Raw genomic sequence first — 57,671 nt, 5'->3', positions numbered from 1 at the left:
ATTCGCGCTGACGCTCACCATCGCCATCCTGCTGTCGGCGCTCGTGTCGCTGACGCTGACGCCGATGATGGCGGCGCGCCTGCTGAGGGCCGAGCCCGTCCCGGACGCCGGTCACGAAGGCTGGTTCGCCCGCCTCACCGCCGGCTATGCGCGCACGCTGCGCTGGGTGCTCGACCACCAGGCGATCACCCTGGCTGCCACCCTGGCCACCTTCGTGCTGACCGCGCTGCTCTATGTCGCGGTACCCAAGGGCTTCTTCCCGGTGCAGGACACCGGGCTGATCCAGGGCATGTCGGAAGCCGAGCCGACCGTGTCGTTCTCGGCGATGAGCGCGCGCCAGCAGGCGCTGGCCGAAGTGCTGCTGCGCGACCCGGATGTGGAGAACATCAGTTCCTTCATCGGCGTCGATGGCCAGAATCCGACGCTGAACACCGGCCGCATGCAGATCCGTCTGAAAGCCCTGGCTGACCGCGACGCACGCGCGCCCGAGATCGCCCGCCGGCTGGAGGATCTGGCGCGCGAGGTGCCGGGCATCACGCTGCATCTGCAGCCGGTGCAGGATCTGACGATCGAGGATCGGGTCAGTCGCGCGCAGTATCCTTTCGTCCTGCAGGCCACCAACCAGGAGGACCTGCTCGAATGGGTGCCGAAGCTGGTCGCAGCGCTGCAGCAGTCGGACAAGCTGTCCGCCGTCACGACCGATCTGACGACCGGCGGCCTGCAGGCCTACGTGAACATCGACCGCGCCGCCGCCGCCCGGGTCGGCGTGACCGTGGCCGATATCGATGCCGCGCTGTACAACGCCTTCGGCCAGCGCCTGATTTCGACCATTTTTACTCAGTCCAGCCAGTACCGCGTGGTGCTCGAAGCGCAGCCGCAGTTCCAGCAGGGCCCGGAAGCGATTGCGCAGATCCGTGTGATGTCGCCCACCGGCGAGCAGATTCCGCTGGGCAGCCTGGTACGCATCGAAGAGCGGCCGGCCCGCCTGTCGATCGGCCGGCAGGGCCAGTTTCCAGCTGCCACGGTGTCGTTCAACCTGCCTGACGGCGTGTCGCTCGGCGAAGCGGTCGATGCCATCGATGCCACGCGCCGCGCGCTCGCGATGCCAGCCACAGTGACCGTGACCTGGGAAGGGTCGGCCGAGGCCTTCCGCGCTTCGCTGAGCGACACGCTGTGGCTCATCCTCGCCGCGGTGGCCACCATGTACATCGTGCTCGGCGTGCTGTACGAAAGTTTCATCCATCCGCTGACCATCCTGAGCACGCTGCCGTCGGCCGCGATCGGCGCGCTGCTGGCGCTGCTCGGCACCGGCCACGCGCTCGACATGATTGCGGTGATCGGCATCATCCTGCTGATCGGCATCGTCAAGAAGAACGCGATCATGATGATCGACTTCGCGCTCGACGCCGAACGTACACAGGGCATGGCACCGCGCGACGCGATCCATCAGGCCTGCCTGCTGCGCCTGCGCCCCATCCTGATGACCACGATGGCGGCACTGCTCGGTGCGTTGCCGCTGATGCTGGGCGGCGGCATGGGTTCAGAACTGCGCCACCCGCTGGGTCTGACGATGGTCGGCGGCCTGCTGGTGAGCCAGGTGCTGACGCTGTACACCACGCCGGTCATCTATCTCGCGTTCGGTCGGCTGTTCGCGGCGCGCGGCCCTGCGGCGCAGGAGCATCGGGCGTGAGCGGCTGGGCCTGGTCGGTCTACCGCCCGGTCGCGACCACGCTGCTGACGGCGGCCATCGCGCTGTCCGGCGCGCTGGCGTTCGTGCTGTTGCCGGTGGCCGCACTGCCGCAGGTCGACTTCCCGACCATTTCGGTCACCGCCGCGTTGCCCGGCGCCAGCCCGGAAGTGATGGCGGCAACCGTGGCCACGCCGCTGGAACGCACGATGGGGCGCATCGCCGGCGTCACCGAAATGACGTCGAGCAGTTCGCAGGGCAATACCCGGGTCACGCTGCAGTTCGAGCTGGAACGCGATGTCGAAGGCGCGGCGCGTGATGTGCAGGCGGCGATCAACGCCGCGCGCGCCAGCCTGCCGACCAGCCTGCCGTCCAACCCGAGCTACCGCAAGGTCAATCCGGCCGACGCGCCGATCATGATTCTTGCGATCACGTCCGACTCGGTCCCGATTCCGCGACTGTACGACATCGCCTCGACGGTGCTGGCGCAGAAGATGGCGCAGATTCCGGGCATCGGTGAAGTGACTGTGGGCGGCGGGTCACCGCCCGCGGTGCGGGTGCAGGTGAATCCGGATGCGCTGCACCAGAACGGCCTGACGCTGGAGGACGTGCGTGCGCGCATCAACGAAAGCAATGTCTATCGCCCCAAGGGTTTCGTCGAGTCGGGCGAGCGTTACTGGCAGATCGACGCCAATGATCAGGTGCGGCGCGCGGCCGACTATGTGCCGCTGATCCTGCGCCACACTTCGGGCGCCACGCTGCGCCTCGGTGATGTCGCGACGGTGACCGAATCGGTGCAGGACGTGCGCAACCTCGGTCTGACCAATGGCAAGCCGACGGTGCTGCTGGTGGTGACCAAGCGCCCCGGCAGCAATGTGATCGAAACCGTCGAACGGGTGCATGCGCTGCTGCCGGAACTGGCGGCCAGCTTGCCCGCCTCGGCCCGCCTCGAAATCGTGTCGGACAGTTCGACCACGATACGCAGCGCCTTGCGCGAGGTGGCGATCGCGCTGGCGATCGCCGTCGGCATGGTCATCTTCGTGGTGTTCCTGTTCCTGCGCAACGCACGCGCGACGCTGATACCCGCCATCGTCGTGCCTGTGTCGCTGGCCGGCAGTCTGGCGGTCATGTACCTGCTGGGCTTCAGCCTGAACAACCTTTCACTGATGGCGCTGACCATCGCCACCGGCTTCGTGGTGGACGATGCAGTGGTGGTGATCGAGAACATTGCGCGTCACATCGAACGCGGCACGAAACCCTTCGAAGCGGCGGTGAAGGGCGTGCGCGAGGTCGGTTTCACGGTGGTGGCGATCAGCCTGTCGCTGGTGGCGGTATTCATTCCCATCCTGTTGATGGGCGGCATCGTCGGTCGGCTGTTCCGCGAATTCGCGCTCACGCTGTCGGTGGCCGTGCTGGTGTCCATGGTGGTGTCGCTGACCGCAGCGCCGATGCTGGCGGCGCGCCTGCTGCGCCACCAGCTGGTCGAGCAGGAAGCACGCTGGCAGCGCGCACTGGCGCGCGTGTTCGACGACATCCAGCTTGCCTACTCGCACAGTCTCGACTGGGCGCTGCGCCATACGCGCATCGTCATGCTGATCTTTGCCGGCGCCATCGCGCTCAACCTCTGGCTGTTCGTCATCGTGCCCAAGGGCTTCTTCCCGAATCAGGATACCGGCCGCCTGTTCGGCAGCCTGCGCGGTGACCAGACGACGTCCTTCCAGGTGATGACGAAGAAGATGGCGCAGGCGGTCGAGGTGGTACGCGCCGATCCGGCGGTGGCCAATGTCAGCGCCTTCACCGGCGGCGGACGTGGCGGCGGTGCGAATAACGCCAGCTTCTTCGTCATTCTGAAGCCCTTGTCGGAGCGCAAGGCGACGGCCGATCAGGTGATCGGCCGGCTGCGTGGCAAGCTGACGCGCATCGAGGGCGTGTCGCTGTTTCTCGTGGCGGCGCAGGACCTGCGCATCGGCGGTCTGCGTTCATCGTCGCAATACCAGTTCACGCTGACGGCCGACAGCCTGCGTGTGCTGCGCGAGTGGGAGCCGAAAGTACGCTTCGCGATGCGCGACCTGCCGCAGCTGGTTGATGTGTCGACCGACCAGGAAGACCGCGCCTCGCAAACCCTGCTGGTCTATGACCGCGACACGCTGGCGCGGCTGGGCATCACGCCGGGCGGCGTGAACCAGGTGCTCAACGACGCCTTCGCGCAGCGCCAGATCAGCACGCTGTATGAACCGCTGAATCAATACAGGGTGGTGCTGGAGGTTGATCCGGCACGCGCGCAGGACATTTCCGCGCTCGATGCGGTGCGCGTCGCCGGCGCCGACGGCCAGCTGGTGCCGCTGGACAGTTTCGCGCGGGTGACCCAGGGCACCATGCCGCTGTCGATTTCGCATCTGGGAGGCAAGGTGTCGACGACCATTTCGTTCGGTACCGCCGAGGGCGTGACGCTAGCGCAGGGCATGGAAGCCATCCGCAGCGCCATGCGGGAGATCGGCGTGCCGGCCAGCGTCAACGCCGGTTTCCAGGGATCGGCGCGCGCCTTCCAGCAGTCGCTGTCGAACCAGCCGCTGCTGGTGCTGGGCGCCATCATCGCGGTCTATCTGGTGCTCGGCATCCTGTACGAAAGCCTGATCCATCCGCTGACCATCCTGAGCACGCTGCCGTCGGCCGGCATCGGCGCCGTCCTCGCGCTGATGGCGTTCAACATCGAATTCGGGCTGATCGCCATCATCGGCCTGCTGCTGCTGATCGGCGTCGTCATGAAGAACGCCATCATGATGATCGACTTCGCGCTAGACGCTGAACGCAACCGCGGCTGCTCGCCGCGCGAGGCGATCCGCGAGGCCTGCCTGATGCGCCTGCGGCCCATCCTGATGACCACGCTGGCGGCCATGGTCGGCGCGCTGCCGCTGGCCATCGGCTTCGGAGAAGGCTCGGAACTGCGCCAGCCGCTGGGCATTGCGGTGGTCGGCGGTCTGGTGGTCAGCCAGTTGCTGACGCTCTACACGACGCCGGTCACCTATCTCTATCTCGAACGTTTCAGCCGCTACAGCCGCCGGTGGTTTGCCGGCCGCGGCCGCACGGTGACGCCATGAACACGCTGCTCCTCCGTCCTTCTCCCGTCGTATGCGCACTCCTGCTGGCATTGTTTGCCGCAGGCTGCACCTCGATCGGCCCCGATCACCAGCGACCGGCCTTCGACATGCCCGCCGATTTCCGTGCCGCCGAAGGCTGGAAGCCCGCCGAGCCGGCCGACCATCTGCCGCGCGGCGAATGGTGGCGCGCCTACGGCGATCCCGTGCTCGATGACCTGATCGCGCGTCTGGATGCGGCCAACCCGGACCTGCAGTCCGCGCTCGGCAGTTTCCGTCAGGCGCGCGCCGCCGCACAGCTGGCGCGTGCCGGCTACACGCCTGAGATCGGGCTGTCGGCAGCGGCCCGGCGCAGCCGCGGTGCGGCGATCGAAGGCCGCTCGGCGAACCAGTCCAACACCACCCAGCTCGGCCTGGATGCCAGCTGGGAGGCGGATCTTTGGGGGCGCATCGGACGCGAGGTCGAAGCGGCCGGCGCCGAACTTGACGGCAGCGCCGGCGATCTGGCGTCGGTGCGGCTGAGCCTGCACGCCGAACTGGTGCAGAACTACTTCCAGCTGCGCGCGACCGACCATCAGCGCGACCTGTACCGACGCACCGTCGCATCCTTCGAGCGCGCGCTCGAGCTGGCGCGCAACCGCGTCGCCGCCGGCGTGTCGACACGCGGTGACGAGGTGCAGGCGCTGGCGCAGCTGCGCGCTGCCCAGGCGCAGGCGGTTGATCTCGATCTGACGCGTACGCAGTTGCAGAACGCCATCGCAGTGCTGATCGGTGCGCCGCCGTCCGCCTTCGCGCTGGAATCGGCCGACTGGCCGGCCGCACCCCCGGCCACGCCGGTCGGTCTGCCGTCGACGCTGCTCGAGCGGCGCCCCGACGTTGCGGCGGCCGAACGTCGCGTGGCGGCCGCCAACGCGCGTATCGGCGTGGCGCAGGCGGCCTGGTTCCCGTCGCTGACGCTGAATGCCTCGACCGGCTATGCCGGCAACCAGTTCGCCCAGTGGTTCTCGGCGTCCAACCTCGTGTGGTCTTTCGGTCTGAGCGTGGCGCAGGCGGTGTACGACGGCGGCCGGCGCGATGCGCAGATCGAATCGGCGCGTGCGGCGCACGACATCACGGTCGCCCAGTACCGGCAGACCGTGCTCGGTGCGCTGCAGGAGGTGGAAGACAACCTGAGCGCGCTGCGCCTGCTGGAAGACGAAGCGGCATTGCGTGCGCAGGCGCTCGAAGCGTCGCGCGAGGCGGAAACGCTGGCGTTGAACCGTTACCGCGCGGGCATCGCCAACTACACCGAAGTGATCACCGCGCAGACCACGGCGCTCGACAACGAACGCAGCCTGGCCCAGCTGCGCGGCCGGCAGTTCTCGGCCAGCGCATTGCTGAACAAGGCGGTCGGTGGCGGCTGGCAGGGGCTGGCGGCAGCACCCTGAATGTGCGCAAGACCCGAAGACGGCTAGGCCGGACGACGGATGGCGGGTCCGCCTCGATGCAGCTAGGATTCAGGCATATGTTCTTCGCTGCCGCGCGCCCGAGGGTCCGATGTTCGTACGACTGCCGTCCGCTTGTTCCCTGTCCTGTGTGCTTGCCCTGTCGCTGTTGCCGGCGCTGGCCGTTCCGGCGTCGTCGGCACATGCGGCAGATTTCGCCTACATCGTCCGCGAGGGCGATAACCCGTGGAACCTCACCCAGCGCTATCTGAAGGATCTGTCCTACTGGCCGCGCATCCAGCGCTACAACCGGATCACCGAGCCGCGTCGCATGCAGCCCGGCACCCGGCTGCTGATTCCTGAAGACTGGCTGAAACTGCGCACGCGCGAGGTGAAGCTCGATGCGGTGCAGGGCGACGTGGTCGTGATCGCTGCGGACGGGCGGCGCAGCGCAGCGGTGGCCGGCCAGTTGCTGGCCGTCGGTACGCGCGTGCTGACCGGCGAAGCAGGCAGTGCGGCGCTGGCGTTCAGCGACGGCAGCCGCGTTCAGTTGCGTCCGGGCAGCGAGCTGGGCGTGCGCCAGTCGGCCGACTTTGCCGTTGGCGCCGGATCCTGGGTGCGGCTCGATCTGCTGCGTGGTTCGCTGGAAAGTCTGGTGGTACCGCGCAGCGGCACGACGAGCCGGTTCGAAATCGATACGCCGGCCGCGATCGCCGCCGTGCGCGGCACGCGCTTCCGTGTGCATGCCGGTGATGCCGATACGCGCAATGAGGTCATCGAAGGCCGCGTCGCCTTCGGCAATGCGGCGGGCGAACAGCAGGTGGCCGCCGGGCAGGGTGCATCGGCCGCACGCGGCGTGCCCATCGCGCCGCCGCGTGCGTTGCTGCCCGCGCCAGCGGCGCAGACCCTGTTTGCCGACCGTCTGCCCCTCAATCTGCCCTTTCCGGCGCTGGCCGACGCCACGGCCTACCGCGTGCAGGTTGCACCGGATGCCCGCTTCGATACCGTGCTGTCCGACCGTACGTCACCGCAGGCGGCCGTAGCCGTCGCCACGCTGCCCGACGGGGAGTACCGGGTTCGTGTGCGCGGTGTCGACGCGACCGGCCTCGAAGGACGCGATGCGGAATGGCCGCTGACGCTGGACGCGCGACCGGAACCGCCGGTGCTGGTGAGCCCGGCGCCGAATGCCCGTATCAGCGACGACCGGCCGGCGATGAGCTGGAGCCGGTCACGTGCAGACGAACGCTGGCGTCTGCAGGTGTCGGCGAGCGAAGGTTTCGACAGCCTGATCGTCGACAGCCGCGATCTCACCGAGCCGGCGTACGCGTCCGAAGACGCCTTGCCGCCCGGCCGCTATTTCTGGCGTGTGGCGAGCAGCAATCCCGATGAAGGAGTCGGGCCGTTCAGCGACGCGCAGCCGTTCCGGCGCCCCGAACCCGGTCCGGCGATGGAAGCACCGGAGGCGTCGCCCGACGGGCTGGCACTGCGCTGGCGCAGCGCGGGAGAGGGGATGAGCTACCAGCTGCAGATTGCGACGGGCGATGACTTCGCGCAGCCACTGGTCGATACCCGGCTCGACAGCGCAGGCTATCTGCTGCGTGATGCCGTGCCCGGACGCTACCTGCTGCGCGTGCGCAGCTTCGCCGCCGACGGTGTCGAAGGGGACTGGGCCCCGGTACAGGCTATCGCCGTACCCGAGCCGCCGCCGTCCTTTCAACCCTGGTGGCTGCTGCCGCTGCTTTTGTTGCTCTGACAGGAGCCCGCATGAAGTTTGTCGAGTCGCTTGACTGCTGTGGCAGGTTTGCGCGATGAAAGCAGCGCAGCGCATCGCCATCGCGCTGCTCGACCATCGTCGTTTGCCGTGGGTGGCGGCGATCGCCGTCCTGCTGGTGCTGCATGTCGTGTCGCCGCGCGCGCTGGAACGCGCCGACCTGCTGGTACATGACCTGCTGGTGACGCAAGGCGTATCGGCCGACGCGCCGGCCAGCTCAGTCAGTGCGCCGCTGGTGATTGCCATCGACGAGGCCAGCCTGAAAGCAATGGGCGCATGGCCCTGGCCGCGCTCGCGCCATGCCGAATTGATCGATGCGTTGAACCGTGCCGGTGTAGCCGGCATCGGCTATCCGGTCATGTTTGCCGAACCGTCGCCGGATCTGCGCGAAGACGCGCGCCTTGCCGAAGCGATTGCGCACGCCGGCAATGTGGTGCTGCCGGTTGCACCGGTGGCGCGGCCGGGCGGCGGCATCGATACGCTATTGCCGCTGCCGGCACTGGCCGCAGCGGCAGCGCGGCTCGGCCATGTCGATATCGAGCTCGACGCCGATGCGCTGGCGCGACGTCTCTTTCTGGAAGCCGGCGAACACCGTCCGCAATGGCCGGCATTTGCCTGGGCGCTGATGGATGTGTCACAGCCGCCGCGCCCACTGGCCGGTCTGGGCAGGCAGCATGATGGCGGAGCGGCGGCCGCAGGGCGGTGGGTGCGCGACCATGAAGTCATCGTGCTGCCAACGTCGCACGACTGGCCGCTGCGCCACATTCCGGCAGTCGATCTGCTGGCGGGTCGCGTGCCGCCGGAAAGCCTGCGCGGGCGCACCGTGCTGGTCGGCGTCACTGCGGCAGGGCTGGGCGTACCGCTGGCGACGCCGATGTCCGGCCACGGCGCACCGATGACATCGGTTGATTTTCATGCGCGTGCCTATATGGCACTGAACGATGGCGCGGTCGTGACACCTCTTTCGCCGCGCTGGAGCCTCTTCGCCGGTCTGCTCCTGCTCGGTGCCGTCACGTGGGTGGGGCCGAAACGTCGCGTGCGCGATGTTGTGTTGGTGGTGTTGGCCGTGCTGCTGCCCTGGCTGGGCATACTCATGCTGCTCGATGGTCTGTCCCTCTGGCTGGGAATGAGCAGCATCGCGATCGCCGTCACGCTGGGTGCGCTCGGCTGGCTGGCCACCCAGTCGCTGCGTCTCGGGTTGCGCCTCAACCGTGCCAATGCCCGCGCCGATGCCACGCTGCAGGCGATTTCCGATGCAGTGTTCCGGCTCGACATGCAGCTGAACGTCCGCTATCTGAACCGGCAGGCACTGGTTCTGGTCGGTTCGACGTTCGATCACGTGCAGGGGCGTGCGCTCGGCGAACTGGTGGTGCTCGGCCGCGACCTGCTGATCGAGACAACGGCGCTGGCAGAGCGCTGCCGCGATACCGCGCGATCGGTGACGCGGCCGGGTCACGTGAGCATGCCGGCAGGCCGTGAAGGCCCCGCGCGCGCGCTGCGCCTGTCGGCCAGCCCGCTGTTCGATGCATCGGGTCGCATCGAAGGCGTCGTGCTGGTGCTCAACGATGTCAGCGACACCGTGGACGCGGCCGAACGTCTGGCACATCAGGCGACGCACGACGCGCTGACCGGTCTTCCGAACCGTCTGCTGCTGCGCGACCGGCTGCGTCAGGTACTGGCGCAGCGTGACGCGGGCGTGGTGGCCGTGATGTTCGTCGACCTCGATCGGTTCAAGCGCATCAACGACAGTCTTGGCCATCAGCAGGGCGACGCCGTGCTGACCACGCTGGCCAGCCGGCTGCGCGCGGTCTGCCGCGCCAGCGACACGGTGGCGCGCTGGGGCGGCGACGAGTTCATGATCATCCTGCAGGGTCTGGGCGATCGTGAAGCCGTGTCGCGCGTGGCGGCCAAGGTGATGCATGCGGTCGGTCAGACGATCACGCTCGATGGCGTCGATTTCCGCTTCTCGTGCAGCATCGGCGTGGCGATTGCGCACGAAGACAGCAGCGATCCGGACGTGCTGTTCGCCATGGCCGATACGGCGATGTACCGCAGCAAGTCACAGGCCGGTGCGGCCATACACTTCTACGCGCATGACATGAGTGCCGGCACGCGCGACTGGATCGAACTCGAATCGGATCTGCGGCGCGGGCTGGAACAGAATCGGTTCGAGGTGCATTACCAGCCGCAGTACGAACTGGCGAGCGGTCGTCTGTCGGCGCTCGAGGCGCTGCTGCGCTTCCGGCGCGAAGGTGGCACAGGCGGGGAAGAAAGCGAATTGCTGCAGCCGGTCGATTTCATCGCGGTCGCCGAAGAATCCGGCCTGATCGAGGAGATCGGCGACTGGGTGCTGCAGGCTGTCACCCGGCAGATCGCCGAGTGGTCGCGCCAGGGGTTGAACGTGGTACCGGTCGCGGTGAATGTGTCGGCGCGCCAGTGCCTCGGGCGTTCGCTGGTGCGTCGCGTGTCCGATGCGCTGAACCGCTCGGGCATCGAGCCCTCACTGCTTCGGCTGGAACTGACTGAAACCACCGCGATGAGCGACGTTGATCACGTCGCTGCGCTGCTGGCCGACATCCATGCGCTCGGCGTTTCTCTGTCCGTCGATGACTTCGGTACCGGCTACTCATCGTTGTCCTATCTGAAACGATTTCCGATCGACGAACTGAAGGTGGATCGGGCGTTCGTGCGCGATCTGGTGCGCGACGCGGACGACGAAGCCATCGTGCGCGCGACAATCGCGCTGGCACATGGCCTGGGCATGCGAGTCGTGGCGGAGGGCGTCGAGAACGACGAGCAGCTTTCGCGGCTGTCGGCGCAGGGCTGCGATGTCGTGCAGGGCTATCTGTTCTCTCGTCCGCTCAGTGCGGCCGACCTGCTTGCAAACAACATCCTGGGCAGCAAGCAACGCAGCGAACCGCGCGCATTGAGGCTGATCAAGTCCTGAACAGGATGGTGAAGGGCAACTGAAGCGACCGCATCAAAAAGTGATTGACATCCAGACCGTAAGGGGTAATCTGTGTGTATTGTTGCACTGCAACATAACCAAAGGAGACTCACCATGACGACAAAACCCGATTTTCAGAAGCCGATGGAAGCTGTTCAGACTCTGATGGCAATCCAGGCCCAGACCATTGCAAAGTCGATCGAACTGCAGAAGAAATCCGGCGAAGAGCTGATGGCATTCTTCCAGTCCGAAGCACAGAAGGCCGCCAGCCTGAAGACCCCGGAAGAGCTGATCCGCTTCAACGTGGAAGCCAATACCGCGCTGTTCAAGCTGCTGCAGGCGCAGGGTCAGACATTCACCGCGTTCGCGACCGAAGCCGGTCAGGCCGCAATGGCATCGTTCAAGGGCTTGGGCAAGTAAATTTGCCGGACCGGTTTTCCGGTCAGGATCCTTGAAAAGAAAAACGACCCGGGTGGTTCAGGCCACCCGGGTCGTTTTGCATTCCGCCGACGTTGCGGCAGCGCCGATCAGTCGCCCTTCTTGCGGCGCGTCGCGGCGGGTTTCGCGGGTGCGACCTTGGCCGGAACTGCCTTGACCGGCGCTGTCGGCTTGGCGGCGGTTTTCAGTGCAGGCTTCGCCGCCTTGGCGGCCGGTTTGACAACCGTGCTGGCAGCAGGCTTTTCAGTAGCCGGCTCTGCAGTGACGGATTTGCGAACCGGCTTCGCGGCCGGCCGCGGTGCCTTTCTTGCGGCAGGTGCGACCGGCGTAGCGGCAACCTTCGGTGCCGTGGTCGGCTTCGATGTCGCAACCTCGTTCGGCGCAACGGGCTTCGCAGCGGCTTCCGCGGCCATCTTGGGACGCGCCGGTGCAGCCGTCGCGCCGCCGGCAAACTGCTCGAACGCGCTGCGCGTGAGCGCGCTGATCTGTTCGAACGCACCGCGCGCCTTGTCGATGGCTTCCTGCATCGAACCCATCGATTGCGTGCTGGTGATCGGCATGCCGGCGAGCAGCTTGCGCAGGCTGTCCATCAGGTCGGAGCCGCCGCTGTTCAGCTGTTCACCAACCAGCCGGCCGAATTCCGCCTGTGTTTCCGATGTGATTTCCGCGATCTGTCGCGCGCAGCCGAGCATCCTTTCGGTGGTCGAGCGGGCCAGTTGCGACCGCAGTTCCACCTGATTCGCGGGTTCGCGCACATCGGCCAGCGCACGCGCGTTGGCCACACTTTCTTCGAACAGTGCGCGGGCGGTTGCAACCTGCAGCTGCATGATGCGCTGAGAGTTTTCCATCGACAGCTGCGCCAGACGCATCGCCGCCTCGATGTTCTTCTTCTGCAGCTCCGACATCTGCTCGGGATTGCTCATGGCACGACTCCTTGTGAGGTAAATGTCAAAGATTCTGCCGCCACTGCGCGTCAAGCGCCATGACGGTGTCGGCAAAGATGCCCGGATCCATCGTCCGCAACGACGATGAAACGACGGGCAAGAATGCCATGCGGGCCAGTACATCGCGATCGAGGTCGATGCCCGGTGCAATCTCGATCAGTTCGAGTCCGCCGTCGATCAGGCGGAACACGCAGCGTTCGGTGACGTAGAGTACCTGCTGGCCACGGCGGAGCGCCTCGCGGCCACTGAATGTACGGTGCTCGACCGCCTGCACGAACTTCATCCGGTCGCCATCGCGCCGGATACGCAGCGCGCCCCGTTCGACCGCGATATTGCTGTCACCGGTCGTGAAACTGCCGGCGAACACCAGTCTGCGGGCGTTCTGCGAAATGTTGATGAAACCACCCGCGCCGGCCAGGCGCGAACCGAAGCGGGACACGTTCAGATTGCCCTCGGCGTCCGCCTGCGCAAGACCCAGCACTGCGATGTCCAGTCCGCCACCGTCGTAGAAATCGAATTGATAGGGCTGGTCGATCACCGCCTGGGTGTTCACCGCCGCCCCGAAGTCCAGCCCGCCGGCCGGAATGCCGCCGATGACGCCCGGTTCGGCAGTCAGCGTGACGACATCGCCCAGGCCTTCTTCGGCCACCACCGATGCAACGCCCTCAGGCATGCCGATGCCCAGATTCGCCACGTCGCCGGGTCGCAGTTCAAGTGCAGCACGGCGCGCGATCACCTTGCGGACGTCCAGTGGCATGGCGGCGAGCGCGCCCGGCGGCAGCCGTACTTCGCCGGAATACGCCGGGTTGTAGTGCGAGGCAAAGGTCTGCATGTGATGCTCGGCGGGCGCAACGACCACACAGTCGACCAGCACGCCGGGTATCTTCACCTGGCGCGGATTGAGCGAGCCGCGTGCCGCGACGCGTTCAACTTGCACGATGACCAGACCACCCGAGTTGTGCGCCGCCATCGCGACCGCCAGCGCTTCCTGTGTCAGCGCCTCGCGCTCCATCGTCACGTTGCCGTTGGTGTCTGCCGTGGTGCCGCGCACCAGCGCCACCGTCACCGGAAAAGCCTTGTAGAAGAGGAAGTCCTCGTCGCCGATGCGCATGCGGGTGACCATGTCTTCGGTCGTGATCGCATTGATCCGGCCACCGCCGTGTATCGGGTCGACGAAGGTATCGAGTCCGACGCGCGTCAGCTGACCGGGGCGATGCGCGGCGATGTCGCGGAACAACTGCGAAATCACGCCCTGCGGCAGGTTCCACGCTTCGATGCGGTTGGCGACGGCGAGCGCCTGCAGCCGCGGTACCAGTCCCCAGTGGCCGCCGATCACCCGCTTCACCAGGCCTTCATGGCCGAAGTGGTTCAGGCCGCGCGAGTGGCCGTCTCCCTGACCCGCCGCATAGACCAGCGTGAGGTCGCGCGGATGCTGCGTATCGATGAAGCGCTGTTCGACTGCGATCGCCACATGTTCGGCGAAACCGATGCCGACGAAACCGGTGGTGGCCAAGGTCGCGCCATCGGGAATGCGGGCTACCGCCTCGGCGGCACTCATGATCTTGCTGGCGGATCGGTGATGCGCAGACATGTCGGGCTTGCGTGTCGAAACGGTTTCACTTTACCGGACACAGTCTGTGGCGTGCGTCTCGTCCGGTAATTTGATCCGCGTCAAGCGCTTCGCGATTGAAAAGCGCCGCGTTTGCCCCAGATACCGACCAGACAAGATCCGGGAGAACCCAATGCGCTTCGACAAACTGACCACCAAGTTCCAGCAGGCCATCGCCGACGCCCAGAGCGTTGCGGTCGGCCGCGACCACCAGTACATCGAGCCGGCACACCTGCTGCTCGCGCTGCTCAACCAGGACGACGGCGCTACGACGTCGCTCCTGCAGCGCGCCGGCGCCAATGTCGCGCCTCTGAAGAAATCGGTCGAAGAGGCGCTTTCGCGCATCGCGACCGTCGAGGGGCACGGCGGCGAGGTGCAGATCGGCCGCGACCTGACCAATCTGCTGAACCTTGCCGACCGCGAGGCGCAGAAGCGCGGTGACCAGTTCATCGCGTCCGAAATGTTCCTGCTTGCGGCGGCCGGCGACAAGGGCGATATCGGCCGTCTGCTCAAGCAGTCGGGGCTGGACCGCACGACGCTGGAAAAGGCGATCGAGCAGGTGCGCGGCGGCTCGTCGGTCGGCAGTGCGGAAGCCGAAGGGTCGCGTGAGGCGCTGAAGAAGTACTGCGTCGACCTGACCGAACGCGCCGCCGCAGGCAAGCTCGACCCGGTGATCGGGCGCGACGACGAGATTCGCCGAGCGATCCAGATCCTGCAGCGGCGCACCAAGAACAATCCGGTGCTGATCGGTGAGCCGGGCGTCGGCAAGACCGCCATCGTCGAAGGGCTGGCGCAGCGCATCGTCAATGACGAAGTGCCGGAAACGCTCAAGGGCAAGCGCGTGCTGGTGCTCGACATGGCCGGCCTGCTGGCCGGAGCGAAGTACCGCGGCGAATTCGAGGAGCGGCTGAAGAGCGTGCTGAACGAAGTGGCCAAGGACGAAGGCCGCATCATCATGTTCATCGACGAACTGCACACCATGGTCGGCGCGGGCAAGGGTGAAGGCGCGATGGACGCCGGCAACATGCTCAAGCCGGCGCTGGCGCGCGGCGAGCTGCACTGCATCGGCGCTACCACGCTGGACGAATACCGCAAGTACATCGAAAAGGATGCCGCGCTCGAACGCCGCTTCCAGAAGGTGCTGGTCGACGAGCCGAGCGTGGAGGCGACCATCGCCATCCTGCGCGGCCTGCAGGAAAAATACGAGCTGCATCACGGCGTCGAGATCACCGACCCGGCCATCGTCGCTGCGGCCGAATTGAGCCACCGCTACATCACCGACCGTTTCCTGCCCGACAAGGCGATCGACCTGATCGACGAAGCGGCCGCGCGGATCAAGATGGAAATCGATTCCAAGCCGGAGGTGATGGACAAGCTCGACCGCCGGTTGATCCAGCTGAAGATCGAGCGCGAGGCCATGCGGCGCGAAACCGATGAGGCGTCACAGCGCCGCTTCGGCCTGATCGAGGAGGAAATCACCCGGCTGGCGCGCGAATACAACGACCTCGAGGAAATATGGAAGAGCGAAAAGGCGCAGGTTGCCGGCAGCAGCCACATCCGTGAAGAGATCGAAAGGGTGCGTGCGCAGATGACGGATCTGCAGCGCAAGGGTCAGTTCGACAAGCTGGCCGAACTGCAGTACGGCAAGCTGCCCCAGCTCGAGGCGCAACTGAACCAGGCCGAAAAGACTGGTTCCGCGAAGCCCGCCAACAAGCTGCTGCGCACCGAAGTCGGCGCCGAGGAAATCGCCGAGGTCGTGTCGCGTGCGACCGGCATTCCGGTCAGCAAAATGATGCAGGGCGAGCGCGAAAAGCTGCTGAAGATGGAAGACAAGCTGCACCAGCGCGTGATCGGTCAGGACGAGGCGGTGCGTCTTGTGTCCGACGCGATCCGCCGTTCGCGCGCCGGGCTGTCGGACGAGAACCGCCCGTACGGCAGCTTCCTGTTCCTCGGCCCGACGGGTGTCGGCAAGACCGAACTGTGCAAGACGCTGGCCGAATTCCTGTTCGATTCGGAAGACCACCTGATCCGCATCGACATGAGCGAGTTCATGGAGAAACACTCGGTGAGCCGCCTGATCGGCGCGCCGCCGGGCTATGTCGGTTACGACGAGGGTGGTTACCTGACCGAGGCGGTGCGGCGCAAGCCGTACAGCGTCATCCTGTTCGACGAGGTCGAAAAGGCGCATCCGGACGTGTTCAACGTGCTGCTGCAAGTGCTCGACGACGGTCGCATGACCGACGGCCAGGGCCGCACGGTGGACTTCAAGAACACGGTCATCGTGATGACCAGCAACCTCGGCAGCCAGATGATCCAGCAGATGTCGGGTTCGGATTATGGCGTCGTGAAGCTGGCGGTGATGGGCGAGGTGAAAACCTTCTTCCGTCCGGAATTCATCAACCGGATCGACGAGGTGGTGGTGTTCCATGCGCTGGACGAACGCAATATCCAGAGCATCGCGAAGATCCAGCTCGGCTATCTGGAAAAGCGTCTGGCCAAGCTCGACATGGGGCTGCAGGTGTCGGACGCCGCCCTGGCCGAACTGGGCAAGGCCGGCTTCGATCCGGTGTTCGGTGCGCGGCCGCTGAAGCGCGCGATCCAGGAGCACATCGAGAATCCGCTGTCGAAGCGGATTCTGGAGGGCAGCTTCGGACCGAAGGATGTGATCGTCGTCGATCTGGACGCCGGCGGTCAGTTCCGCTTCCACAAGCCGAACTGACGCAGAGCTCCGTCGCTGCAGAAGCGGTGGCCTGTGTGGGAGTGACCCCGGCGGGAGTGGCGGCCTGTGGGAGCGGCGGCGTCGCCGCGATCGTGCCGCGACTGTCGTTGTGCGGAGTGCGTATCGCGGCGAGGGCGGAGCGGGGGTTTCGGCGAGCACTGCTCGCCGCCCGCAGAGCCGGCCGGCCATGCAGGGCCGGCAGTGGATCGCCGCTCCCACAGGGGTACTTCACTCCCACAGGGGCACTTCACTCTCACAGGCCGCTGCTCCCACGAGGGAGTCGCGGCCTTGTCGTGTCTGATGCCTCCCCGCTTGTCGGATGGCGCCGACACGCGTCTGCGCTGCCCACCGACACCGTGGGACCTGCCGCTTTTCTAGACTCGTTTCGAAGCCCCGTGCCGCATCGGCATGACGGGGCGGACATTCCCGAACCTGGAGATTGCGATGACGACCCCGAACCGATCCCTGAATACCCTGGCTGTCGTGTCGGCAATGGCCGCGCTCATGACTGGCTGTGCCGGCATGAGCAAGAGCGAAAGCAATGCGCTGATCGGCGCGGCTGCCGGCGGTGTCGCCGGATCGGTGCTGACCGGTGGCAGCACCATCGGTACCGTGGGCGGTGCGATTGCCGGCGGTGCCATCGGCAACGAAATGGGCAAAAAGAAGCGCTGAACGCCGCATCGGGGCACGGGCCGCTATGCTTGTGCCCATGCTGATCGACACGCACTGCCATCTGGATGCATCCGAATTCGACACGGACCGCGCGGGCATCATTGAACGCGCTCGCGCGGCCGGCGTCGGCGCCATCGTGCTGCCGGCGGTCGATCGAGCCGGCTTCGGTCGCGTCAGGGCGGTGTGCGCCGGCCAGCCCGACCTGCGCTTTGCGCTGGGCATCCATCCGCTTTACATCCCCGCGGCACAGCTGTCCGACATCGACGCCCTGGCGCTCGAACTCGACGACCCCGACGTGATCGCCGTCGGCGAAATCGGCCTCGACTTCTTCGTCACCGATATAGACCCGACGCTGCAGGAAGACTATTTCGTGCGCCAGCTCGGGCTGGCTCGTGATTTCGGCCTGCCGGTGCTGCTGCACGTGCGGCGCAGTCAGGACCGCATCCTGAAGCATCTGCGTGCGGTGTTCGGTCGCACCGGTCCCGGCGGCATCGCGCACGCCTTCAACGGCAGCCGCCAGCAGGCGGACGAATTCATCAAGCTGGGTTTCGCACTGGGCTTCGGAGGCGCGGTGACCTGGGCGCGAGCGCTGAACCTGCGCCGGTTGGTGACCGAACTGCCGCTCGACGCGCTGGTGCTCGAAACCGACTCGCCCGACATTCCGCCCGAATTTGCAGCCGGTGAACGCAACGAGCCGGCCAACCTCCCGCGCATCGCGCAGGTGATTGCCGGCATCCGTGGTGTCAGCGAAGAGACGCTGGTGCAGGCCACCGGGGCGAACGCGCTGCGCGTGCTGCCCCGGCTCGCCGCGAACGCTTACAGCGCGTAGCTGGCGGACACGCCGATCAGCCAGGTGCGCTCCGACGCCGGCGCGTAGTAGCGACCCGTCAGTGCATTGCCGGCGTTGATGTACACCGAACCGACGTATTCCTTGTCGAAGAGGTTGTCGATGCGCGCGAATTCGTTCAGCTTCCAGCCGCCGACCGTCTGCGTGAAACCGCCGCGGATCGATGCCACACCATAGCCACCCACCCGCACCAGATTGGTATCGTCGCCGAACATGCGGCCGCTGGCGCGGTACTCGACGCCGCCACTGAAGCCCCATGGATCGTGCTTGTAGGTGACTTCGCCGAAGAACGACTTGTTGGCGACGCCGGCGATCTTGTTGCCCGAATCGACGGTGGTCGCCTGATTGACCGCGCAGGGGGTGGTCAGGCAGGTGGCAAAGGTATCTTCGAATTCGGCCTTGATCAGCGTCAGCGACGCATAGGCGCCGATGTCGCGGGTCAGCCGGGAGTCGATCGCCAGTTCGAGGCCGCGGCGCGACGTGTCGCCGGCATTCTGGTACACCGCGCGCCCGTTCTCGTTGCTGCGGATGACCACCTCATCGGACGAATCGATGTAGAAAGCCGCCACGTCGAGCCGGGTCGAATTGTTCAGAAAAGTCTTGAAGCCGATTTCGTAGTGGTCGCTGACCGACGGCTTCAGATCGAAATTCAGGCCGGCGCCGCCATCCGGACGGTAGGCCAGTTCGATCAGCGTCGGCGCTTCGAAACTGCGCCCTGCGTTCGCATAGAAGTTGCTGGTCTGGGTCACCTTCCATATGGCACCGAGTGCATACGTCCAGTCGCTGAACGAAGCCGAACCGCTGTCGTCCGGATTCACGCCGGCGACATTCGTCGTGCCGGAGCATCCGCCGTTGCAGATGAAGTTGTCGTTCGACTTGAAATCCATCTTCGTGTAGCGCAGGCCACCCGACAGCGACACATCCTTCGTGACGGCCCACTCGCCCTGGACGAAGGTGCCCGTCTGTTCCGCTACGTTGCGCTCGTCGCGCTTGAGGGCGCCGCGGAAGCCGAACACGGCACTCAGCGCCTGCGCGCCGGCGGTGGTCGTGCCGTTGCGGTAGCCCTTGCGTGCTTCGTCGGCGCGCTCGTACTCTGCGCCGACGCTGAACGTGACGGTTTCGAGCTTGCGCGTCCAGCGCAGGCTGGTGCCCCAGTAGTCACGATCGAAGACCGATACGCCACCGGATGCGGTGACGTTGTCCTGCGTACCCGCATTCAGTGCCAGGTACTGCTCGTTGTTGCGGTTGCCCAGGTAGAACATCGCGCGCAGGTTGTCCCGGTCGGACAGGGCGGTGTCGAACACCACGCCACCCTGCGAGTTTTCGAGTGTGCGACGCGTGCCGAAGAATTCGGCGATGCCCGGGTTGCCGGCGAGGTTGCGATTGGAGGTGCCCTGCTGCCGGCGATCGCTGTTCAGCTGGGTGAAGGTGAGGCCGAGCGGATCCTGACCCTGCTGATGCATGTAGTTGCCGACGAAGGTCAGCGAAGCCTTGTCGCCGAGCATCCAGCGTGCCTTGAAATTGGCCTGCTGCTTGTCCGAGCGGCTGTAGTCGCGGTAGCCGTCGGTACGGAAATCCGACACGCTGGCGGTGTAGTTCAGATTGCCGACGGTGTCGCCGAACTTCACGCCGGAGCGCTGCGTGCCGTAGCTGCCGAACTGGAAGCTGGGGGTGATCGTGAAGTTCTCCGGTCCGTCTTCGGTGAAGATCTGGACGACGCCGCCCGAATGGTTGCCGTACAGCGCCGAGAAAGGGCCGCGCAGCACTTCGATGCGACTGGCCGATGCCAGGTCGAACAGACCGGTGCCGCCCTGACCGTCCGGCGTGCTGGCCGGAATGCCGTCGGCAATCAGCTTGACCCCACGTACGCCGAACGCCGACCGCGCGCCGAAGCCGCGGATCGTCAGCGATTGCTCCTGCGTGTAGTTCTCCTTGCCGGCCGAAGCCACGCCCGGCACGCGATTGATCACTTCCGACAGATTCACCGTGCCGCGCTGTTCCTGGATCGTCGTCTTGTCGATCGAATCGATGGCCATCGGCAGATCGAAGGAATTCTGCTCGACCCGGGTTCCGGTGATGACCACGGTGGGGGCAATCTTCAGTTCTTCGGCGCTGGCGCACTGGCCAATCAGCGCAAGGGCGAGCGCAAGCGGGGTGTGACGGAGCGCGGGGGTCATGCGGGGCCTCTCTCAGGATATCTGCAGGCAAGGCGCGCGGAGTTGCGCGTTGCGAATTGGGTTGGGCGACGTGTCTGCGCACGTCTGTCGAAGCGGCCGGAGTATAGGCAGGGCCGACTTACAAAACCTCACGAAAAGCTTGAATCTGCGACCCGCGGCGGACGCCGGGAATTACTCACCGCGTGCCGCGGTGAACAAGGTCTGGATGGCGGGGGGCGCGAGGATGCGCAAGGTCGGCGGGCACAGACGGTGTCGGCCCAGGCGCAGCAAGGCGCGGTCACGCGTCACCAGCAGGTCGGCGCCGGCACGCACCGCGAGGTCGAAGAATTTCTGGTCTTCACGGTCGCGGCAGCGCGGCTGGCCTGTGTCGGGGCTCTCGGGCAGCGGCGACAGTTCGAGCTTCATGCAATAGGCTTCGTAGAGCGCCGCCGCTTGCGCGTCGTCCAGCCCGAACTTCGGATAGCGCAGCACCGTCCGCAATTCGCGCAGGCAGGCTTCGTCACACACCAGCTGCGCAGGGCCGGCCGCCAGCGCCTGTGCCACGCAGTCGAGTTCGGCGTTGTGCCACAGCAGCAGGTCGAGCACGGCATTGGTGTCGAGGACGATGCGCATCAGCTGAGGCAGGGCGAGGGGACGCAAGTGAAGGGCTATGAGTGTACAGGGCGAACGAACCGGGGCTTCATTGCGGCTCAGGAACGTCGAGCGCTTTTTGTGCACGACGCTGTGAGCGCCCCGCTGATCAGGATGTCGGTCTGTTCAAGGCAGCCACTGCGGGCGCGGTTCGAAGCTGAAGGGCGGCGTGGCGGCGGGATCGACCTTCACCAGCGTCCAGCCCAGCCACGGCGAACCGTGCGTTTCCAGCCGCGTCACGTTGTCGAGGACGGCGCCGCTGCGCGGGTCGTGCAGCGGCTGGTCCACCCGGTAACGGTGCGTGTCACCGTGGATCAGCAGCACCGGGCGCGCATAGCGGGCCGCGCCAAGGGCCAGGCGGTCGAGCAGCGAGCGGTAACGCGGGCGCGGCGAGCCCTTCGCGTGATCGGCGAACGCCGGGTTGGCGTGGAAGGCGATCACCAGCGCCTGCGCGCCACCGGTCTGCGCCTGCGCGAAGGTGTCGTCCAGCCAGCGCAGCGTTGCCGCTTCCAGCTGCTCGCTGCGCGGGCCCGGTGGCAGCGCGCTGCCGGACACATTGAGCGTGGCGAACAGCACGCCCTGATGCGACCAGCGCACGTTTTCCGCGCAGCAGTCCTGCCGCGTCAGCGCGAGCCGGCGCTGGCCGAGCGATTCTCCGGTGGCGAAGAAGCGCGCGCGCAGCGCATCCAGCCGCTCGTGCGGTGCATAGCCGCCGGCCGATGCGCGCGCGCAGTCGGTCCACTCGTTGTCGCCTGCGAGCAGGATGAGCGGATGGGTCGAGCCGTCGAGCAATGCCTGCCGGTCGGCGAACGTGGCGTCGTCGCACACGCTGCCGCCGCTCTTGATGTCGCCGATGTGGATCGAAAACGCCAGTGGCAGCGCGGCCTGTTCGGCCAGCATGTCGCGCGCCTTGTCGCGCTCGACCCGGCTGTACGGCACGTCGCCCCAGGCGGCGAAACTGAACGGCATGGGGCTTGCGGGCTGCCCGCTCACCGGGGCGGTCAGCGTCAGCGCGAGGAGCAAGGCGATGATGCAGTCGCGCATCGTCATGCCTCTTTCAGCCGGCCACGCGCCGGGCGGCGGCGATGCCGCTGCGCACCGCAGATTCCAGCGTCGCCGGATAAAGCGGCAGCAGGTAGTCGCCGGCCAGCGCCAGCCGCGGGTCGGCCGGCTGTGCGATCGCGGCACGGCCCGGCGTGCAGCGGAAGGTCGCGCGCCGGTCGGTCAGTGTGCGCACCCGGCGCGGTTCGGGCAGCGCCGGAAAGGCGCGTCGTACCGCGTCGATGACGGCGCGCTCGGTGTCGTCGCGCGCCGCGTCGGCGGCCGACACCACGCAGGCCATCAATCCGGGCGGCCCGCCCAGCGCGCCGCGGTCGAATATCCAGTGCGGCACGCCGTCGGCGAAGCCCATCATGGACTGCGGCAGGCGCGCGCCTTCCCCGAAATCGGCGAACACGGTGCTTACCTGTTCATAGCCGAGCGAAGCGATCTCCGCCGCGATGCGCTCGGTGCCCGGCAGGGCGCCGATCAGCGACGGCACGTGGTGCGGGCTGGTGGCGACGACGACCTGTGCGAAGACTTCCGGGTTGCCGGCGACATCGAGCGCGAAACCGGCTGCATGCGGCGAAATGCTGCGCACCCGCTCGCCCGCGCGCACCTGGCCACCCTGCCGTGTCAGCCAGGCGGCAGCTGGCGCCGGAAACAGCTGGCCCAGATCGGTGCGCGGCAGCAGCACGTCTGAGGCGCCGGCGCGCCCGAGCAGTGTGTCGCGCAGCACCTGGGCGAACACGCGGGCACTCGCGTCGTCGAGTCCGGTGTTCAGCGCGGCGATGCACAGGGGCGCCCACAGGTAGCGCACATTGGTGTCGGTCTGGCGGGTACGCGCAAACATCTGCGTCACCGTCTCGTCGGCGGCTGGCGCCCGGCGGATCGCCGCCATCAGGCGCAGTGCAGCCAGCCGGTCGCCCCAGGTCAGACCGGGGCAGGTCATGAAGGCGACGGCCTGCGCCCACGGCGAGCCGGAGCGGGCGCGCAGTTCGAAGCCGTCGGTGAAGCGCAGCGACAGTGGCAGGCGGTCGAACAGCACGTCAGGCTCTGCGCCGACGGTGCGCATCATCGCCAGCGTGTCGACATAGCCGCCGATCAGGATGTGCTGGCCGTTGTCCAGCGCCAGACCGTCGAGCTCGACGGCGCGCGCGCGGCCGCCGACCTGCGACGCCGCCTCGAACACCACCGGGCGCACACCGCGCGCCACGCATTCCACCGCGCAGGCCAGGCCGGCCCAGCCGGCGCCGACGATGGCGACCGATGGCCGGTTGGCCTTCAACTCCGCAGCCACGTCTTCCAGGCCAGCCAGAGCTTGCGCACCGGCGTCAGCGCGATGCGCCGGTCCAGTACGCGGCAGCCGTCGCGCTCGATCTCGTCGAGCAAGGTGCGGTAGATCGCCGCCATCACCAGACCGGGCCGCTGCGACGCGCGATCGACCGCCGGCAACGCGGCCATCGCCTGCTCGTAGTAGTGCCGGGCGCGCTCGATCTGGAACTCCATCAGCTGACGGAACTCGTCGCTGTAGCGCGCGTTCAGGATGTCGGCGGCGCGCACATTGAAGCGCTGCAGCTCGTCGACCGGCAGGTAGATGCGACCCCGCCGAGCGTCTTCGCCGACGTCGCGGATGATGTTGGTGAGCTGGAAGGCGATGCCCAGATCGTGCGCGTACTTCTGCGTTTCGCGCTGCGTGCTGCCGAAGATCTGCGCCGCCAGCAGCCCCACCACCGACGCGACGCGGTAGCAGTAGAGCTGCAGGCCCTTGAAGTCGAGATAGCGCGACTGGTCGAGATCCATTTCCATGCCGTCGATGATTTCCAGCAGCTGCTCGCGCGGCAGGCTGAATTCGCGGATGGCCGGAATCAGCGCCAGGCAGACCGGATGTTCGGGCGTGCCGTCGAAACAGGCGGCGACCTGGGCGCGCCACCAGGCCAACTGGGTGCGCGCGAGGCTCATGTCGCAGGTCTCGTCGACCACGTCGTCGATTTCGCGGCAGAAGGCGTACAGCGCAGTGATGGCGCGGCGGCGCGGCGGCGGCAGGAACAGGAAGCTGTAGTAGAAGGACGAGCCGCTCTTTGCGGCGCGATCCTGACAGTATTCGTCGGGTGTCATGGGTAGTTCAGGGCTTTCCACCCGATCACGGGCCAGTCGGCACGGCCCAGTTTCGGGCGGTGGCGGAATACATCGTAATCGACCTGCTCGATGCGCTGCAAAATGCGCAGCCCGCCCTGCACGACCAGACGCAGCTCCCAGCCGGTGCGACCCGGCAGCGTGCGGGCCAGCGGCATGCCGGCGTGCATCAGCGCGCGGGCGTCATCGACCAGGTGTTTCATCAATGCGCGGAAGGCGGCGTCGCAGTCCGACTGCGCCAGATGCGCTTCGGTCACGCCGAAGCGCGCCATCGCATCGAGCGGCATGTAGACGCGACCGGGCGGGATGCCGTCGGCGTTCTTGCGCCAGTCGATCGCCACGTCCTGCCAGTGGTTGATCAGTTGCAGCGCGCTGCAGATCGCGTCCGACTGCGCCAGGCTGGCGGCATCGTCCACCTTGTACAGGCACAGCAGCAGGCGGCCGATCGGGTTGGCCGAGCGGCGGCAGTAGTCGAGCAGTTCGGCTTGGCTGGCGTAGCGGGTCTGCACCACATCCTGCGCGAAGGCGTCGAGCAGGTCATGGAACAGCGGCAGCGGAAGCCACCACTGGCGCACCGCGCGCGCGAGGCGGCGGTGGATGGCGTCGTCCGGTTCGCCGCCGTGTTCGATGATGCGCAACTGTTCGCGGCACAGTTCGAGCGCCGCCAGCCTCGCCTCGGGCGCGGCGTCGCCTTCGTCCGCCAGATCGTCGGCATTGCGGGCGAACCAGTAGATCGCGGCCACTGGCTCGCGCAGCGCTGGCGGCATCAGCTTCGACGCGACCGGAAAGTTTTCGTAGTGTTCGACCGACATGGGTGGCGGAGTATACCGGGCGCGTGCCGCCGGCCCCGCCTGATAGAATCCGTGCCGCCTGCCCAGGTGGCGAAATTGGTAGACGCACCAGATTTAGGTTCTGGCGCCGCGAGGCGTGGGGGTTCGAGTCCCTTCCTGGGCACCATGGTGCGGACGGACGTTGAAGGCTGATGGGCGTACCGTCACTGCATGAGTGAGCGATGTGTCATGGCGGAAGGAATGTTCTGCGAGGCCGACGCATCAGGTAGTACGCGGCCGGTATCACCAGCATGGACAGCAGCGGTGCGGTGATCATGCCACCCACCATGGGTGCCGCGATGCGTTGCATGACCTCGCTGCCGGTGCCTCCGCCCCACATGATGGGCAGCAGGCCGGCCAGAATCACCGCCACGGTCATCGCCTTGGGCCGCACGCGCAGCACGGCCCCTTCGCGGATCGCATCCAGCAGATCGGCCTCGCTGGTCATGTTCCGGTCGATGCGCGCCGTCCACGCCTGCCTGAGGTAGAGCAGCATGATCACGCCGAATTCGGCTGCTACGCCCGCGAGCGCGATGAAACCCACGACACCCGCCACCGACAGGTTGTAGTTCAGGCCGAACAGCAGCCAGATCCCGCCGACGAGGGCAAAGGGCAAGGTCGCCATCAGCAGCAGTGCTTCGCCGAAGTGCTTGAAGGTCATGTAAAGCAGCACGAAGATTATGAGCAGCGTGAAAGGCACGACCAGTTTGAGCTTGGCGCTGGCGCGTTCGAGAAACTCGAATTGACCTGACCACGACACCGAGTAGCCCGGCGGCAGTTTCACCTGATCGACCACCGTTTGCTGCATCTCGCGCACCGCGGTGCCGAGGTCACGACCACGCAGATCGACGTACACGAACCCCGCCAGGCGAGCGTTCTCGCTGCGCAGCATCGGCGGACCATCCTCGATGCGAATGTCGGCTACGTCACCGAGCACAAGCAACTGCCCTCTCGGCGTCACGATAGGCAGGCTGCGCAAGCGGTTCAGCGAGTCCCGCAACTCGCGCGGATATCGCACGTTGATCGGGTAGCGCTGCAAGCCTTCAATGGTCTCACCGATATTCATGCCACCCACGGCGCTGGCCACCACCGACTGCACGTCAGACATGTTGAGTCCGTAGCGCGCCGCACGCTCGCGCTTGATATCCACATTGACATAACGTCCACCGGTCAGGCGCTCGGCAAAGGCGCTGGTGACGCCGGGCACCTGCTTGACCGCCTGCTCGATTTCGCCCGTGAGCCGGTTGATGACGGATAGATCACTCCCGAGCACCTTGACGCCGACCGGACTCTTGATGCCAGTGGCCAGCATGTCGAGACGGTTGCGGATCGGTGGAATCCAGATGTTCGTCAATCCGGGTACGCGCACGGTCCTGTCAAGTTCCTCGACGAGCTTCTCGGGGGTCATGCCGACCCTCCACTCGCTTTTTGGCTTGAACTGGATGATGGTTTCGAACATCACCAGCGGTGCCGGATCGGTCGCAGTCATGGCTCTGCCGGCCTTGCCGTAGACCGTGGCCACCTCGGGCACCGCCTTGATCAGCCGGTCCGTTTGCTGCAGCAATTGAGCCGCCTTGCCTGCCGACATGCCCGGCAAGGCACTTGGCATGTACAGCAGGTCGCCTTCGTCGAGCGGCGGCATGAACTCGCTGCCCAGTTGCTGCAAGGGCCACCAACTGGCCGCCATGAACACCATTGCGACGGCGATGGTCGCCTTGGGAAAGCGCAGCACGATTTCGAGCAGGGGTCTGTAGAGGGCGACAAAGAAGCGATTGATCGGGTTCTTGTGCTCGTCCGGGATGCGGCCCCGGATCAGATAACCCATCAGCACCGGGATCAGCGTCACCGCGAGCCCCGCACTTGCCGCCATGGCGTACGTCTTGGTGAAGGCCAGTGGTGAGAACAGTTTTCCTTCCTGCGCCTCCAGCGTGAAGATCGGCACGAAGGAGAGGGTGATGATGAGCAAGGAAAAAAACAGCGCCGGGCCCACCTCGGCAGCGGCGTCTCCGATTACCCGCCAGCGCGTCTCGCCCTGCAGTTGCGCCCCTGCATGAGCGTGATTCCATTCCTCCAGATGTTTGTGTGCGTTCTCTATCATGACCACCGCCGCGTCAACCATTGCACCGATGGCTATGGCGATGCCGCCCAGTGACATGATGTTGGCGTTGACTCCTTGCCAGTGCATGACGATGAAGGCCGCCAGAATGCCCAGGGGCAACGAGACGATGGCCACCAGAGCCGAACGCAGGTGAAACAGAAAAAGCACACACACGGCGGCCACGACCGCGAACTCTTCGAGCAGCTTGTGGCTGAGGTTCTCTATGGCGCGCTCGATGAGCCCCGAGCGGTCGTAGGTGGGCACGATCTCGACGCCTTGTGGCAGGCTCGTTTTCAAGGCAGCCAGTTTGGCCTTGACCGCAGCAATGGTGGTCAGCGCGTTTTCGCCGGAGCGCATGACGACAATGCCGCCCACCGCTTCTCCTTCGCCGTCCAGCTCACCGATTCCGCGCCGCATTTCGGGACCGATCTGAACATGCGCCACATCACCCAGCAGAACGGATACGCCTGCCTCGGTAGTCATGAGTGGAATGGCCCGGAAGTCGTCCAAGCTCTGCAGATATCCGGAGGCACGCACCATGAACTCGGCTTCACCCATTTCAAGCACCGAGCCCCCCACTTCCTGATTCGCAAGGCGAATCGCCGCGATCACCTTGCCGTGGGGAATTCGATACGCGGCCAGCTTGTCCGGATCAAGCACCACCTGGTACTGCCGCACCATGCCGCCGATGGTGGCCACCTCGGCTACGCCGGGTACGGTCTTGAGCTCGTATTTCAGGAACCAGTCCTGCAGGCTGCGCAGTTGCGACAGGTCCTGCCTGCCTGATGTGTCGATCAGGGCGTACTGGTAGATCCAGCCCACCCCGGTCGCATCCGGCCCAAGCGCCGAGCTGGCTCCCGGCGGCAGGCGCGACTGCACCTGGTTGAGGTACTCCAGTACCCTGGAGCGCGCCCAGTACAGGTCTGTACCGTCCTTGAACAACACATAGACGTAGCTGTCGCCAAAGAACGAATAGCCGCGCACCACCCGCGCGCCCGGCACCGACAGCATCGTGGTGGTCAGCGGATAGGTGACCTGATTCTCGACCAGCTGCGGCGCCTGCCCCGGCCAAGAAGTGCGGATGATCACCTGGGTGTCCGACAGATCGGGCAGGGCGTCGAGCGGCGTGCGAAGCACGGATACCACACCCCAGATCGCCAGCAATACGGTGGCGATCAGGACCAGAAAGCGGTTCGCGATCGACCAATGGATCAGACGGGCAATCATCGCGCACCTCCCGTCCGGTCACCATTGCGCGCTTGCCATCTGACGATCTGCGGCGCGTCACCATCCCGCATGCGGAACTCGATGTCGATCTCGCTCCCCGCGGAGGGGGTGGGGAGGGCGGGTTCGGGAGCCAACTTGAATTCCATGGTCATGCCCGGCCACTGCAACGCGGGAATTTCAGGATGCGTCAGCGTGAGGGTGTAACCGCTCACGGCCTCCACCCGCGCGTGCGTTTGATAGGTTGGCTGTGCAGCGCTCGTCGGCCCTTGTGCTTCGCCCGAAGACAAGCGTGCCTCAACACCTTTCAGACTGGCTTCGGAATCGATGAGGAACTGTCCGGACAGCACGATTTTCCGACCCTCGGCAAGCCCCGCCAGAATTTCGGTCTGGCCGCCCTGTTCGTGACCGACCTGCACCTCAGTCGGTCGAAATGTCCCGTCCTCTTCGACTGCGATGACCAGCGTGCGCTTGCCGGTGCGAACCAGTGCTTCGGAAGGTACCAGCAGCGCGGGGCGCGCTTGATCACTGGTGAGTTGCAGCTGCACGAACATGCCGGGAACCAGCTTGCTCGTGGGATTGGCCAGGACCATGCGCGCCTTGCGCGTGCGTGTCGCCGGATCGACTTCGGGCAACAAGGCCTGCACCTGTCCGCGGAATACCTCCCCCGGCAGCGCCGGCGTGTGCGCGGCCACCTGTGCGCCTTCGGCGAGCTGCGCGGCCTGGCTTTCCGGTACTTCGGCCTGCACCCAGACACTGGAAAGATCGTTGATTCGCAGGAGCGGCATGCCCATCATCGCCGTACTGCCTTCACGCGCCATCAGTTCGATGACCACGCCACTGGCGGGGGCGACCACGGTCACGCGGGCCTGCACCTGCCCGGTACTTTCGACCAGGGCGATCTGCGCTTCGGTCATGCCGGCCTGACGCATACGCTGACGGGCGGCTTCGGCGAGTGACTCCAACCCGCTTCCCTGCAAGCGCCGGGCGGTCAGATAGTCTTCCTGAACCGCCACCCAGTCGGGCACGTACATATCCAGCAGCGGCTGCCCTTTGCGGACGTGATCCAGTTCCGCCCGAACATGCAGCTTCTCGATGAAGCCGGTCGCGCGCGCCTGCACCGCAACCTGGCCGCGTTCATTCCAGGCCACGGTGCCCACCGCTGAAACTCCGGGTGCAAGCTGACCTGAAACGACTTCGCCCGTACGCAGCCCGAAATTCTGCTGAATGCGCGAACTCACCGTGACCGTGCCGCTGTCGGCACCCGCGGCGCCCGCGTAGGCGGGTACCAGCATCATGTCCATGAAGGGCGACTTTGCCGGCGCGTCGAACTTCTGACCTGGAACCATTGGGTCGTGGTAGTGAAGGACTCTGCGACCGGTGACCGGATCGACATCACCCGCCTTGAGACCCGACTCGATGTGGCGCCGTGTCGCCGCTTCGCCCTCGGGTATCCCCCATGTAGCAGGGTCGACGCCGGCACCCGCGGACGGGCTCCCGTCCCCCGCGGTCTCCGGCATCGGCGCGTGCGCCATTCCGCTCTCGACTCCCAGTCGGTACAGGCCCAGACCGACTGCACTGAGTACGCCTGTCGCCACCAGGGCGATCACGATGGTCTTCCTGTTCATGGCATCGGCTCCCGGGCTGGTTGGTCGGAAGGTGTCGGCGCCGCAGCGTGCGCGGGCAGATCTTCCGGAATCAGAAAAGTCAGCTCGGCCCACCACGCGGCAGTCTGCCTCTCGATGCGCAGTCGATCGAGCGCAATGTCAGTCACCATGCGGCGCGCTTCGAGAACGGCGGCAAGGGACGCCTTGCCGCCCCGAAACGCGGCCGACACCGCGTCGACGCGCTCGGTCGCGAGCGGGATCAGCGTGTTGTCGTAGTCCGCCAGACGGCGGAGGCTGCTTCGCCAGTTGGCGAGCAGGCGTTGCAGATCGAACAGATGTTCGCGTCGCATCTCTTCGCGTTCGGAGCGGACCTGTTCTACCTGTTCCAGTCGGGCCGCCAGTTCGCGGTCCTGTCGCCCGGCCTGATCCCATTGCAACGGAATGGAAACGCCCAGTGACACCATGTCGCCGAACACGCTGCCCCGCTTGCTGTACATCACCGACCAGCTCCAGTCGGCGCTTTTTTCCTGTCTTGCCACCTCGGCCGTGGCGAGCGCGACATGTTCGCGGGCATTCATGAGTGCGATGTCGGGATGCTGATCGATTTCATGGGCCAGCGCGTGTTCTGCCAGACGGGTGCTGTCGATCTTCGGGGGCGCTCCGAGGGGCTTCGATCCCGCGTCGCCCACCCAGCGTTGCAAAAGTGCTCTCGCGTTGTCGAGGTCGGCGCGCACCTCGTGCAGTCGATCATCGATGCGTGCGATCGCCGCGCGGGCTGACAACACGTCGGCCAGCGGGCTGCGACCGCCCCGGTAGGCCGATTCAACCCCGGCACTGATGCTGACTGTTTCCTCACGCTGACGTTGCAACAGTTCGAGCATCCGCTCGAGGAAGTAGCGTTCGAACCAGGCGCGGGCGGTTTGCGTGCGCAGTCGGGCCAGCAGCGTGGATCGCGTCGCCAGGGCGGCGTCGGCTTCGCGTTCGTAGCGGGCGCTGCGCGCCTGGCGCTTTTCAGATCCGGTAAAGGTCTGCGCCAGTCCGACAGAGCGCATCGTCATGAAGTCGTCCGTCAGGCTGTAGCGCCCCGAGCCTTCGATGGGCAGGTTGTCGACCGCCAAGCGCAATACTGGGTCGGGCAGTTGCCCGGTTGCAACGGCCATTTCCCGGGCTGCCCGGGCCGCCGCATGCTGTGCCTGAAGCGTTGCCGATCGTGCCTGTGCCGCATCCAGCGCGGCCTGCAATGTCAGCGAAGGCTGTGTCATCGCAGGATTGATGAGGCCGAGCGACAGCATGACCATCGCGAGCGCTGCGAACCCGCGACGCCCGCATTGACGGGCGTGATGAACGGGCGGCCCGCTGGCCTCCCGGGTGAGAAGAATGTGCATCAGCGAACTCCATGCGTGACAAATGCCTTCGCGACTGCCTGCGCGAGGGCCGGAAACTCCCGACCCTGAAAAAGGTCGGCAGCCACATTGCGGTTACATGGTGTTAGCTGAAGGAGGGCGGTCGCCAGACTGCGACGAGTGCATTCGACGCGATCGGCGGCGTCTGCGATGGCACCGAGCAGGATGTCGGTGCCGGAGGAAGGTGGGTGTCAAGCGACAGAAGGATGCAGACGCCTGATGCGCAGCATGATTTTTCCATCTTGCAGGACATGCCGGTTCTGGCAGCCGTGTCGGGATCGATGCAGCAATCGGCGACAACCTGGGCAAGTGAACCTGCACCTGCAGAGGCGGCCGCCACGGCATCGTGACTCATGGGACACGTGCGCTGGAAGCCGTGCGCCATTGCGCTGCCCTGGAAGGCAACGAAAAACGAAAGCAACAGGGCAACCAGAATTCGCATTACGGCATTCTATCAAACTGGAACTTCCCGGCGAAGGGTCCGGGACACGATTTTACGTTCCACTTTCGCGAACCGTGCCGGCAATGCAACTGGGCTTGCTGCCAGGTTTTCAGACCTTCCGTGCCACCATCCCGATCAGTGCCGAATGTCCGCGATGTGCGAGGCCTTCGTCCAGCTCCGATTCATATTCCTGCAGGCACTCCAGCTCGAAGTCGCCGAAAGCGTCGCGCAGCAACGCGGCGGTGTAGAGGTTTTCGACCGCCGACGGGCCGCCGGTGCCGTAGTCGAGCTGTTTGGGCGTGTAGCCCTGCAGCACGATGCAGCCGCCCGGCTTGAGCGTGCGCTTCATGTTTTCGAACAGTGCCCGACGCTCGTCCGGCGCGGCGAACTGTATGAAGATGCCGACCACCAGATCGAAGGCCTCGTCCGGATACGTCCAGCGCAGCGCGTCGGCCAGCGCGAAATCAACGCTGACACCGCGCGCTGCGGCGAGCGTCGCCGCCTTGTCGAGTGCGACCGGCGACAGTTCGGTCGCGGTCACGTCCAGCCCCCGTTCCGCCAGCCAGACCGCGTTGCGGCCTTCGCCGTCGGCGATGCTCAGCGCGCGCTGGCCGGGCAGCAGCAGTGCGGACTGCGACTGCAGGAAGCGGTTCGGCGCGGTGCCGAACAGATAGGCCTGGCCCGCAGCGCGGTACTTGTCGGACCAGAAATCCTGTGCATCGTGATGGCTCATTTGGGCGGGACGGTTCCGTCAATCCTGCAGGTGACCCATGCGATGGGCCTTGGTCGACAGATAGCGGTGATTCAGCGGATTGGCGCCGGCGTGCAGCGGGATGCGTTCGATCACTTCGATCTGCTGCGCTTCGAGCGCGCGCACCTTCAGCGGGTTGTTGGTCAGCAGGCGGGCCTGGCGGATGCCCAGGCTCTGCACGATGTGCGCGGCGAAACGATAGTCGCGCGCATCGTCGGCGAAGCCCAGCATGCGGTTGGCGTCCACGGTGTCGGCGCCGGTGTCCTGCAGCGCGTAGGCGCGGATCTTGTTGATCAGGCCGATGCCGCGGCCCTCCTGGCGCAGATATACAAGCGCGCCGCGTCCTTCGGCGGCGATGGCACGCAGCGACGCTTCGAGCTGCGGGCCGCAGTCGCAGCGCAGGCTGAACAGCGTGTCGCCGGTCAGGCACTCGGAATGCAGGCGCAGCAGTACCGGTGCGCCGTCCGAAAAGTCGCCCAGCGTCAGCGCGACATGTTCCAACCCGGTGGCCGGGTCGGCATAGCCATGCAGCGCGAAGTCGCCATAGCGGGTGGGCAGGCGGCACATGGCACCGGAAACGGCGGCCGGGCCAGCCGCTGCGGGCGCATCGGGTCCGCCGTGCCCGGTTGCGTCGCCCTGCGGCAACTGGCCGATGGCGCGGTATTTCTTTTCACTGGAGTGCGAGGTCATCTGCTGCTTTGCTGGAAGTGGCCGGATCAACGCCGGAAACGGACAGGTCTCGTCCGTCTGCGGGGCCATAAGTATGGCGCAACTCGCGCGCTGTACGACAGCCCGCGATTCTGAAGCGCTGCCGGTTGTTCACGCCCCGTCAGGCTAGTCCATGCACGAGCACGGGCACCACAATCGATGTGATGACACCGTTCAATCCCATTGCAAGCGCCGAAAAGGCGCCTGCGGTTTCACTGATCTGGAAGGCGCGTGCGGTACCGATGCCGTGTGCGCTCATGCCGATCGCGAAGCCGCGGATCGCATCGTCCTGCGTGCCGGTCGTCTTCAGCAGCGCCGGCCCGATGACTGCGCCGACGATGCCGGTCAGCATGATGAGCACCGCGGTCAGCGACGGCAGTCCGCCGATCTTTTCCGAAATGCCCATGCCGATCGGCGAGGTGACCGACTTCGGCGCCAGCGAACGCAGCACCTGATCGCTGGCGCCGAAGGCTTCGGCGATCAGCCATACCGACACGACCGACACCACCGATCCGGTGACCAGCGCGAGCATCGACGCACCGAACAGCTTTTTCAGCCGTGGCCACTGCGCATACAGCGGCACCGCCAGCGCCACGGTGGCCGGTCCGAGCAGGAAGTGCACGAACTGCGCGCCCTCGAAATAGACCGCATAGGGGGTGCCGGTGAAGGTCAGGATGGCCACGATGAGCGCGACCGCGATGGCGACCGGATTGGCCAGCGGATGCGAACCCAGTTTCGCGTATAGCGCGTACGCCAGCTGGTAGGTGAGCAGGGTCAGCGTCAGCCCGAGCAGTGGCGACGTGGATAGATAGACCCACAGTTCACGCAGTTCCGGGTTCATCGCTGTCGGGCGGCGGCGCGCATGACGAAGGCGGTGAACAGCAGCGTGACGGCCGTGCTGAGCAGGATGGCGACGGTGATCGGCAGCCAGGCGGTGGCCAGCAGACCCAGATGCGTCATGACGCCGGCGCCGGCTGGCACGAACAGCAGCGAAAGGTGCTGCAGCAGGCCGTTGGCCGTGTCGCGCAATTCGGTCGGCACGCCGCCGCGAATCACCAGCGCGGCAAAAAGAAGCAGCATGCCGAGCACCGGTCCGGGCACCGGCAGGCGCAGCCACTGCACGACGGTTTCGCCGATCAGCTGGAACACGAGCAGGAGCGTGAGCGAGGCGAGCATGGGAGGCAGGGGAGGGTGAGCGCCCGATTCTATCGATGTGCGCGCCGCGCATACGAAAAAGCCCCGCCACGGGCGGGGCCTCTCGTCAAACGCGCGCCGCTCAGCGGTAGCCGGCGCGGTCGAACACCTTCTGTGCCTGGGCGGTCGTCTTCGCCAGTTCGCCGACGTTCAGCGTGTCGGCCTTGAAGCTGCCGAGCGACTTCAGTTCGGCGTTCGACACCTGCACTGACGGCACCACCGGCCATTCGTTGTTGCCATCGGCGAAGTAGGCCTGTGCTTCATCCGACGCGAGATACTCAAGGAACTTCACTGCGGCATCCTTGTTCGGTGCGGTCTTGAGCATGCCGCCACCGGACACGTTGATGTGCGTGCCGAACGACGACTGGTTCGGCCACACCACGCCAACCTTCTCCATCAACGCCTGGTCTTCGCGCTTGGTCGAGCGCAGCAGCCGCACGAGGTAGTAGGTGTTGGACACCGCCACATCGCATTCGCCGGCCGCCACCGCCTTGATCTGGTCGGTGTCACCGCCCTTGGGCGAGCGGGCGAAGTTGGACACGACGCCGCGCGCCCACTCTTCGGTCTTCGCCTCGCCGATATGCTGGATCAGCGCAGCGCCGAGTGAAATGTTGTACGGATGCGCGCCCGAACGCGAGCACACCTTGCCCTTGAGTGCAGGCTTGGCCAGATCTTCGTAGTTGGCCACATCGGCCGCCTTCAGCCTGAGCTTGTTGTAGACGATGACGCGCGCCCGGGTGGAGAAGGCGAACCAGTTCGACTCCGGGTCGCGCAGATGTGCCGGGATGCGGCTTTCGAGCACCGCCGACTTCACCGGTGCAAACAGGCCGAAGCCGTCGGCCTGGGCGAGACGCGACGCATCGACCGTGATGAACACGTCGGCCGGGCTGTTCGCGCCTTCGTTGCGGATGCGCTCCAGCAATTCTTCTTCCTTGCCTTCGATGCGGTTGATCTTGATGCCGGTCTGGCGCGTGAAATTTGCGTACAGCGCCTCGTCGGTCTGGTAGTGACGGGCCGAGTAGAGGTTGAGCACCTTGTCCTGCGCGCCGGCGGGCGCAATCAGCAGGCTGACACCGAGTGCAGCGGCCAGCCGGATCAGACGGGAAGTCATCGAAAGCTCCATTGAGTACGGTTCATGCACATGCCGGCTGGGGCGGGGAATCCGTCCTGCCCGATGGCGGCGAAAACTTAACAGAAGTGATTCGCAATTGCAAAGTGTTCGCAATTGCACTATCTTGAATGAGAATTGTTCTCATAAAGGATGTGCGCATGGATGCCGTACTCGTGGGCGCGGACCGGCTTGGAAACATTCCGGACGTGCTGGCTGAATTCGGATTGAAGATCGGCCATCACATCACCGGGCGAGAGCCCAAACACCAGCGCTCGGCGCCGCGCCTTCCGGGCGGAACACAACTGGTCATTCTGTTCACCGATTTTCTCGGTCACAACGTGATGAAGGCATTCCGCGAAGCGGCGCGCGAGCAGGGGGTGCCTGTCGTGGCATGCCGGCGGTCGGTGTGTGCGCTGAAGCAGGCGCTGGAGGGGTGCGGCGCCGTGCGCTGCGCGCAGTGCCCGAAGGCTCAGCGGAGTGCGGTCGCACCCTGACTGTCGACGTCGATGCGACGGGCGCCATTGAAGCGGCGCGCCCAGTAGCGACCGGTCATGTCGTCGATGCGCACGCCGCCGCCACGCGAATTGGCATGCATGAACTTGTCGTCACCCATGTAGATGCCGACGTGGGAAAAGGTACGGCTGAGCGTGTTGAAAAACACCAGGTCGCCCGGCTGCAGGTCTTCGCGCCCGACGCGGGCACCGACGCGCGCCATTTCAACGGCGGTGCGCGGCAGCAGCACGCCCAATGCATCAGAAAACACATGGCGCACAAAGCCGCTGCAGTCGAAACCGGTTTGCGGCGTGTTGCCGCCGAAGCGATAGCGGATGCCGAGCAGGGCGAAACCGCTGTCGAGCAGATCGGTGACCGCGCCCGCGGCAGCGGCGGCGTGTTCCGCCACCCTGTCACCGGAGAGGTCGTCCAGCGAGAACCCTGTCGGCGCTTGTTCGACCGGTTCGGCACGTGCGGCGAGGGGAAGTACGGTAGCCAGAGCCAGTGCGGCACAAAGGCATATCCGGGTCAGGGGTATTCGACGCATGGGTCGCGAATATACGCATGCAGGTCCCCCCTGCCAAGTTTCACGGACAGTCTGCAGCGGGTCCCGGGCTGCCCGCGACCAGTTACCGACTGCCCCCCGCGCCGCGCAAAACCTCGCCGCCGCGGCGCCGGCTTCCCCTACAATCATGCGTTCGATCCCATTGCAAGCCGGTTTCAGGGCCCATGAGTGACCGTAATTCGAACGCTGACGTGATGCCGCCGGTGAAGGTACTCATCGTAGATGACTCGCGCATGGTGCGGGCATCCATCATCAAGCGCATCCGCGATCGCTTCGATTTTCGCGAGGAAGCCGATGGAGAAGCCGGCTGGCAGACGCTGCTGGTGGATGATTCGATCCAGGTCGTACTGTCTGACCTGACGATGCCGAAGCTTGATGGCTACGGCCTGCTCGAACGCGTGCGCTCGTCGCGCGTGCAGCGCATCGCCGACATTCCGGTGATCATGATTTCCGGCGACGAAGATGACGCCGCACGCGAACGTGCGCGCGAACTGGGCGCGACCGACTTCATCACCAAGGGCATCGGCACGGTCGAACTGATTGCGCGCATCGAATCGGCCAGCCGCCTCAACAGCACGCGACGCCAGCTCGCCGACAGCCGCGAAGCGCTCGCCGCAGCGTCGCCGATCGACCCCCATTCCGGAATGGCGAGTCCGCAGTACATGGAAATCCACGGCGCACAGCTGCTGTCCGCGGCGGTTCGCCAGCGTGGCGAGGTCAGCGTACTGATCGTCGGCATCGACAATTTCGGTGACATCGTGCGCAGCTTCGGCCGCCACGTGACCGACCTCATCATGCGCAAGCTGGCCAAGGTGCTGGCGACCAAAGTGCGCAAGGAAGACACCTTTTCGCAGATCGGCGAGGGCCAGTTCGCGATCATCACGCCCGACATCAGCCTGGCCAGCGCAGAACAGTTCGCCAACCGCATGCGCACCGTGATCGCCGCGACCGCGATGCAGTACCGCGGCCAGACGCTGCGCATCAGCCTGAATATCGGCGTGGCGAACAGCCTGTCCGACAATGCCGACTCGGTGTCGCAGATGCTCGGGCTGGCGGTGGCGCGCGCCGACATGGCGCAGCGCGAGGGCGGCAACGCAGTACGAAGCAGCGGCGGCGAGCCGCAGAAATTCGCCTGGACAGCCGGCATCGTGAGCATCGAGCGCGCGCTGCTGCTGATCAAGTCCGGGGCATCCGACGAAATCGATGCCCAGCTTCCTGCGCTGATCTACCGGCTGCTGCCGCTGCTCGAGTTGATTGGCGTCAAATACGATTGCGACATCCCGCTCGACTGCTTGCGCGGGTACGCAAGCGAAGCTGATACTTCGATCGTTGATAAAAAATAATATCTGCAAGACGGCGCAGGTCAGAGGAGGAAACATGTCAGCAAGCACGGATTTTCACGCGCGTTCCATTTCCCAACGCGACACGTTCTGGGCCGAACAGGCCCGCCTGATCGACTGGCAGGAGGCTCCACAGCAAACCTGCGACTTTTCCCGGCCACCTTTTGCAAAGTGGTTCGTCGGCGGCACCACCAATCTCTGTCACAACGCGGTCGACCGCCATGCCGCGACGCGGCCCGACGCGGCGGCGCTCATTTTCGTATCGACCGAAACCGGTATCGAAAAGACCTATTCGTTCGCCGAACTGAAGCGCGAAGTCGAGCGCATGGCGGCGATGTTGATGTCGCTCGGCGTCGGGCGCGGTGACCGCGTGCTGATCTACATGCCGATGATTGCCGAAGCGGCCTTCGCCATGCTCGCCTGCGCGCGCATCGGTGCCATCCACTCGGTGGTGTTCGGCGGCTTTGCATCCGGTTCGCTGGCCACCCGCATCGATGATGCCAAGCCGAAGGTCATCGTGTCGGCCGAAGCCGGCATGCGCGGCGGCAAGGTCGTACCGTACAAGCATCTGCTCGACGAAGCCTGTTCGCTGGCCGAATTCCCGCCGGCACGCGTGCTGATGGTGAACCGCGGCCTGGACAAGGAATGTCCGGTGGTGGTCGGGCGCGACGTCGATTACGCGACGCTGCGCACCCACCACATGAATGCGAGCGTGCCGTGCGTGTGGCTCGAATCGAGTGAGCCGTCGTACATCCTGTACACCTCCGGCACCACCGGCAAGCCCAAGGGCGTGCAGCGCGATACCGGCGGCTATGCGGTCGCGCTGGCGGCCTCGATGCAGCACATCTACTGCGGCCACCCCGGCGAAACGATGTTCACGACGTCGGACATCGGCTGGGTGGTCGGCCACTCGTACATCATCTATGGCCCGCTGATCGCCGGCATGGCGACGCTGATGTACGAAGGCACGCCTCTGCGTCCCGACCCGGGCATCTGGTGGAGCCTGGTCGAAAAGTACAAGGTGTCGGTCATGTTCTCGGCGCCGACCGCCGCCCGCGTGCTGAAGAAGCAGGATCCGTCCTACCTGAAGAAGCACGACATTTCATCTCTGCGCCACATCTTCCTGGCCGGCGAGCCGCTGGACGAGCCGACCCACGAGTGGCTGATGAGCGCGCTCGACAAGCCGGTCATCGACAACTACTGGCAGACCGAAACCGGCTGGCCCATCCTGTGCGAACTGCCGGGTGTCGAAAAGACGGCCATCCAGCTCGGTTCGCCCGGCCATCCGGTGTACGGCTACGACCTGCGCATCTTCCGCGAGGACGGCACAGAGTGCGGGCCGAACGAGAAGGGCATCGTCGGCATCGTGCCGCCGCTGCCGCCGGGCTGCCTGTCGACCATCTGGGGCGATGACGATCGCTTCGTGCGCACCTACTTTTCGCTGTTCAAGTCGCCGCTGGTGTATTCGTCCTTCGACTGGGGCATCCGCGATGACGCCGGTTATCACAAGATTCTCGGCCGCACCGACGACGTGATCAACGTCGCCGGCCACCGGCTCGGCACGCGCGAAATCGAGGAGGCGATCCAGGCGCATGCCGGCGTGGCCGAAGTGGCCGTGGTCGGTGTGGCGGACAACCTGAAGGGCCAGTTGCCGATGGCGTTCGCCGTGGCCAAGGATGCCAGCCGGGTCGCAACGCCGGAAGGTCGCGCCGCGATGGAAAAGGAAGTGATGCTGACGGTCGACAACCTGCTCGGCGCCATCGCACGGCCCGGCCGGGTGCTGTTCGTCAATGGCCTGCCCAAGACACGCTCGGGCAAGATGCTGCGCCGCTCGATCCAGGCGATCGCCGAAGGGCGCGATCCGGGTGACCTGACCACGCTGGACGACCCGACCACGCTCGATCAGATCCGCCAGTCGCTCGGCTGAGCAACCGCCGGCTGACGCGTACGCGTCAGCCCGGCATGCCGCTGATGCGGCTCATCAGCGCGGCGGCGTTATGCACGTCGTAGCGCTGCATCAGCTGGGCGCGGATCTTCTCCACGGTGCGCGGACTGATGCCCAGTTCGCGCGCGCATTCCTTCGACGTCAGACCGCGTGTCATCGCCGACAGCACTTCGCGCTGGCGCAGGCTCAGCGTATCCACCGTGCCGCTGACGCGCAGCGGTTCGAACAGCCAGCTGGCCCGCCGGTACGGGTCGCTGCGGTCGAGCGCATTGCCCAGCACGCGGAACCAGCGCAGCCCGCCGTCGCGCAGCCGCATCAGCCGCTCGTCCTCATAGGTCCCCGATTTGAACAGCGCCTGCCAGCCGCGCTCGCCAACCCGCTCGAATTCGCTGGTCGTCGGGTACAGCACGGCCATGCTCTGGCCGATCAGCGCCGAGCGCGGATAGCCGAAACTGGCGGCGAAGCGGTCGTTGCACCACTCGATGCGGCGCTGCGAGGTCAGCACCATACCCAGCGGACAGAGGTCGGCCGCCTGGTCGGCGGCGGTGGAATCGGGCATCAAGGAAGACATATCTGGCTCGGCAGGGCGTAGTTCTGCGACTGGCGCAGGTGTCAGGGCGCGCCTAATGTATACCCGATCCGCCGGCCGCCCAATGGGGCCGGTTTTCGCCACCGAATTTCGCCACAGAAGGCCGCCGAGCGCGGTCGCGGGAGAGAGTCCATGATCGATCTGACCGGTTTCGCCCACACGCCCTTTGCCCGGCGCCCCGACGCAGATGTCGAAACCCTGATGGCGGAAGTCGCCGCCGAGGCGATTGCCGATGCGGGTCTCGAACCGGCCGACATCGACGCCGTGGTCGTCGGCCACTTCGGCGTCGGCATGGTGAAGCAGGGCTTCGTGGCCGGTCTGTCGGCCAATCTGCTGCCCGGCCTGCGCATGACGCCGGCGGTGCGGGTCGAGAACGCCTGCGCCAGCGGCAGCGCCGCGGTGCATCAGGGCGCGCTCGCCATCCGCGCCGGCACGGCCCGGCGCGTGCTGGTGATCGGTGTAGAGGTGATGTCGCAGCTCTCGACCCGCGACGTCGGCAACGCGCTGCTGCGCGCGTCCTACTTCAAGGACGAAGCCGAAACGCCGGCCGGCTTTGCCGGCATGTTCGGCGTGATCGCCGACCGCTATGCCGAACGCTTCGGCGACCCGCGCGACGCGATGGCGCGCATCGCATCGAAGAACCACGACAACGCGGCGCACAACCCGCTGGCGCAGTACCGCAATCCGCTCAGCATCGAATTCTGCGCGACCGAATCGGAGAAGAACCCGCGTGTCGTCGGCCGCCTGCTGCGCACTGATTGCTCGCCGATTTCCGATGGCGCAGCGGCCATCGTGCTGTGCCACAGCGACGCGCACGACGGCAGCCGGCCCTTCGTGCGCCTGCGCGCCACGGCGCAGGCCAACGACATCATGCCGACGTCGCAGCGCGACATGAGTGAGCTGGCCGGTGCGCGCGTCGCCTGGCAGCGCCTGCTCGATTCGGCAAAGCTCACGCTCGATGACCTCGACAGCGTGGAAGTGCACGACTGTTTCACCATCGCCGAACTGATGATGTACGAAGCCATCGGCCTGACGCCGCCCGGCGGCGGCCACCGCGCGCTGGAAGAGGGCTGGGTGCATGCCGGCGGCAAGCTGCCGGTGAATCTGTCCGGCGGCCTGAAAACCAAGGGTCACCCGATCGGCGCCACCGGCGTATCGATGCATGTCATCAGCGCGTGGATGCTGCTCGGCCGCTTCCGCGCCGACGTCTTGCCGGACGCGCGCTTCGCCGGCATCCTCAACATGGGGGGTGCCAGCGTGGCCAACTACGGTTCCATCCTCGAACGCGTGCAGTAAGCGGCCCGGTCGCAGCCGCCAAAGAAAATCAAGATAACGGAGAGAGAGCACCCATGAACATCGCCCTGTGGCTTCAGCGTACCGCGCAGCAATACCCCGATCGTCCCGCCATTGCCCTCGGTCGCGAGGTGCTGTGGAACTACCGCGGATTCGCCGAAAGCGCGGCGCGCTTCGCGACCTGGCTGCGTGCGCAGGGTCTCGCGCCGGGCGACCGGGTGGCGCTGTTCATGTACAACACGCCCGACTACCTGCCGCTGATGTGGGGCGCCTGGTGGGCCGGTGTGGCCGTGGTGCCGATCAATGCCAAGCTGCACGCCAAGGAAGCGGCGTTCATCTGTACCCACAGCGGGTCGAAGATCGTGTTCTGCGGCGCCGAGGCGCGCGACGACCTCGAAGCCGTGCTGCGCGACGGCGGCAACGCGGTGCCGGTGCTGTCGTCGTTCGGATTCCTGCGCGATGCGTCGATCGCGCCGTCGGCCATCGAGCCGCGCTCCGATACCGATCCGGTGTGGCTGTTCTACACCAGCGGCACGACCGGCCGGCCCAAGGGCGTGAACCTGTCGCTGCGCCAGTTGCGCTGGACCTGCATGGGGTATCTGAGCAGCGTGCAGGCGCTGGCACCGGGTGACGTGGCGCTGCATCCGGCGCCGATGTCGCATGGCGGCGGCCTGTTCCACCTGCCTTACGTCATGCAGGCCGGCATCAATGTGGTGCCCGAATCGGGTGGCTTCGACGCCCAGGAATGCTTCGACCTTGCCGCCCACTGGACCGAAGCGTCGTTCTTCGCGGCGCCGACCATGGTGCGCCGCCTGATCGACGTGGTGAAGAAGACCGGCCAGCGTCCGGCCGGCCTGGCGACCATCTGCTACGGCGGCGGCCCGATGTATCTGGCCGACCTCGAAGAGGCACTGGAACTGATCGGCCCGCACTTCGCGCAGATCTACGGTCAGGGCGAGTGCCCGATGATGATCACCGTGATGCCGCGCGCACTCATTAACGACCCGACGCAGCCGCGCTACCGCGAACGCCTGGCGTCGGTCGGCTTCGCGCAATCTATGGTCGAAGTGGCGGTGGTCGATGCGCAGGGCAAGGACGTGCCGACCGGCGAAACCGGCGAAATCCGCGTGCGCGGCGAAGCCGTCATGAATGGCTACTGGGACAACCCGGAAGCGACCGCGGCGTCGATCGTCGATGGCTGGCTCTATACCGGCGATGTCGGCCGCCTCGATGAAGACGGTTTCCTGACGCTGCTCGACCGCAGCAAGGACCTGATCATCAGCGGCGGCAGCAACATCTATCCGCGCGAAGTCGAAGAAGCGCTGCTGACCCACGAATCGGTCGCCGAAGTGGCGGTGATCGGTCGTCCCGACCCGGAATGGGGTGAAGTGGTGATCGCCTTCGTCGTGACGCGCCAGCCGATGACCTCGGCCGAACTCGACGCGCACTGCCTGACCGAGATCGCGCGCTTCAAGCGGCCCAAGCACTACCGCTTCGTCGATGAACTGCCGAAGAACAACTACGGCAAGGTGCTGAAGACCGCGCTGCGCGAGATGGATGCACAGTCGTAAGGCCCTCTGACGTCCCGACGCTTAGCCCGCATGGCGACTTGCGTCAGCGCAGCGACCGGTAGTGGTCGAGCACCTTCGGCACGTAGCGCAGGGTTTCCGCGAACGGCGGCACCTTGCGGCCGTGCCTTTCGACCGCGCCTTCGCCGGCGTTGTAGGCGGCCAGTGCCAGGTCGAGCCGGTTGTCGAAACGTGCGATCAGGTCGCGCAGGTAGAGCGCACCGCCGAGCAGGTTCTGGTCCGGATCGAAGCGGTCGGTCACGCCATAGCGGCGCGCCGTGTCCGGCATCAGCTGCATCAAACCGGCGGCCCCCTTGGGTGACACCGCCTTCGGGTTGTAGGCCGATTCGACCGCAATCACCGCATTGAGCAGCCCGGCTTCGACGCCGGTGCGGTCCGCCACGCGCGCAATGCGCTGTTGGTGCGCTGCAGCGGCCGCGGACCGCCGGACCGTCCGGCCGACGCTTGCCGGGGCGCCGGCCGGACGTGATTCCAGCAGCAGTTCATAGCCCTCGCCGACGGGCGTGTCGGTGAGATGCAGTGTGCCCTCACCATCTTCGCGCGCGTAAATGTCCGCCTGTGCCGGCGCCGCACTCAGCAGGCAGAACAGCGAGAGGATCAGTTTGGTGGCTCGATTCATCTGAAGGAAACACAGGCCCGGTAAAGTATCGAGTATTGCAATCTTGCTGCCGCAAGGTTTCGCTCATGTTGCACTGCCCGCAAACGCTTGCTGCCGCATGGCCGGCACCGCTAGACTAAGTCAATGATGACACGTAACGAATCCCCGGACAGAACCCTGCCAGGTCCCACTCGCGGCCCCACTCAAGGCCGTGTCGTACAACGCGGCTTCACGCTGCTCGAACTGCTGGTCGTGATGGTCATCATCGGTCTGCTGGCCGGTTATGTCGGCCCGCGCTACTTCAGCCAGATCGGCAAATCCGAAGTCAAGGCGGCGCGCGCCCAGATGGATGCGCTGGAAAAGTCGCTTGACCAGTACAGACTGGACAACGGCCGCTACCCGACGACCGAAGAGGGCCTGAAGGCGCTGGTCGAACGCCCGGCCACGGCCCCCAAGTGGGGCGGCCCCTATCTGAAGAAGGCGGTGCCGCCGGATCCGTGGGACCGCCCCTACATCTATCGCGCGCCGGGCGAACACGGCGAATACGATCTCAGCTCGCTGGGCAAGGACGGTCAACCAGGCGGCAGCGACGAAGCCGCCGACATCACGAACTGGTGACATGCTTTTCCGCATCCGGGCCCTCGACGTCACCAACCGCATCACGCAGCTTCAGATCGAGGCGTCGGACGAAATCTCCGCCCGCGCCCAGGTTCAGGCCGACGGCCTGACCGTTCTGTCGGCTGCGCGTGCGCGCACGCTCAGCTTCACTCGCCAGCGTTTCCCGGTGCTGCTGTTCTGTCAGGAACTGCTGGCACTGCTGCGCGCTGGCCTGTCGCTGGTCGAGGGGCTGGAGGTGATGGCCGACAAGGAAGGCCGCACGCTGTCGCGTACCGTGCTCACCGCGCTGATCGATGCGCTGCGCCAGGGCAAGACGCTGTCGATGGCGATGGCGGCGCAGACCTCGGTGTTCCCCGACCTGCTGGTGGCGATGATCCGCGCTTCGGAACGCACCAGCGACCTCGACCAGGCGCTCGAGCGCTACGTCGCCTACAGCGAACAGCTGGAAAGCGTGCGCGGCAAGCTGGTCGCCGCGGCAACCTACCCGGTCATCCTGCTGGTGGTCGGCCTGCTGGTTGTCATGTTCCTGCTGGCCTTCGTCGTGCCGCAGTTTTCCAAGGTGTATGAAGACATTTCGACCGAACTGCCGCTGGCGTCGCAGTGGCTGCTCGCCTGGGGCCACTTCGTCAAGGCGAATTCCGGTGCGCTCGGCATCGCGGTGATCGCCGTCGTCGTCGGGCTCGGCTGGACGCTGCGCCAGCCGGCATTCCGGCAGGGCTTCATGGCGCAGCTCGAACGCCTGCCCGGCATCGGCGACCGCATGCGCATCTTCCGGCTGGCGCGCTTCTTCCGCACGGTCGGCATGCTGCTGCGCGGCGGCATTCCGGTCGTGCAGTCGCTCGAACTGGTGCGCGAACTGCTGCCGCTGCCGATGCAGCAAAGTCTGTCGCGCGCGCTGCTGTCGATCCGCGAAGGCCGCTCAGCGTCCGACGCCTTCACCGAAGTCGGCCTGAGCACCGCCGTGGCGTCGCGCATGCTGCGTGTCGGCGAGCGGGCGGGCAACCTGGGCGACATGATGGAACGCATCGCCGCCTTCCACGACGAAGAAATGACGCGCTGGCTCGACCGCGCCACCCGCCTGTTCGGTCCGCTGCTGATGCTGGGCATCGGGCTGGCGATCGGCGGCGTCGTGGTGCTGATGTACATGCCCATCTTCCAGCTCGCGGAAAGTCTGCAATGAACGCGCCCCTGCCAGCCGGCGCGCCGCAGGGCGTGCCTGCCGACCTGATCGCCCGTGCCCGGTTGCGTGCCGGACGCGGTTCGATCATGCAGGCGCTGATCGACCTGTCGGGCGACACGCCCGATGCGATGTGCGCCCGCGTCGCCGCCCAGCTCGGCCTGCCGGCGATGAACAGTGCCGCGCTCAATGCGCTCACGCCTTCGCTCGAACGCATCCGCTTTTCCGAGGCGCTGGCGCGTGCCGTGCTGGTGGCCGTCGACGAATCCGGTCACCTGATCGCCGTGGTGGCCGACCCCTACGACGGCGCGCTGCAGGATTGGCTGGCCGCGACGCTGCCGGCCAGTTTCGAACTGCGCGTGGCCACGCGCGACGACATCACCGCCGCGCTGGCGCGCTACGAAGACAGCCAGCGCGCCTCCACCGGTCTGCTCGACGACAGCAACCGCGTCAGCGCCAGTTCGGCTGAAGTGCTGTCGCTGGCGCGCATCGCCGACGACGCCAGCCCGGTCGTGCGGGTGGTCAATTCCACGCTGTACGACGCGCTGAAACAGGCGGCGTCCGACATCCACCTCGAATCGGTGCCGGCCGGCATGCAGGTCAAGTACCGCATCGACGGCGTGATGGTGCGGATCGGCCAGATCGCCGGCGCCGACACCGCCGAGCAGGTGGTGTCGCGCATAAAGGTGCTGGCCGAACTCGACATCGCCGAGCGGCGCGTGCCGCAGGACGGCCGCTTCAAGGTCGCCTACGCCGGACGCGACATTGACCTGCGCGTGTCCATCATGCCCAGCGTGCACGGCGAAGACGCGGTGCTGCGCGTGCTTGACAAGGACCACCTGACGCAGGAACTGCAGGCACTGTCACTGGAGAGCCTGGGTTTCGACGACATCGCGCGCGCCGCCATGCGCAAGCTGGCGGCCGAGCCCTACGGCATGCTGCTGGTGACCGGCCCGACCGGTTCCGGCAAGACCACCTCGCTGTACGCGACCATCGGCGAGATCAACCACGGTCTCGACAAGATCATCACCATCGAAGACCCGGTCGAGTACCAGCTGCCCGGCGTGCTGCAGATCCCGGTGAACGAAAAGAAGGGCCTCACCTTCGCGCGCGGCCTGCGCTCGGTGCTGCGCCACGACCCGGACAAGATCATGGTGGGCGAAATCCGCGACGGCGAAACCGCCGAGATCGCGGTGCAGGCCGCGCTGACCGGTCACCTCGTGCTCACCACGGTGCACGCCAACAATGTGTTCGACGTGATCGGCCGCTTCCTGCACATGGGCGTCGATCCGTACAACCTGGTGTCGGCGCTGAACGGCATCGTCGCGCAGCGTCTGCTGCGCCTGAACTGCCGGCACTGTTCGGTCGCCCAGCAGCCCGATGCCGCGATGCTGGCCGAATCCGGTCTGGCAGACGCCGTCGGCTACGACTATCGCGCCGGCACCGGCTGCGGCCATTGCCGCGGCACCGGCTACAAGGGCCGGCGCGCCATTGCGGAGTTGCTGGTGCTCGACGACGAGCTGCGCGAACTGATCGTGACGCGCGCGCCGATGCGGCAACTGAAGGAAGCCGCGCGGGCGCGCGGCACGCGCACGCTGCGCGAAGCGGGTCTGGTGCTGGTGGCCAGTGGTGAAACCAGTCTGACGGAATTGAACCGTGTCACTTTTGTCGTCTAGGACACTGCTGCTCGAGGTCGGTCCGCACGGCCTGTCGCTGGCGCGCGCGGGCGAACGGCTGCATGCCGACCTGCAGCCGCTGGCGCACGACACGCTGGCCGCCGCGCTGGCCCGCATCCCGGCCGCTGCCACGCCGCGTCGCGCGGCGGTCGAGGTGTCGATCGACAACGCGTGGACGCGCTGGCAGGTGATCGACCTGCCGCCCGGCGTGGCCGGCCGCGACGAGGTGCAGGCGCTGGTGCGCGCCCGCATGATGGAAGTGTTCGGCACCGCCGCGCAGGGTTGGACCTTTGCCTGGGACGCCCAGCCCGCCGAGCGCGTGCTGGCCTGCGGCATGGACACGGCTCTGGTGCAGGCACTCGTGGCCTGGGCGGCCGCGACCGGCGTGCGGCTGACCAGCATGCAGCCGGCCTGGTTGCGCGCCTATGCGGCTTTCGGCGGCAGCGCCGCGCTGGGCGGTTTCGCGCAGCTTCAGCACGGCTGGCTGTGCATGGGCCTGTGGTCGGGCGGACGCTGGCTGCACATGCGCGGCGAGGCGCTTGATGATCCGGCCGCGCTGCCGGCGCTGCTCGAACGGCGCCTGAGCCTGTTCGACGGTGCACTCGATGGCGGCCAGCTGTTCGTCCAGGGCGCGCCGTCGATGAATTTGCCGCGCGGATGGCGCTGCGTGACCGGCGGGGTGGTCGCATGAAGCTGCCATTGATGGGCCGGCCGGGCGCACGGCCCGCGACACCCGAACTCGATTTCGTGGCGCGCCGCCACGCGCCGGGCTGGCTCGGCTGGCTGCTGCTGGCCGTTGGCGCCGTCGCCGCGTTCGCGTCGTTCGATCGCTGGCAGACCACCGAAGACGAAGTCGCCGCCTTGCGCGACGACAACCGGCGTGCGGCACGCAAGGCCGAACAGGCACGCGTGCTGGCGCGCCGCGAACAGGATGATCCGGCGCTGCGCGCGCGCATCGACGTCGCACGCAAGCTGTCGCTGCAGCGCGCACGCGAATGGCAGCCGCTGTTCGCCGAACTGGAAGCGCGCGGCAAGGAGGATGTGGCGCTGCTGTCGGTCGAGCCGGACGCGGCACGCGGCGTGCTGCGTGTGACCGGCGAGGCGCGCGACCTCAATGCGCTGTTCGCCTACGCCGAGTCCTTCGCCGACGCACAGGCGGTCGGTGCGCCGCGCATCGAGGTGTTCGAACTGAAGGACCGCAACGGCCTGCAGGTGGTCGCGTTCTCGCTGCGTCTGCAGTGGAGGGGCGCATGAACATGCTGCGCGCCCGTCTGATGTATGCCGCATTGCGTGCCGGCTGGGCGGGCGCGCTCGGCGTCGCGCTGCTCGCTTTTGCGCTGGCCATCCAGTTTGGTGCCACGGCGCCGCTGGAAGCCGAACTGGGCGTGCTCGAAGGCGAACGCAGCGCGCTGGCCGAGCGCCTGTCGCTGGGTCGTACCGTCGAATCGCCGCGCGAGCAGCTTGACCGCTTCGACGCCTCGCTGGTGCCGCGCGCGCGCATGCCGTCCGTCCTCGAAGCGCTGTCGCAGGCGGCCGGGCGCAACAAGCTCGTGCTGGCGCGCGTCGAAAGCCGCGAATCGCAGCCGGTCGGCGCCGGGTACGCACGGCAGGAATATCTCTTTCCGCTGCGTGGCAGCTATCCCGCGCTGCGCACCTGGCTGGCCGAGATCCAGCAAGTTTCGCCGGCCGTGCTGGTGGAAGAAGTCGTGCTGCGCCGCGAAGACATCGCACGCGGCAACGTCGATGCCAGCGTGCGCGTGTCCATCCTGATGAAGGACGCGCCATGAATCGCGGTCTGATCGCGGCACTGGCCGCCACGCTGGCGGCCGTGTGGTACGTGGCCGGTCTGGATGACGGAACCGATGCCGAGCCGTCTGCGCCCGACAGCCGTCGCCCGTCGAGTGCTTCGCGCGCCGTGGCGGCGACAGGCGATGCGCCCGGCGTGTTGATCGCCGACGCACCGGTGCGTGCAGCAGCCGAAGTCGGTCGCGACCTGTTCGCCACGCACAGCTTCCTGCCGCCGGCGCCGACCGCGACGGAACAGGCGGCGATGGCCGCCCGCAAGGGGCCTCCACCCGCGCCGGTTGCGCCGCCGCTGCCGTTCCGCTATCAGGGCAAGCTGATGGAGGAGGGCGGCATCACCGTGTTCCTCGCCCAGGGCGACCGCATCCTGCCGGCGCGCACGGGCGACCTGCTGAACAACCAGTACCGCGTTGAATCGGTGACGGCTGCGGCCATCACCTTCATGTTCGAACCGCTCAAGCAGCGGCAGACCCTGACCATCGGAAGCGCCCCATGATTGCATTCCAGCCGGCCCGCCTGCGCGCGCTCATTTTTGCATTCCTTGCCGTCACCCTGGCCGGGTGCGCCACCAATCAGGCGTTCGAAGACGGCAAGAAGGCGCTGATCAGTGGCGAACAGGAACGTGCGCTCAGCCTGTTCGAACAGGCGACCAAGGAAGCGCCGGACAACCCCGAATTCCGCGCCACCTTCTTCCGCCAGCGCGAAGTCGCCGTGTCCAAATTGCTGGCGCAGGCGGAAAACGCCCGTCTGGCCGGCCGGCGCGACGAAGCCACCGCGGCACTCGACAAGGCGCAGACGCTCGACCCGCGCAACCAGCGCGCCCAGTTCATCCGCGACCAGATGACGCGCGGCCAGCGGCACGACGCCATGGTGCGCGAAGCGCGCACGCTGCTCGAACGCAAGGACATGGGCGGCGCCGAGGCGCGCCTGCGCAACGTGCTCGAACAGGACAACACGCACACCGCCGCGCGCGAAATGCTGCGCGAGGTCGAACAGGCCCGTCCGAAACAGAGCGCGCCGGCCGAACTGGGCGGCCTGTTCCAGAAGCCGGTCACGCTCGAATTCCGCGACACCTCGTTGCGCAACGTGTTCGAGGCGATCGCGCGCTCGACCGGCATCAACTTCGTGTTCGACAAGGACGTGCGGTCCGACCTGAAGGTGACGCTGTTCGTGCGCAGTACGACCGTGGCCGAAGTGATGCGGCTCATCCTGATCACCAACCAGCTCGAACGCAGCGTGCTGTCGGACAACACCGTGCTGATCTACCCGAACACCGCCGCCAAGCAGCGCGAGTACAAGGAAATGGTCACGCGCACCTTCTTCCTCGTCAATGCCGAAGCCAAGCAGGTGCAGAACCTGATCAAGACGGTGGTGAAGACCAAGGACATCTATATAGATGAGCGCATCAATCTCATCGTGATGAAGGACACCGCCGATGCAGTGCGTCTGGCCGAACAGCTGGTGGAGTCGGTCGATGTGGCCGAACCCGAAGTGATGCTGGAAGTCGAGGTGCTCGAAGTCAGCAGCAACAAGCTGAAGGAACTGGGGCTGGATTTCCCGGACCAGATCGGCTTCGGCGCGCTGCGTTCGCAGCAGCAGGTGATCCAGCAGTCGACCGCGGCCGGCGTGACCAGCAACGTCGTGCAGCTGCCCGGCCAGGAAATCGCACCCGGCGTCGTGCCGCTGAGCGACATCAGCGACCTCACCGGCTACATTTCCAACCCGGGTCTGATCCTGAACCTGCGCAAGCAGGACGGCTCGGCCAACCTGCTGGCCAATCCGCGCATCCGCGTGAAGAACAAGGAAAAGGCCAAGGTGCACATCGGCGAAAAGCTGCCGGTATTCACCACCACCTCGACCGCCAACGTCGGCGTGTCGGCGTCGGTCACCTATCTCGACGTCGGCCTGAAGCTCGACGTCGAACCGCTGATCCACCTCGAAGACGACGTCGACATCAAGATGACGCTCGAAGTGTCGAGCGTGGTGCGCGAAGTGCAGGGGCCGCAGAGCTCGCTCGCCTACCAGATCGGCACCCGGTCGACCGCGACCGCCCTGCGCCTGAAGGACGGCGAAACGCAGATTCTCGCCGGCCTGATTTCCGACGAAGAGCGGTCCAGCGCATCGCGCCTGCCCGGGCTGGGCGATCTGCCCATCATCGGCAAGCTGTTTTCGAGCGAGCGCAACAGCACCAACAAGACCGAAATCGTGCTGCTGATCACCCCGCGCATCGTGCGCAACCTGAACCGCCCGGCGCACATCCTGCCGGCGCTGGCTGCCGGTACCGAAGCCGCCGTCGGTGCGCCGTCGCTGGCGGTCCGCAAGACCGGCAAGGACCAGGGCATGCGGCTGTCGAGTTCGGGTGGCAGTGCCGCAGCTGCGGCCGCGCCGATCGCGCGTCCGCTGGTGCCGGAACCGACGGAACCGGGTCCGGGCGAAGAACCTGGGGACGCCACACAGGTCGATCTGCGCATGCAATCGACCGGTGAAGCAGCCATCGGCGGAGAAGCTGGCGTGACAGTGCTGATGAAGGTACCGGTTGGCGCCCAGCCGGCGACGGTTGAACTGGTGTATGACCCGAACGTGCTGACTGCGCAGGGCAATGTCACTGCACCGGGCCGGACAACTGTCAGCATCGTCGGCGGCGACGGCCAGGACGCGCGCAGCGAGGTACGCTTCCGCGTCAGCCCGACGGCGCCGATCGGCAGCACCAGCGTGCAGGTCGGCAGCGTCACCCTGCTCGGCGCCGACGGCAACCCGCTGCCCGTGTCGCCGCCGTCACCGGCGGAGATAACGATCAAGCCCTGACGGCGCGGCGATAAGCACTTCGCACCGCAATGGTCGCCGTCCCTGTGGGAGCGGCGGCCTCTGCACCGCGATGATCGAGGCACGATCGCCTCCCTTGTGGGAGCGGCGGCCTCGCCGCGATGCGCACTTCGCACTGTGATGGTCGTTGCACCGATCGCGACGGGGCCGTCGCTCCCACACACAGTCTCTGCGCTTGAGGCCTTGCCGTGGTCTGTGGCGACGCCGCACTTGTGGGAGCGGCGGCCTCGCCGCGATACGCGCTCTGCACCGTGAGGGTCGAGGCACGATCGCCTCCCTTGTGGGAGCGGCGGCCCCGCCGCGATGCGCACTTCGCACTGTGATGGTCGCTGCACTGATCGCGACGGGGCCGTCGCTCCCACAGTCCCTGCGATCGAGAGCCCGCCGTGGCGTCTCGCCCACAAGCCCTTTCACGTCTTTGATCGCCTTGTCCGGCTTGCGCGCGAGCGCCCGGGGCGCCGTAAACGAAAAAAAGGAAGGCAGAGCCTTCCTTTTATCTTCTTCAGCTGACCGGGAATCAGCCGGCCTTGCGATAGGCCTTGGCTTCCTTCTTCAGACGCTTGAAGGTTTCCGGATCGGTCGCACGCAGGTACTCGACGACATCCATGTCTTCGCGACGGATCTTGCTGATGTCGATCTGTTCGACGTGAACCAGACGCAGCAGAGCCTGAACAGGTTTGGGCATGTTGCGGCCGCTTTCGTAGCGGGATCCGCCGCTCTGCGTCACGCCGAGACGCGACCAGAATTGCGACTGGTTCATGCCCAGCTTCTTGCGAATCTCTCGTGCATCGATGTTGTCTGTGGATTTCATGCTCGTTGTCCTTGAAAAAGTGGATGACGACCCAGCCGTGCCTGCCTTGAAAGTCCGGTCCGGGCGACTTGCCGAATCGCATAAAAATGCTGCGTTTCTCTTATCACTAAAGGCATAAGAGAAATCCAGTATAAATGATCACGTCGTCCTGTATCAAACAGATTTGCATATTTTTGCAACTCGGTTTGCTGCGCGAAATGCCGACACGCTGACCGGTCCTGGAACATGCCGGCCGCTCATCCCTTGCGAGCGCAGCGCGGCGTGCTACCGGGGCGGATCGGTTACAATCTCCGGTTTTCGTATAACGCTGCGGAAGTACAGATGGCCCTCATTGTCCAGAAATACGGCGGTACGTCGGTCGGCAAGCCCGACCGCATCAAGAGCGTGGCGCGCCGCGTCGCGCGCTACGTTGCCCGCGGCGATCAGGTGATCGTCGTGGTGTCGGCGATGAGCGGAGAAACCAACCGCCTGCTCGGCCTCGCGAAAGAGGTGTCGCCGGCACCCGACCCGCGCGAACTCGACGTGCTTGCGTCGACCGGCGAGCAGGTCACCATCGGCCTGCTGTCGATGGCGCTTAAAGACCTCGGCCTGAAGGCGCGCAGCTACACCGGCGGCCAGGTGCGCATCCTGACCGACAGCGCCTTCACCAAGGCGCGCATCCTGTCCATTGACGAACGCAATATCCGGCGCGATCTCGACGACGGCAATGTCGTCGTGGTGGCCGGCTTCCAGGGCGTGGACGCCGACGGCAACATCACCACGCTCGGCCGCGGCGGTTCCGACACCACCGGCGTTGCGCTGGCGGCGGCCCTGAAAGCCGACGAGTGCCAGATCTTCACCGACGTCGACGGCGTGTACACCACCGACCCGCGTATCGTGCCGGAAGCACGCCGGCTCGACCGCATCACCTTCGAGGAAATGCTCGAAATGGCGAGCCTCGGCTCCAAGGTGCTGCAGATCCGTTCGGTCGAATTCGCAGGCAAGTACAAGGTCAAGCTGCGCGTGCTGTCCAGTTTCGAGGACGAGGGCCACGAAGGTCCGGGCACGCTGATTACTGTCGAGGAAGAAGCCAATATGGAACAACCCATCATTTCCGGCATCGCGTTCAACCGCGACGAAGCCAAGATCACCGTTCTGGGCGTGCCTGACCGCCCGGGCATCGCCTACCAGATCCTCGGCCCGATCGCCGACGCCAACATCGACGTCGACATGATCATCCAGAACGTCGGCCACGACGGCTCGACCGACTTCTCGTTCACCGTCAATCGCGGTGAATTCACCAAGGCGATGGAAATCGTCGAAGGCGTGCGCCAGCACATCGGCGCGCGCGAAATCAGGGGCGACAACAAGATCTGCAAGGTGTCTGCAGTCGGCGTCGGCATGCGTTCGCACCCGGGTGTCGCCAGCAAGATGTTCCGCACGCTGGCCGAAGAGGGCATCAACATCCAGATGATTTCGACCTCCGAGATCAAGGTGTCGGTGGTGCTCGACGAGAAGTATCTCGAACTTGCCGTGCGGGTGCTGCACCGCGCGTTCGAACTCGACCAGCCGGCGGCGTAATCCGCTCGGCAGGCGCGATGCGCGTTTGACCCGGGGAGGGTCAGGCGGTATGATTCGCGCGCTTTGGAAGGACCGGAGGGGTGGCCGAGTGGTCGAAGGCACTCCCCTGCTAAGGGAGCATACGGGCCAAAACCTGTATCGAGGGTTCGAATCCCTCCTCCTCCGCCAGTTTCAGAGCTTGAACGGCAGTATATTTGTGCTAATATATTGCCTCTTTGCAGCGCGCCCGTAGCTCAGCTGGATAGAGTACTTGGCTACGAACCAAGGGGTCGGGCGTTCGAATCGCTCCGGGCGCGCCAACAACGCAAAGACAGTCGCAAAGATAGGCCAGTCGTCAGACTGGCCTTTTTCTTTTGTGCGGTCGGGGATGAATGTCCTGGACTGCGATGTGACAAAAGAGCGGACAAAAGAGCGGACAAAAGAGCGGACCAAAGAACGGACCAAAGAACGGACCAAAGAACGGACCAAAGAACGGGCCAAGGCGTGTCATGCGGCGATGCGCGCGACCGGCGCGCGGCCCTTCGCCCGTTGCGCCGCTGCCCACAGGTCGCGCTGTGCCTGCAGGCGCAGCCAGTAACCGGGCGTGGTTCCAAGGGCTTCCGACAGCCGCAGATCGATGTCTGCGCTCACTGCAGCGTGCCCATGCAGGATGCGCGACAACATCACGCGACTGATTTCCAGGTGCGCAGCGAACGCCGTCACACTCATGTTCAGGTCTTCAAGCCATCCAGCCAGAAGTTCGCCCGGCGGCGCGGGGTCATGCATGTCCATCGTTCAAGCCTCAGTGATAATCGATGTAATCCACTAGTTCGACGTTCGGGCCATCAAAGCGAAAAACCAGCCGCCAGTTCGCTTGAACTGTCACCGCGTGAAATCCAGCCCGATTTCCTGTCAGCGAGTGCAGTCGCCACGATGGTCGCGCAAGATCGTCCGCGCTGGCCGCTGCGTTCAGCGCTGTCAGCAATTCGCGTAGTCGCCTGGCGTGTATCGGTTGAATACCGGCCTGCTTTCCACTGTGGAAGAAGGCCTCAAGCCCCTTGTGGCGAAACGAATTGATCATAAATCGTAAATCCAGGCTTTACAACTAGGCATTCGCCATTGATCCGGTGTTCATGGGCGCAAGCGCTTGAAGCCGTACATCGAGCCCGCTCCGAAAAACCGAAGCGAGAATCGCGCAACGCCTGAACGGCGTCAGCTTCATGTCTGACATCGCTGCAACCGCTGCCAATTGAGCATGCCCCGCGATTCTACCTATGCAAATGTCGTTAATGGCGTTGCCCAGTTGGAGAGCGCAGCGGCATTGATCAGGCGCAAGGCGGATTTGCACGCGGCATCCATGCTTGAAGTGTCGAAGGCACCCGCCTTTGCGTCACATGGAGATGTGTCATGCCGAAGATCGCCGATCTCATCAATCCGGGACTTCATCGCCCCACCGGACCGGTTGTGCGCCCGCCGCTGGAGTTCGCCAAGGCGACCGTGATCCTGTTCGACGATGTGCCCGAGGGCACTGTGATCGATACGCAGTACGCCGCAAAAGGGGTGACGTTTGCGTCCATCACCACCAAACCGGCCAAGCGCTGGCACGCATACGCGCGTTCGGCCTGGGGCATGGAATCGGCACCGAACGGCGTTTCCGTGGTCGCGCCGCCGCAGCTCTGCATGTTCGACGCACGTCAGGGCGGCATCGAAGCCGTCTTCGCGAAACCGCAGCGCTGGGTTTCGATCGACGCCAAGCCGATGGAGGCGCCCGAAGGCATGACTGCGGCGACAGCGCAGCCCTTCCTCGAAGCCTATGACGCTGCGGGAAAGCTGCTCGGACGCGCCGAGTACCCGGTGGCCCACAGCGATGCGGCGTGGGGTAGCTGGCAGACCGTGCTTTACTCGTCCACCACGGCCAACATCGCGAAGGTCATTTTTTCGTGCTCGCGCGACGGCAACACGCCCGTGTATTCACTGTTCGACCGCTTTGCCTTCGCGCTCGAACGTTCGCTGATCGCGCGCCCGCTGGGCGGCTGAAGCGGCTTGTCGTCCGGGCCCCGGATCCGACACAACACAAAGGGCCGCCAATGGCCCACGGAGGAAATCGTCATGAATCTGCCCCTGACCGCGGAACAACGTCAGCACCTCGAACTCATCCTGCGACAGGAACACGAAGAATTGAGCGCACGGCGCCAGGCGTATCTCGGCGGCCTCACGCGTGCCGAGCACGCCCGCGAAGTGCTGCTGCAGGACGGTGACGACGCGCCGCAGCGCGCGTCCGACCGCGAGATCGATCTGCAGCGTGTCGAAGAAGATGTCGCGCGCCTCGCCGACATCGACGCCGCATTGCAGCGCATCGCCGAAGGCACTTACGGCATCTGCCGCGAGTGCGGCGCAGACATCCCCGCCAGACGGCTGGAGGTCGCGCCGCAGGCCCGGTACTGCGTCGCCTGCGAAGCGCAACGCGAACGCGGCCGCAAAGCCGCCGCAAGCCTCTGAAGCCGTCCATGCGCAGGGGCCGCGCCCCCGGAGACCGCGGCGAAGTTTGAATCGCAGCGCTGCGGGAGCGGCGCGCCTGGAGACCACGGCGAGCCCTCAAGCGCAGGGACTGTGGGAGCGACGGCCCCGTCGCGATCAGTGCCATGACCATCACAGTGCAACGTGCGCATCGCGGCGAGGGCCAACCGTGGATCACCGCTCCCAAAAGGGCCGCGTATCCGGAGACCACCGCGAGCCCTCAAGTGCAGGGATGTGGGAGCGACGTCCTCGTCGCGATTGGTGCGATGACCATCGCCGTGCGAAGTGCGTATCGCGGCGGGGACGCCGCTCCCACAGGGGAGGCGCGCCCGGAGACCACCGCGAGCCCTCAAGCGCAGGGATGTGGGAGCGACGGCCCCGTCGCGATTGGTGCGGTGACCATCGCCGTGCGAAGTGCGTATCGCGGCGGGGACGCCGCTCCCACAGGGGAGGCGCGCCCGGTGACCACCGCGTGCCCTCATGCGCAGGGATGTGGGAGCGACGGCCCCGTCTCTATTGGAGCGGTGACCACCTCCGTGCGCCGTTCGCATCGCGGCGAGGCCCCCGCCCCCAGAGGGGAGGCGCGCCCGGAGACCACCGCGAGCCCTCAAGCGCAGGGATGTGGGAGCGACGGCCCCGTCGCGATTGGTGCGGTGACCATCGCCGTGCGAAGTGCGCATCGCGGCGAGGCCGCCGCTCCCACAGGGGAGGCGCGCCCGGAGACCACCGCGAGCCCTCAAGCGCAGGGATGTGGGAGCGACGGCCCCGTCGCGATTGGTGCGGTGACCATCGCC

47 protein-coding genes and 3 tRNA genes (1 of these 50 running past the window's edge) are annotated in these 57,671 nt (G+C 66.0%); 28 read left to right on the top strand and 22 right to left on the bottom strand.

Annotated elements, in window-relative coordinates; genetic code table 11:
• The 6 genes from NMQ14_RS11145 to NMQ14_RS11120 all read left to right on the top strand — a co-directional run.
• Positions 1-1,690: the 3' portion of a multidrug efflux RND transporter permease subunit gene (locus NMQ14_RS11145; protein WP_257096114.1), read on the top strand. It extends 1,385 nt beyond the left edge of the window; the window shows 1,690 of its 3,075 coding nt (coding positions 1,386-3,075); the start codon falls outside the window, past its left edge; the stop codon is at positions 1,688-1,690.
• Positions 1,687-4,785 carry a multidrug efflux RND transporter permease subunit gene (locus NMQ14_RS11140; RefSeq protein WP_257096112.1) on the top strand — a complete coding sequence of 1,033 codons (3,099 nt, stop codon included), beginning with the start codon at positions 1,687-1,689 and terminating at the stop codon, positions 4,783-4,785. Before NMQ14_RS11145 ends, NMQ14_RS11140 begins: the two co-directional genes overlap by 4 nt.
• Entirely contained in the window at positions 4,782-6,209 is a 1,428-nt protein-coding gene (locus tag NMQ14_RS11135) for an efflux transporter outer membrane subunit (RefSeq protein WP_257096110.1), read from the top strand. Before NMQ14_RS11140 ends, NMQ14_RS11135 begins: the two co-directional genes overlap by 4 nt.
• Positions 6,210-6,318: 109 nt before the next feature.
• Complete coding sequence (locus tag NMQ14_RS11130; protein ID WP_257096108.1) at positions 6,319-7,959, top strand: FecR domain-containing protein; 1,641 nt, start codon at positions 6,319-6,321, stop codon at positions 7,957-7,959.
• Positions 7,960-8,014: 55 nt separating this feature from the next.
• Positions 8,015-10,924, top strand: coding sequence for an EAL domain-containing protein (locus NMQ14_RS11125; RefSeq protein WP_257096106.1), 2,910 nt, complete (start codon positions 8,015-8,017; stop codon positions 10,922-10,924).
• A 114-nt stretch (positions 10,925-11,038) separates the two neighbouring features.
• Positions 11,039-11,344, top strand: a complete 306-nt coding sequence (locus NMQ14_RS11120; RefSeq protein WP_069037728.1) for a hypothetical protein — start codon at positions 11,039-11,041, stop codon at positions 11,342-11,344.
• 107 nt (positions 11,345-11,451) lie between these two features.
• Here NMQ14_RS11120 and NMQ14_RS11115 read toward each other — a convergent pair whose 3' ends face one another.
• The gene (locus NMQ14_RS11115; protein ID WP_257096103.1) at positions 11,452-12,285 is read right to left on the bottom strand and encodes a phasin family protein; all 834 of its coding nucleotides are present in this window, start codon (positions 12,283-12,285) and stop codon (positions 11,452-11,454) included.
• A gap of 25 nt (positions 12,286-12,310) precedes the next feature.
• A complete protein-coding gene (locus NMQ14_RS11110; protein WP_257096101.1) occupies positions 12,311-13,897 on the bottom strand; it encodes an acyl CoA:acetate/3-ketoacid CoA transferase in 1,587 nt (528 codons plus the stop codon).
• A gap of 151 nt (positions 13,898-14,048) precedes the next feature.
• Between NMQ14_RS11110 and clpB the strand changes: the two genes are divergently transcribed.
• From clpB to NMQ14_RS11095, 3 genes are all read left to right on the top strand, one after another.
• A complete protein-coding gene (clpB, locus tag NMQ14_RS11105) occupies positions 14,049-16,634 on the top strand; it encodes an ATP-dependent chaperone ClpB (RefSeq protein WP_257096099.1) in 2,586 nt (861 codons plus the stop codon).
• Positions 16,635-17,078: 444 nt separating this feature from the next.
• A complete protein-coding gene (locus NMQ14_RS11100) occupies positions 17,079-17,306 on the top strand; it encodes a glycine zipper 2TM domain-containing protein (RefSeq protein WP_257096097.1) in 228 nt (75 codons plus the stop codon).
• A gap of 37 nt (positions 17,307-17,343) precedes the next feature.
• On the top strand, positions 17,344-18,135 hold the full coding sequence (locus NMQ14_RS11095; protein WP_257096095.1) for a TatD family hydrolase: 792 nt from the start codon (positions 17,344-17,346) through the stop codon (positions 18,133-18,135).
• Here NMQ14_RS11095 and NMQ14_RS11090 read toward each other — a convergent pair.
• The 6 genes from NMQ14_RS11090 to hpnC form a co-directional block, all read right to left on the bottom strand.
• The gene (locus tag NMQ14_RS11090; protein ID WP_257096093.1) at positions 18,123-20,330 is read right to left on the bottom strand and encodes a TonB-dependent receptor; all 2,208 of its coding nucleotides are present in this window, start codon (positions 20,328-20,330) and stop codon (positions 18,123-18,125) included. The genes NMQ14_RS11095 and NMQ14_RS11090 overlap by 13 nt on opposite strands.
• A gap of 171 nt (positions 20,331-20,501) precedes the next feature.
• Complete coding sequence (locus NMQ14_RS11085) at positions 20,502-20,942, bottom strand: putative toxin-antitoxin system toxin component, PIN family (protein ID WP_257096091.1); 441 nt, start codon at positions 20,940-20,942, stop codon at positions 20,502-20,504.
• Between the two features lie 144 nt (positions 20,943-21,086).
• On the bottom strand, positions 21,087-22,010 hold the full coding sequence (locus NMQ14_RS11080; RefSeq protein ID WP_257096089.1) for a hypothetical protein: 924 nt from the start codon (positions 22,008-22,010) through the stop codon (positions 21,087-21,089).
• A 7-nt stretch (positions 22,011-22,017) separates the two neighbouring features.
• Entirely contained in the window at positions 22,018-23,298 is a 1,281-nt protein-coding gene (gene hpnE, locus NMQ14_RS11075; RefSeq protein WP_257096087.1) for a hydroxysqualene dehydroxylase HpnE, read from the bottom strand.
• Positions 23,283-24,116, bottom strand: a complete 834-nt coding sequence (hpnD, locus tag NMQ14_RS11070) for a presqualene diphosphate synthase HpnD (protein ID WP_257096085.1) — start codon at positions 24,114-24,116, stop codon at positions 23,283-23,285. Before hpnD ends, hpnE begins: the two co-directional genes overlap by 16 nt.
• Positions 24,113-24,946, bottom strand: a complete 834-nt coding sequence (gene hpnC, locus NMQ14_RS11065; protein WP_257096083.1) for a squalene synthase HpnC — start codon at positions 24,944-24,946, stop codon at positions 24,113-24,115. The genes hpnD and hpnC overlap by 4 nt, the downstream gene beginning before the upstream one ends.
• Before the next feature lie 60 nt (positions 24,947-25,006).
• Here hpnC and NMQ14_RS11060 point away from each other — a divergent pair.
• Positions 25,007-25,091 (top strand) — tRNA-Leu (locus NMQ14_RS11060).
• A 60-nt stretch (positions 25,092-25,151) separates the two neighbouring features.
• Here the strand turns inward: NMQ14_RS11060 and NMQ14_RS11055 are convergent.
• The 8 genes from NMQ14_RS11055 to NMQ14_RS11020 all read right to left on the bottom strand — a co-directional run bounded on the left by NMQ14_RS11055 (position 25,152) and on the right by NMQ14_RS11020 (position 35,502).
• Complete coding sequence (locus NMQ14_RS11055; protein ID WP_257096081.1) at positions 25,152-28,289, bottom strand: efflux RND transporter permease subunit; 3,138 nt, start codon at positions 28,287-28,289, stop codon at positions 25,152-25,154.
• Positions 28,286-29,914 carry an efflux RND transporter periplasmic adaptor subunit gene (locus NMQ14_RS11050; protein ID WP_257096079.1) on the bottom strand — a complete coding sequence of 543 codons (1,629 nt, stop codon included), beginning with the start codon at positions 29,912-29,914 and terminating at the stop codon, positions 28,286-28,288. The genes NMQ14_RS11055 and NMQ14_RS11050 overlap by 4 nt, the downstream gene beginning before the upstream one ends.
• On the bottom strand, positions 29,911-31,278 hold the full coding sequence (locus NMQ14_RS11045) for a TolC family protein (RefSeq protein ID WP_257096077.1): 1,368 nt from the start codon (positions 31,276-31,278) through the stop codon (positions 29,911-29,913). The genes NMQ14_RS11050 and NMQ14_RS11045 overlap by 4 nt, the downstream gene beginning before the upstream one ends.
• Positions 31,279-31,847: 569 nt before the next feature.
• Positions 31,848-32,471 carry a cyclopropane-fatty-acyl-phospholipid synthase family protein gene (locus NMQ14_RS11040; RefSeq protein WP_257096075.1) on the bottom strand — a complete coding sequence of 208 codons (624 nt, stop codon included), beginning with the start codon at positions 32,469-32,471 and terminating at the stop codon, positions 31,848-31,850.
• A gap of 18 nt (positions 32,472-32,489) precedes the next feature.
• Positions 32,490-33,056, bottom strand: coding sequence for a GTP cyclohydrolase II (ribA, locus tag NMQ14_RS11035; RefSeq protein ID WP_373457190.1), 567 nt, complete (start codon positions 33,054-33,056; stop codon positions 32,490-32,492).
• 262 nt (positions 33,057-33,318) lie between these two features.
• Entirely contained in the window at positions 33,319-34,038 is a 720-nt protein-coding gene (locus NMQ14_RS11030; protein ID WP_257096070.1) for an LrgB family protein, read from the bottom strand.
• The gene (locus NMQ14_RS11025) at positions 34,035-34,373 is read right to left on the bottom strand and encodes a CidA/LrgA family protein (RefSeq protein ID WP_257096068.1); all 339 of its coding nucleotides are present in this window, start codon (positions 34,371-34,373) and stop codon (positions 34,035-34,037) included. The genes NMQ14_RS11030 and NMQ14_RS11025 overlap by 4 nt, the downstream gene beginning before the upstream one ends.
• Positions 34,374-34,473: 100 nt before the next feature.
• A complete protein-coding gene (locus NMQ14_RS11020; protein ID WP_257096066.1) occupies positions 34,474-35,502 on the bottom strand; it encodes a Fe(3+) ABC transporter substrate-binding protein in 1,029 nt (342 codons plus the stop codon).
• A gap of 158 nt (positions 35,503-35,660) precedes the next feature.
• Between NMQ14_RS11020 and NMQ14_RS11015 the strand changes: the two genes are divergently transcribed.
• Positions 35,661-35,996 (top strand): DUF2325 domain-containing protein, encoded by a 336-nt coding sequence (locus NMQ14_RS11015; protein ID WP_257096064.1) that lies wholly within the window; start codon positions 35,661-35,663, stop codon positions 35,994-35,996.
• On the opposite strand, the gene NMQ14_RS11010 is transcribed toward NMQ14_RS11015, so the two are convergent.
• Positions 35,972-36,541, bottom strand: coding sequence for a C40 family peptidase (locus tag NMQ14_RS11010; RefSeq protein WP_257096062.1), 570 nt, complete (start codon positions 36,539-36,541; stop codon positions 35,972-35,974). The two genes, NMQ14_RS11015 and NMQ14_RS11010, sit on opposite strands and share 25 nt — an antisense overlap.
• Before the next feature lie 182 nt (positions 36,542-36,723).
• Between NMQ14_RS11010 and NMQ14_RS11005 the strand changes: the two genes are divergently transcribed.
• The gene (locus NMQ14_RS11005) at positions 36,724-37,902 is read left to right on the top strand and encodes a diguanylate cyclase domain-containing protein (RefSeq protein WP_257096060.1); all 1,179 of its coding nucleotides are present in this window, start codon (positions 36,724-36,726) and stop codon (positions 37,900-37,902) included.
• Positions 37,903-37,936: 34 nt separating this feature from the next.
• The gene (locus NMQ14_RS11000) at positions 37,937-39,826 is read left to right on the top strand and encodes a propionate--CoA ligase (protein WP_257096058.1); all 1,890 of its coding nucleotides are present in this window, start codon (positions 37,937-37,939) and stop codon (positions 39,824-39,826) included.
• Between the two features lie 25 nt (positions 39,827-39,851).
• Here NMQ14_RS11000 and NMQ14_RS10995 read toward each other — a convergent pair whose 3' ends face one another.
• Positions 39,852-40,403, bottom strand: coding sequence for a LuxR C-terminal-related transcriptional regulator (locus tag NMQ14_RS10995; protein ID WP_257096056.1), 552 nt, complete (start codon positions 40,401-40,403; stop codon positions 39,852-39,854).
• Positions 40,404-40,565: 162 nt separating this feature from the next.
• On the opposite strand from NMQ14_RS10995, the gene NMQ14_RS10990 reads away from it, so the two are divergent.
• Together NMQ14_RS10990 and NMQ14_RS10985 are read left to right on the top strand one after the other, a co-directional pair.
• Entirely contained in the window at positions 40,566-41,729 is a 1,164-nt protein-coding gene (locus NMQ14_RS10990; RefSeq protein ID WP_257096055.1) for a thiolase domain-containing protein, read from the top strand.
• Positions 41,730-41,782: 53 nt separating this feature from the next.
• Positions 41,783-43,297, top strand: coding sequence for an AMP-binding protein (locus NMQ14_RS10985; RefSeq protein WP_257096053.1), 1,515 nt, complete (start codon positions 41,783-41,785; stop codon positions 43,295-43,297).
• 43 nt (positions 43,298-43,340) lie between these two features.
• On the opposite strand, the gene NMQ14_RS10980 is transcribed toward NMQ14_RS10985, so the two are convergent.
• A complete protein-coding gene (locus NMQ14_RS10980; RefSeq protein ID WP_257096051.1) occupies positions 43,341-43,934 on the bottom strand; it encodes a lytic transglycosylase domain-containing protein in 594 nt (197 codons plus the stop codon).
• A gap of 123 nt (positions 43,935-44,057) precedes the next feature.
• Between NMQ14_RS10980 and gspG the strand changes: the two genes are divergently transcribed.
• The 8 genes from gspG to NMQ14_RS10940 are packed head-to-tail and all read left to right on the top strand — an operon-like array spanning position 44,058 to position 51,992.
• Positions 44,058-44,531, top strand: a complete 474-nt coding sequence (gspG, locus tag NMQ14_RS10975; protein ID WP_257096049.1) for a type II secretion system major pseudopilin GspG — start codon at positions 44,058-44,060, stop codon at positions 44,529-44,531.
• 1 nt (position 44,532) lies between these two features.
• On the top strand, positions 44,533-45,711 hold the full coding sequence (locus NMQ14_RS10970) for a type II secretion system F family protein (RefSeq protein ID WP_257096047.1): 1,179 nt from the start codon (positions 44,533-44,535) through the stop codon (positions 45,709-45,711).
• Positions 45,708-47,384, top strand: coding sequence for a GspE/PulE family protein (locus NMQ14_RS10965; protein ID WP_257096045.1), 1,677 nt, complete (start codon positions 45,708-45,710; stop codon positions 47,382-47,384). The genes NMQ14_RS10970 and NMQ14_RS10965 overlap by 4 nt, the downstream gene beginning before the upstream one ends.
• On the top strand, positions 47,365-48,075 hold the full coding sequence (locus tag NMQ14_RS10960; protein WP_257096043.1) for a hypothetical protein: 711 nt from the start codon (positions 47,365-47,367) through the stop codon (positions 48,073-48,075). Before NMQ14_RS10965 ends, NMQ14_RS10960 begins: the two co-directional genes overlap by 20 nt.
• Entirely contained in the window at positions 48,072-48,638 is a 567-nt protein-coding gene (locus NMQ14_RS10955) for a hypothetical protein (RefSeq protein ID WP_257096042.1), read from the top strand. The genes NMQ14_RS10960 and NMQ14_RS10955 overlap by 4 nt, the downstream gene beginning before the upstream one ends.
• Positions 48,635-49,171, top strand: a complete 537-nt coding sequence (locus NMQ14_RS10950) for a GspMb/PilO family protein (RefSeq protein ID WP_257096040.1) — start codon at positions 48,635-48,637, stop codon at positions 49,169-49,171. The genes NMQ14_RS10955 and NMQ14_RS10950 overlap by 4 nt, the downstream gene beginning before the upstream one ends.
• Positions 49,168-49,683 (top strand): hypothetical protein, encoded by a 516-nt coding sequence (locus NMQ14_RS10945; RefSeq protein ID WP_257096038.1) that lies wholly within the window; start codon positions 49,168-49,170, stop codon positions 49,681-49,683. The genes NMQ14_RS10950 and NMQ14_RS10945 overlap by 4 nt, the downstream gene beginning before the upstream one ends.
• Complete coding sequence (locus NMQ14_RS10940; RefSeq protein ID WP_257096036.1) at positions 49,680-51,992, top strand: secretin N-terminal domain-containing protein; 2,313 nt, start codon at positions 49,680-49,682, stop codon at positions 51,990-51,992. The genes NMQ14_RS10945 and NMQ14_RS10940 overlap by 4 nt, the downstream gene beginning before the upstream one ends.
• A gap of 535 nt (positions 51,993-52,527) precedes the next feature.
• Here the strand turns inward: NMQ14_RS10940 and NMQ14_RS10935 are convergent.
• Complete coding sequence (locus NMQ14_RS10935) at positions 52,528-52,821, bottom strand: DNA-binding transcriptional regulator (RefSeq protein ID WP_257096034.1); 294 nt, start codon at positions 52,819-52,821, stop codon at positions 52,528-52,530.
• Between the two features lie 321 nt (positions 52,822-53,142).
• Here NMQ14_RS10935 and NMQ14_RS10930 point away from each other — a divergent pair, with 321 nt between their 5' ends.
• From NMQ14_RS10930 to NMQ14_RS10920, 3 genes are all read left to right on the top strand, one after another.
• Positions 53,143-54,381 (top strand): aspartate kinase, encoded by a 1,239-nt coding sequence (locus tag NMQ14_RS10930; protein WP_257096032.1) that lies wholly within the window; start codon positions 53,143-53,145, stop codon positions 54,379-54,381.
• A 74-nt stretch (positions 54,382-54,455) separates the two neighbouring features.
• Positions 54,456-54,549, top strand: a tRNA-Ser gene (locus NMQ14_RS10925).
• A gap of 54 nt (positions 54,550-54,603) precedes the next feature.
• Positions 54,604-54,680 (top strand) — tRNA-Arg (locus NMQ14_RS10920).
• A 187-nt stretch (positions 54,681-54,867) separates the two neighbouring features.
• Here NMQ14_RS10920 and NMQ14_RS10915 read toward each other — a convergent pair.
• Entirely contained in the window at positions 54,868-55,152 is a 285-nt protein-coding gene (locus NMQ14_RS10915; protein WP_257096030.1) for a HigA family addiction module antitoxin, read from the bottom strand.
• A 10-nt stretch (positions 55,153-55,162) separates the two neighbouring features.
• Positions 55,163-55,441 (bottom strand): type II toxin-antitoxin system RelE/ParE family toxin, encoded by a 279-nt coding sequence (locus NMQ14_RS10910; RefSeq protein WP_257096028.1) that lies wholly within the window; start codon positions 55,439-55,441, stop codon positions 55,163-55,165.
• Positions 55,442-55,767: 326 nt separating this feature from the next.
• Here NMQ14_RS10910 and NMQ14_RS10905 point away from each other — a divergent pair, with 326 nt between their 5' ends.
• Both NMQ14_RS10905 and NMQ14_RS10900 read left to right on the top strand, forming a co-directional pair.
• A complete protein-coding gene (locus NMQ14_RS10905; RefSeq protein ID WP_257096026.1) occupies positions 55,768-56,397 on the top strand; it encodes a hypothetical protein in 630 nt (209 codons plus the stop codon).
• A gap of 72 nt (positions 56,398-56,469) precedes the next feature.
• Positions 56,470-56,859: a TraR/DksA family transcriptional regulator gene (locus NMQ14_RS10900; RefSeq protein WP_257096024.1), complete on the top strand. Its 390-nt coding sequence runs from the start codon at positions 56,470-56,472 to the stop codon at positions 56,857-56,859.
• The last annotated feature ends 812 nt before the right edge of the window (positions 56,860-57,671 follow it).

The sequence above is a fragment of the Methyloversatilis sp. XJ19-13 genome (genome assembly GCF_024580155.1).
GTDB lineage: Bacteria > Pseudomonadota > Gammaproteobacteria > Burkholderiales > Rhodocyclaceae > Methyloversatilis.
This window is presented reverse-complemented; position numbering and strand designations above follow the sequence as displayed.

Bases quoted from the DNA above. Each gene is read 5' to 3' on its own strand.
- NMQ14_RS10910 (WP_257096028.1), bottom strand. From the start codon at position 55,441: ATGATCAATTCGTTTCGCCACAAGGGGCTTGAGGCCTTCTTCCACAGT.
- NMQ14_RS11110 (WP_257096101.1), bottom strand. From the start codon at position 13,897: ATGTCTGCGCATCACCGATCCGCCAGCAAGATCATGAGTGCCGCCGAG.
- NMQ14_RS10970 (WP_257096047.1), top strand. From the start codon at position 44,533: ATGCTTTTCCGCATCCGGGCCCTCGACGTCACCAACCGCATCACGCAG.
- NMQ14_RS11085 (WP_257096091.1), bottom strand. From the start codon at position 20,942: ATGCGCATCGTCCTCGACACCAATGCCGTGCTCGACCTGCTGCTGTGG.
- NMQ14_RS11095 (WP_257096095.1), top strand. From the start codon at position 17,344: ATGCTGATCGACACGCACTGCCATCTGGATGCATCCGAATTCGACACG.
- NMQ14_RS11045 (WP_257096077.1), bottom strand. From the start codon at position 31,278: ATGCACATTCTTCTCACCCGGGAGGCCAGCGGGCCGCCCGTTCATCAC.
- NMQ14_RS11020 (WP_257096066.1), bottom strand. From the start codon at position 35,502: ATGACTTCCCGTCTGATCCGGCTGGCCGCTGCACTCGGTGTCAGCCTG.
- NMQ14_RS10945 (WP_257096038.1), top strand. From the start codon at position 49,168: ATGAATCGCGGTCTGATCGCGGCACTGGCCGCCACGCTGGCGGCCGTG.
- NMQ14_RS11130 (WP_257096108.1), top strand. From the start codon at position 6,319: ATGTTCGTACGACTGCCGTCCGCTTGTTCCCTGTCCTGTGTGCTTGCC.
- NMQ14_RS11125 (WP_257096106.1), top strand. From the start codon at position 8,015: ATGAAAGCAGCGCAGCGCATCGCCATCGCGCTGCTCGACCATCGTCGT.
- NMQ14_RS10980 (WP_257096051.1), bottom strand. From the start codon at position 43,934: ATGAATCGAGCCACCAAACTGATCCTCTCGCTGTTCTGCCTGCTGAGT.
- NMQ14_RS10930 (WP_257096032.1), top strand. From the start codon at position 53,143: ATGGCCCTCATTGTCCAGAAATACGGCGGTACGTCGGTCGGCAAGCCC.
- NMQ14_RS11090 (WP_257096093.1), bottom strand. From the start codon at position 20,330: ATGACCCCCGCGCTCCGTCACACCCCGCTTGCGCTCGCCCTTGCGCTG.
- NMQ14_RS10915 (WP_257096030.1), bottom strand. From the start codon at position 55,152: ATGGACATGCATGACCCCGCGCCGCCGGGCGAACTTCTGGCTGGATGG.
- gspG (WP_257096049.1), top strand. From the start codon at position 44,058: ATGATGACACGTAACGAATCCCCGGACAGAACCCTGCCAGGTCCCACT.
- NMQ14_RS10905 (WP_257096026.1), top strand. From the start codon at position 55,768: ATGCCGAAGATCGCCGATCTCATCAATCCGGGACTTCATCGCCCCACC.
- hpnD (WP_257096085.1), bottom strand. From the start codon at position 24,116: ATGACACCCGACGAATACTGTCAGGATCGCGCCGCAAAGAGCGGCTCG.
- NMQ14_RS11055 (WP_257096081.1), bottom strand. From the start codon at position 28,289: ATGATTGCCCGTCTGATCCATTGGTCGATCGCGAACCGCTTTCTGGTC.
- NMQ14_RS10985 (WP_257096053.1), top strand. From the start codon at position 41,783: ATGAACATCGCCCTGTGGCTTCAGCGTACCGCGCAGCAATACCCCGAT.
- NMQ14_RS11030 (WP_257096070.1), bottom strand. From the start codon at position 34,038: ATGAACCCGGAACTGCGTGAACTGTGGGTCTATCTATCCACGTCGCCA.
- NMQ14_RS11010 (WP_257096062.1), bottom strand. From the start codon at position 36,541: ATGCGTCGAATACCCCTGACCCGGATATGCCTTTGTGCCGCACTGGCT.
- NMQ14_RS10900 (WP_257096024.1), top strand. From the start codon at position 56,470: ATGAATCTGCCCCTGACCGCGGAACAACGTCAGCACCTCGAACTCATC.
- NMQ14_RS11080 (WP_257096089.1), bottom strand. From the start codon at position 22,010: ATGACGATGCGCGACTGCATCATCGCCTTGCTCCTCGCGCTGACGCTG.
- NMQ14_RS10955 (WP_257096042.1), top strand. From the start codon at position 48,072: ATGAAGCTGCCATTGATGGGCCGGCCGGGCGCACGGCCCGCGACACCC.
- NMQ14_RS11135 (WP_257096110.1), top strand. From the start codon at position 4,782: ATGAACACGCTGCTCCTCCGTCCTTCTCCCGTCGTATGCGCACTCCTG.
- NMQ14_RS10995 (WP_257096056.1), bottom strand. From the start codon at position 40,403: ATGCCCGATTCCACCGCCGCCGACCAGGCGGCCGACCTCTGTCCGCTG.
- NMQ14_RS10935 (WP_257096034.1), bottom strand. From the start codon at position 52,821: ATGAAATCCACAGACAACATCGATGCACGAGAGATTCGCAAGAAGCTG.
- NMQ14_RS11025 (WP_257096068.1), bottom strand. From the start codon at position 34,373: ATGCTCGCCTCGCTCACGCTCCTGCTCGTGTTCCAGCTGATCGGCGAA.
- NMQ14_RS10940 (WP_257096036.1), top strand. From the start codon at position 49,680: ATGATTGCATTCCAGCCGGCCCGCCTGCGCGCGCTCATTTTTGCATTC.
- NMQ14_RS11050 (WP_257096079.1), bottom strand. From the start codon at position 29,914: ATGAACAGGAAGACCATCGTGATCGCCCTGGTGGCGACAGGCGTACTC.
- ribA (WP_373457190.1), bottom strand. From the start codon at position 33,056: ATGTGCCGCCTGCCCACCCGCTATGGCGACTTCGCGCTGCATGGCTAT.
- NMQ14_RS10990 (WP_257096055.1), top strand. From the start codon at position 40,566: ATGATCGATCTGACCGGTTTCGCCCACACGCCCTTTGCCCGGCGCCCC.
- clpB (WP_257096099.1), top strand. From the start codon at position 14,049: ATGCGCTTCGACAAACTGACCACCAAGTTCCAGCAGGCCATCGCCGAC.
- NMQ14_RS11015 (WP_257096064.1), top strand. From the start codon at position 35,661: ATGGATGCCGTACTCGTGGGCGCGGACCGGCTTGGAAACATTCCGGAC.
- hpnC (WP_257096083.1), bottom strand. From the start codon at position 24,946: ATGTCGGTCGAACACTACGAAAACTTTCCGGTCGCGTCGAAGCTGATG.
- NMQ14_RS11000 (WP_257096058.1), top strand. From the start codon at position 37,937: ATGTCAGCAAGCACGGATTTTCACGCGCGTTCCATTTCCCAACGCGAC.
- NMQ14_RS11100 (WP_257096097.1), top strand. From the start codon at position 17,079: ATGACGACCCCGAACCGATCCCTGAATACCCTGGCTGTCGTGTCGGCA.
- NMQ14_RS10965 (WP_257096045.1), top strand. From the start codon at position 45,708: ATGAACGCGCCCCTGCCAGCCGGCGCGCCGCAGGGCGTGCCTGCCGAC.
- NMQ14_RS11115 (WP_257096103.1), bottom strand. From the start codon at position 12,285: ATGAGCAATCCCGAGCAGATGTCGGAGCTGCAGAAGAAGAACATCGAG.
- NMQ14_RS11005 (WP_257096060.1), top strand. From the start codon at position 36,724: ATGAGTGACCGTAATTCGAACGCTGACGTGATGCCGCCGGTGAAGGTA.
- NMQ14_RS11040 (WP_257096075.1), bottom strand. From the start codon at position 32,471: ATGAGCCATCACGATGCACAGGATTTCTGGTCCGACAAGTACCGCGCT.
- NMQ14_RS10950 (WP_257096040.1), top strand. From the start codon at position 48,635: ATGAACATGCTGCGCGCCCGTCTGATGTATGCCGCATTGCGTGCCGGC.
- NMQ14_RS11120 (WP_069037728.1), top strand. From the start codon at position 11,039: ATGACGACAAAACCCGATTTTCAGAAGCCGATGGAAGCTGTTCAGACT.